This is a genomic window from Nocardia sp. NPDC051321, from assembly GCF_044455225.1.
In the GTDB taxonomy this organism is placed as follows: Bacteria; Actinomycetota; Actinomycetes; order Mycobacteriales; family Mycobacteriaceae; genus Nocardia.
This window is the reverse complement of the sequence record NZ_JBITEM010000004.1, coordinates 512,718-570,388: the sequence shown is the minus strand read 5'-3', so window position 1 is coordinate 570,388 and position 57,671 is coordinate 512,718. Positions and strand designations below refer to the sequence as shown.

Here is a 57,671-nt window from a genome sequence, read left to right as displayed (position 1 = left end):
GACTTCGGCGGTGGCTCGATGTTCCTGGTATTCGGCCTGCTCGCCGCGCTCGTCGAGCGGCAGACCTCCGGCAAGGGGCAGGTCGTCGATGCCGCGATGGTCGATGGCGCGCTTGCCCTTTCGCACATGATCTGGGGTATGCGCGGGTACGGCGCGTGGTCCGACGAGCGCGGGGTGAACCTGCTCGACACCGGAATGTCGTTCTACGACACCTACGAAACCGCCGACGGCAAGTACATGGCGGTCGGCTCGATCGAGCCGCAGTTCTACGCGCAGTTGCTGGCCGGGCTCGGCATCGACCAGGAGGGCCTGCCCTTCCAGCTCGATCCGGCGGGGCAGGAAACGCTGAAAAAGCTGTTCACCGAACGCTTCCTGACCAAGACGCGCGACGAGTGGGCGGGGATCTTCGTCGGCACCGACGCCTGCGTCTCCCCCGTCCTCACCTTCGAGGAAGCCACGAAGAACGAGCACATCGCGGCCCGTGGCTCGTTGATCGAGGTCGACAACATCCCCCAGCACGCCCCGGCCCCCCGTTTTTCCCGCACCCCCAACGGCATCCCCACCCCGCCGCCCAACGAGGCGACCCCGATCGAATCCATCTGGGCGAACTGACTTTTCGACACGACCGAAACCGTGCGCGGCAGTACTGAACTCGACGGCACCACCGACCCCGATGCCCTCGCGGGCCGGGTGATCGACACGCTGCTCGGCGGCGTTGGTACCGGACGACGCCAGTAGTCGACGACGCCGTTATTCGCTGCGGCGCAACGACATCAGTAGCAGGTGAGCGGCTGGAGTGCGTCGGCGGCGCGGGGTGTCAGCGCCTCGTATGCGGCGGCCATCGCCTTGACCGCCAAGCGGAGTTCGGGTTCCTGGTGGGTGAAGGGCAACCGGATGAAGCGTTCGAACGCGCCCTGGACGCCGAATCTCGGTCCGGCGGCGAGCAATACGCCGTGGTTGGGCGCGGTGGCGGCCAGTGCGGTGGAGACGGGCGCCGGTAGCTGCGCCCACACGGACATGCCGCCCGCGCCGTAGCTGAGCCGCCACTCCGGCAGCTCGTCGGCGACGGCCTCGACCAGCGCGGCACGTTGCGCGCGCAGCTGGTCGCGGCGGCGATCGAGGATGGCGTCCGCGTTGGCGAGCAGGTGGACGGTGGCCAGCTGGTCCATCACCGGGGTGCCGAGGTCGACCGTAGAGCGGATGCCGAGCAGCTTGGTGATCAGCGGCTGGTTCGTGCGAATCCAGCCGACCCGCAGGCCACCCCAGAACGACTTCGAGGCCGATCCGATGGTGACGATCTCGTTCCCCTTGGCGAAGGCGGCCACCGGCGGCTGCGGCTCGCCGGACAGGTGCAGATCGCTCATCGACTCGTCGATCACCACGGTCATCCGGGTTTCCCTGGCGATTGCGGCCAGTTCGGCGCGGCCGTCCGCATCGAGCACCAGGCCGGTCGGATTGTTGAAGTCGGGCACCAGGTAGGCCAGCGTCGCCGCGGTTTGTCTTGCGGCACTGCGAATTCCGTCGAGATCCCAGCCTTTGTCCGGATACTCGGGGCGCAGCGGCACCGGCACCGGCCTGGCGCCGACATCGCGGATCGCCTCGATGGCGTTCGGGTAGGTGGGGTGGTCGATGAGCACCCGGGCCGCGGGCGCGGTGAGGACATTCAGCAGCAGGCGCAAGCCGTGCTGGGCGCCCAGGGTGACCAGGATCTGGTCCGGTTCGGTGGGCAGGCCGCGCTCGGTGTAGCGGCGGGCGATCGCCTCGCGCAGCGTGAGCACGCCGACCGGATCCATGCCGTGCGTGCCGAGGTAGGTCGGCAGGCCTTCCAGCGCAACCGAATACGCCTCCTGCATTTCCAGCGGGGCGGCCATCGCGGCGTAGGTCATGTCGATGGTCGGCAGCTCGGACGCCGCCATCATCGCCATGATGCTCCTGGCCGGTTTGCTGCCATCGTGCTGCACGTCGCGCGGCAGGGCGACGGTGCTGCGCGAACCCTGGCGGCTGATCAGGTAGCCGTTCTCGCGCAGCAGCGAATAGGTGGAGGTGATCGTCGTGCGGCTGACCCCGAGGGTGGTGGCGAGGTCGCGTTCGCTTGGCAGCGCGACGCCGAGCGGGGCCCGGCCGTCGTGGATCAGCAGCCGAATGCCCTCGGCGAGTGCGAGATACGCCGGGCGGGCGGAGCGCCGAGACGACTCGATCTCGCCGTCCTCGACCACATTCCGCCACCGACCAAGGTCGCGAGCCAAGGTGCCCGCCCCGATAACTCTTGTCGCCATAAGGTCCAGTATCGAGGGAGTGGCTATTTAAAGCAAGGCCAGTCGGGGCGCAAGCTGGCAGCATGACCACCTTTGCCACCTTGCTCGTCGTCGCCGCCTTCGGCTACCTGATCTATCGCTACCTGCCGAAGGGCGCCCAGCGGGCGTTCCGGCTGGACCGATACCACCCGAGCGGCCCGATGTCCGACTGGACCTCCTCGTACTACGACGAGCAGCGGCGCTATTCGGATCTCGCCGCCATCTACGGCCGCCGGGACGCGCCGGACCAGCAACCGGAGCGGCTCGCGCCTGAGGTTGCTCCGGTCCGCCGGACCGAATCGCCGAAACCGGCCATCGCCAAGCCGGTCCGGCAACCGGTCGAAGCGCAGCTCGCCGAGTACGCATGGCGCTCCCGCCGGACCGTCGCACCTCGCGTCGATCAGACGCGGCGACCGGCGAAGGGCGTCCGGGGACTCGTCACGGATCCGAGCACGCTGCACCACAAGGCCAGTTGAGTAAAACTGGACTGATATCTCGCAACTTGTCGGTCCCGCCGTGCACACTGAGACCATGAGTGACGCCAGTTGCCTGTCCGCCGAGGCAACACTCTTCGACACCGCGATCGGCCGTTGCGCGATCGCGTGGAGCGGTGCGACCGTGATCCGGTTCCAGCTCCCCGAGGCGACCCCGGCCGCGACTCGCGCGCGTATCACCCGCCGCCGCACCGGCCTGCCGGACAACGAAGTCCACGAAGAGGCCCCCACGGGCATGATCGCCGAGGCCATCATCGGCATCCGTGCCCACCTGGCAGGCGAACTAGACGACCTGCGCTGGATCCCCTTGGACACCAGTGGAATTCCAGAATTCCACCGCGCGGTATTCGAGGTCACCCGCGCGATAGATCCCGGCCACACCCTCACCTACGGCCAGGTGGCCGATCGCATCGGCGCGCCAGGCGCCGCCCAGGCCGTCGGACAAGCCTTGGGCCGCAATCCGATTCCGCTGATCATTCCGTGCCATCGAGTACTCGCCGCCGACAACGCGCTGACCGGCTTTTCCGCTCCGGGCGGCATCACCACCAAGCAGAACCTACTCGAGATCGAACGCACACCAGGGTTCGGCGAGCCAACTCTGTTCTGAGTAAACGGTTTTCGCACTCGTCCGGGGCACGATCCGGCATTCCTCGCAATGCGGGCGCGCGACCAGCCCGAGCGGCACCGCGACCTCCACGGGTTTTCCGTAAATAACGTTCACGACATACCAGGCACAAGACCGGCATAGTGAGCAGTATCACAGACTTCGCGGGGTCCGGTCTGTCGCGACGCCGTCGATGAATCCACCCACCCGGCACCGTCTGTACAGGCAAGGCGGCAACCAGCGTTGGCCGACACCCGCGTCGAAAGTGAGATTGTTGTGGAGACCGTGACCTCCGCCGACGGCACCGTGATCGCCTACGACCGGCACGACGGCCACGCCGGAACCGTCATCCTGATCGGCGGTGCTTTCGGCTACCGGAAGTTCCCCAAGATGGTCGAGCTGGCCACCACCCTCAACGAGCACTACGGTCTCACCGTCCTCAACTACGACCGGCGGGGCCGCGGCGACAGCACCGACGCCGGCGGTTACGACGTCGAGCGCGAGATCGACGACATCGCCGCCCTGGTCCAGGCGGTAGGCGGCTCGGCCATGCTGTTCGGCTGGTCGTCCGGCGCGGCACTCGCGCTGCGCGCCGCCGGGTCGGGGCGCATCCTCGGGATCACCAAGGTGGTCGCCTTCGAGCCGCCGTTCGTGGTCGACCACGACGGCTTCGTCCCGGCCATCGACCTGGAGACGACGCTGCACGAGCTGGTCGCCGCCGACCGCCGCGCCGACACCGTCCGCTTCTACCTGACCAAGGCGATGGGCATCCCGCGCCCGATGGTCTCGGTCATGCGTTTCACGCCGTTCTGGAAAAACCTCGTCGCCACCGCGAACTCGACGCCGCACGACTGGGCCGTCATGCGCGACTACATGCGCGGCGAGCCATTACGCACCGACGACTGGACGACCGTGAAGGCGCAAACCCTGGTCATCGCGGGCGCGAAGAGCGATGCCCTGCTCCGCAAGGGCGCGAAGGCGATCGCCGCCGTCCTGCCCGATGCCGAGCTCCAGGAAATCGCCAAGCTCAGCCATAACCCGAACGTCAGCCTGCTGGCCCCCGCCGCCGGCGAATTCCTCACCGGCACAGCGGAAATCACGGCCTAGCGGGACGAAGCAGCTAGCTCGGAGACTTCGCACCTCTCGACAGGTACGCGAGCCAAGCGCGACAGCCGTCAGGCGGTGGCCCCGAAGCCCGCGCCCGCGCTGCCGCCGAGGATGCCACCCGCGACGCCGCCGACCACAGCGGCGGGGATACCGAGGACCGCGGCACCGGCTGCCGCGCCGACTCCGGCGCCGATCGCGGCGCCCGCACCGGTGGTGGCTGCCGCGATCGGCCAGGCCGCGACGAAGGCGGCACCGACCGCGGGGAGCGCGCCCGCGCCACCGGTCGGAACTCCCGCGGCGGCAGCCGCGATCGCGCCACCGGCCGCGGTTCCGGCGACACCGACCGCGAAGCCGATGCCCGCACCGACGCCTGCGCCGATGGCGGCTCCACCGAGTCCACCGACCACGGCCGCCGGGATGCCCGCAATGGCAGCACCGGCCAGTGCCCCGCCGACCGCGCCCGCGGCGGTCGCGGCGGCGATCTTGTCGGAGCGGGTGGGGTTGATGCCGATGGAGCGGCCGCCGGTGGCGATGGCGGCCTCGACGTCGGCGGCGGTGGTGGTGTTGACGCCGTCGAGCAGGTCGTTGGGGACCTCGTCGGGGGCCGGGGCGGAGAAGTCACCGATGCGCAGGGTGCGCGCGGGCGGGGCGATCGGGGCGACGGGCTCGACCGGCTGCGGCGCGTGCAGCTGCTCCGGTTGGATCGGCGGCGCCGGTTCGGGCGCGGGGACCGGGCGGGCGTAGTTGAGACTCTGCGAGTCAGCGGGGTCGGCCGGGGCGGGCTTCGCGCCGGTGACGCCCTGCTGGTTCGGGGTAGTGACGCCAGGCTGGCTCGGCGTGGGCGCCGCCGGGGTGGTCGGGTTGCTCGGCGTGGTCACGCCGGGTTGGGCCGGGGTGCCGGGATCGGCGACCGCCACGCCCGCGCAGGCGACCGCGATGGCCAGCGGAAGGGCGCCGACGATCGGGCGCAGGGTGCGCCGGGTCGTCGGATTGTTCAGTTCTCGATACCGACGAGCCACGTCGAAGCACCACCATCAGGTTGGGTCAGCCAGCACGTCCCCGCGTACTGCGCGCTCGAACCCTATCTGTAGCTGATCGGATGCTGTCAAATTGATAAGGCGACTTCACGCAGCCCGGCTACACCGTCCCTGCCAGGAAAAATGCCTGAATTATCGCGATATTTCTCCCGGATCCTCTGCGAGAACATCATTAGCTGAAAGATGACCGTAGCTCGATAGGGAATGCCTAACCACCTCGGCCAGAACCAGATTCACCCGCACTCCGCCTGCGCCAGGTACGCAACGATGTGGTCCCTGCGGCGGTCGGGTGTAGTCCTTTGGCCGCAGTCCCGACGCTACCTGCGGCGGATTCGGCGAGACGGGGCCCGGTTGCAGAATCGGTCTGCACGCACTCGCGGTCGACATCGACAGGCAAGACGGAGGGTGGACAGATGGCCACAGCAGCGGCTCGTTCGCCGGACTTCACGGATCAGCACGCCGTCGAGCCCGAATCGGCACTGCCCCGGATGGCGTGGCGGCCGGTACTCGCGGTCGCGGGGGTGGTCGGGCTGGCCTTGCTGATCGCCAGCCGCAACTACGGATACTTCTTCGACGAGGCCTATTTCGTGGTGGCCGGCCGAGATCACCTGGCGTGGGGCTACTTCGACCAGCCCGCGCTGGTGCCCGCGCTGGCGGCGGCGATGCAGCACCTCGCGCCGGATTCGCTGATCATGTTGCGGCTGCCCGCCACGGTGGCGGCGGTCGCCGGGACCATCCTCACCGCGCTGATCGCGCGGGAGTTGGGCGGTGGCCGCGGCGCACAGGTGCTTGCGGCGATCGGGTACGCGCTGTCCTCGGCGGTGCTCCTGTGCCATTGGCTGGCAACGTATTCGCTGGATCCGGTGTTCTGGACCGCCATCATCTGGCTGGTCGTCCGGTGGGCCCGATTGCACGCGGCGGGACGGCCCGACGACCGATTGTTGCTGTATGCGGGCCTGGTGACAGTGTTTTCGCTGCAGACGAAGTTCCTGGTGCCCGCACTGTGGGTGGCACTCGTGCTGTGCGCGTTGGTGTTCGGGCCACGGCGACTGGTCACCCGCCCCGCGTTGTGGCTGGGTGGCGCCGTCGCCGCGTTGGCGACGGTGCCGAATCTGGTGTGGCAGCAACGAAATCAGTGGCCCTACACCCACATGTCCGAGGTGGTGGCCGCCGAATTCCCCGGCGTGGGGCGGTTTCTGTGGGACAGCGCGTCCGGAGCGGGTCTCGCGGTCGGCTTGCCGCTGCTGCTGATCGGCGCGCCCGCGCTGTTGATCAGCACGAGGTTTCGGACGTACCGATTCGCCGGTGCCGCGCTGGTCCTGGTTTTCCTTGCGTACCTGGCGAGTTCGGGTCGCTCCTACTACGCGTGCGGTTTGTACGCGCTGCCGATCGCCGCGGGTGCGGTGGTCGTGGCGTCCGTGGCCAAGCACATCGCCGCGCGCGGTCTGGTCGCGGTCGTGCTGGCAATCGGCATCGCGATGGGCGCGGCGGCCGTCCCGGTGTACCCGCGCTCCTGGGCGGAGCGCATCCCGGACACCAACCTCATGCTGACCGCGAAGGCTTTCGCCCAGTCCGACACCATGATCGGCGATCTTTCCGACGCCGTCACCGCGGCATACAACGGGCTTCCCGACGAGCTACGCGCCCGGACGGCCATTGTCGCCGACAGCTATCCGTTCGCCGCCGCCGTCGACCTGCATCACGACTCGACCGGCCTGCCAAGGGCATACAGCGGGCATCGCGCCTACTACTACTTCGGCGCCCCACCCGAATCCGCCACCGCCGTCTTGTATCTCGGCACCCCACCCCCGGCACTCACCGCCGCCTTCACCAGTTCTGAACCCGTAATCCCAGACCTGGCAACTCTTTTGGTCGACCGCACCGTCCCATGGAGCACCCTCTGGCCCCAACTACGAGCCCAATAACGACCACCCACCCGCGGTGACGTTCAGACGGACGACTCGCCGCGCATCAGGGCACCCAGGGACTCCCGATCGGTGACGTCCATCTTGATGCAGGCACGGTAGAGATGCCCCTCCACGGTGCGGACCGAAACGGTGAGGCGGTCGGCGATCTGCCGGTTGGACAGCCCCGCCGCGACGAGATTGGCGATCTCGCGTTCGCGGGCGGTCAGCGGCAACGGCTGCGCGGCCTGCCGCAGCGCGGGCGTACTGGCCCCGCCGCAGGCCGCGGCCAGGCGATTGGCCGCGGCGGCGGATTCCAGCAGTCGGCGACGATCACCCGCGCGCTCGTGCGCGGAGGCCGCCTGGGCGGCGGCGTCGGCCGCGGAGAGCAGCGCGCCGATCTGCTCGAATTCGGCTGCGGCTGCATCGAGTCCAGGCCCGTCGTGCGCCGCGAGCGCGACCGCGTGCTTGGCCTGCGCCTGCACCAGCCTGCCGTCCACCCTGGCCGCGAGGTCGGCGAGCCTGCCCGCCGCGGCGTGCTCGCCGAAGCGGGCCGCGGCGTGCAATGCCATGGCCTCGATGGCGTGCTGGTTGGCCCGGGCGGCCGCGTCGGCCGCGCTCATCGCCAGGCGGATGGCCGGGGTGACGGTGCCTTCCGCGGCGGCGTGCCAGGCCCGCGCGATCTCGAGCTGAGGCTCGTAGACGGCGCTGTGCCGACCGCCGCGCGCAGTCGCCTCCCCGATGGCCTCGGCCGCCTCGGTGGACCGGCCGAGCGCCGAATACGCCTCGGCCAGCCGGATTCTCGCGGGGAACATCCAGGCGGCCGCCCCCTCGGCGGCGAGCGCCGCCAGCGCCTGCTCCAGATTCTCGATGCCGTCCGGGAAATGCCCCTGCGCCACATCGACGGTGCCCTGCAAAATCTTGGACATGCCCCACGCCAGGTACTGGCCGGGCGCCGAATAACCGAAATATGCTGCGGCACAACGCCTGGCGGCGTCGAGATCGCCGGTCAGGGTCAGCGCGAGCACCTCGGCGTGCGTCGACATGAAACGGTTGAGCCCGTCGATCTCGCTCTCCACCTCATGTCCGCGTTCCGCGTACTGCCGGGCGGCCTCGCCCTTGCCCATCAGCGCCAGCGCGAGCCCGCCGCCGAAGGAGGCCCACCAGATCGCCCACGGCGGTGCGCCATTCACCGCCATCGCCTGCTCCGCCTCGGTGATCGCGATGTCGATCCGGTTCTCGTTGACCGCGCACGCGGAGGCGAGCCCATCCAGGATGGCGCCGATCTTCGGATGGGAGACCTTGGCGCGCACCAGCTTCAGCACCTCGTCGGCCCGATCGGCATCGCCCATGGCCCACAACAGATTCGCCACCCTGGTGCTGCCCCAGCGGGCCAGCTGCACCTCCGTGAGCTGGTCGGGGTCGAAGCTGGCCAGCGTGCGTTCTGCCTCGATGCGATGGCCCTGCCACAGCAGCGCCCGCGCGAGCAGATCGGCCGACTCCACCCCGCCGCGACGCTCCACCGCCGCCCTGGCGAAGCGCTCGCCGAGCTGCAGATTCGCCAGTCCGATGGCATCTGCGGCGGCCGCCTCGAACAGCTCGAGATCGGCGGATTTGTCACTGTCCAAAGCCAATTCGGCCAGCCGGATCCGGTCGGCGGCCGAGTTGATCGGCCGCTCCTTCAGCGAGGAGTACAGCCGGCCGCGCAACCGGCGGGCCGAGGCGATGCCGAGCCTGCGCCGGATCACCTCACCGAACAGCGGATGGTTGTAGCGCACGATCAGCTGGTGCGAATTCTCGACAACCCGGATGACGCCACGGGTTTCGGCGGATTCCACCGCCCCCTCGCCGGCCAGTTCGGAAAGCACGTCGAGGTCGATCGGTTCGCAGAAGGTGAGCAGTTCCAGCACGTGTAGCACGTCCTCGGGCAGCTGCTCGACCCGATCCTCCAGCAACGCGGCCAGTTCCGAGGTCACCGCCGCGCGCCCGCGCAGCTGCCACACGCCGTTCACCTGGCGCAGCGATCCCGCCTCCAGCGCGCCCTCCACCAAATGCCTGAGGAACAAGGCATTTCCACCGGAGGACTCCCACATCAGGTTCGCGGTGAACCCTTCGAGTTGCCCGCCGAGCATCGACTCGACCAGGTCAACGCTCTGCCGCTGAGTGAACGGATTCAGATCGATGCGCAGCAGGTGGCCGTCTTTCCACAGCGAGGTCACCGCGTCGGGTACCTGCACCCCGCTGCGCACGGTGGTCACGATGTGCGCAGCCTTGTCGATGGCCAGTTGCAACAACAGCGTCGCGGACAACTGATCGAGCAGATGCGCGTCGTCGACACCGATGATGGTGTGCCCGTCCGCGAGCAGCGCCTCCCGCGCCGCCGACATGAACGTCACCGGATCATGGGCGGTGTATACGCCGACCATATGCGCGAACACCCCGAGCGGGATGCTGCGCGCCGATTCGGTGCCCGCCACCCAGCGAATATTGCCGCCGACCGCCGCCGTCGCCTGCCTGGCCAGCGTGGTCTTGCCGACCCCGGCGTCGCCGGTGAGGACCGCACCGACATGTTCAGTGCCGGTGAGAGCAGCGCGAATCGCGTCGAACTCGGTCACGCGCTCGACCATCGGCCAGTTCCGAGCCATGACTCTTACTGTAGTTCTAACCGATCATGGAACCCAGACAACGAACGATGAACGGCCACAATCATTCAGTCGGGCTATAACTTTCCGGTCTCAGCCGAGCACGTCGTGCCGGACAATGGTCTGATCGCGACCCGGTCCGACGCCGATGCAGGAGATCCTGGCCCCGGACAGCTCCTCCAACCGAAGCACATAGGCCTGCGCGTTCGCGGGCAGCTCTGCGAAGGTGCGGGCCCCCGAGATGTCCTCCCACCAGCCCGGCATCTCCTCGTAGATCGGCTTCGCGTGGTGGAACCCGGTCTGCGTGGTCGGCATCTGCTCGACCCGCTCGCCGTCTACGTCGTAGGCGACGCAGATCGGCACCGTCTCCAGGCTGGACAGCACGTCGAGCTTGGTGAGGAAGTAGTCGGTGATGCCGTTGACCCGGGTCGCGTAGCGGGCGATGACCGCGTCGAACCAGCCGCAGCGCCGGGCCCGGCCGGTGGTGACACCCACCTCGCCGCCGGTCTTGGCCAGGTAGGTGCCGAATTCGTCGAACAGTTCGGTCGGGAACGGACCGGAGCCGACCCGGGTGGTGTAGCACTTGAGGATGCCGAGCACCGCGGTGATCTTGTTCGGCCCGACGCCCGCGCCGACCGCCGCGCCACCCGAGGTCGGGTTGGACGACGTCACGTACGGGTAGGTGCCGTGGTCCACGTCAAGCAGGGTGCCCTGCGAACCCTCCAGCAGCACGGTCTCGCCGTTCTCCAGCGCCACGTTCAGCTTCAGCCTGGTGTCGGCGATGCGGTGCTTGAAGCCCTCCGCCTGCGCGAGCACCTCGTCGACCACCTGCTGCGGGTCGAGTGCGCGCCGGTTGTAGATCTTCACCAGCACCTGGTTCTTGAACTCCAGGGCGGCCTCGACCTTCTGGGTGAGGATCTTCTCGTCGAGCACGTCGGCGACGCGGACGCCGACCCTGGCGACCTTGTCCTGGTAGCAGGGGCCGATGCCGCGGCCGGTGGTACCGATCTTGTTGTTGCCAAGGAAGCGCTCGGTGACCTTATCGATGGCCACGTGGTACGGCATGATCAGGTGCGCGTCGGCGGAGAGCAGCAGGCCCGAGGTATCGACGCCGCGCTCCTCCAGTCCGGCCAGCTCGTCGAGCAGCACGCCGGGGTCGACCACGACGCCGTTGCCGATGACGTTCGTCACGCCGGGAGTAAGGATGCCGGAGGGGATCAGGTGCAGCGCGAAATTGTCGCCGTTGGGCAGCACCACGGTGTGGCCCGCGTTGTTGCCACCCTGGTATCGGACCACCCACTGCACCCGGCCACCGAGTAGATCGGTCGCTTTGCCCTTACCCTCGTCGCCCCACTGGGCGCCGATCAGGACGATTGCCGGCATGGTTCTATCTCCTACGGTTCGACGTGCAACACCCTGAGCGATGGCAGCCGGTGGAAACCGGCGGGGCGCGATGAGCGCCGTGTTGCAGCTACTGCCGTGTCGAGGCGGTGGCCGGGAGCACAGTCTAGTCGACGCGTCGGCGGCGGCGTCGGACCGCATCTCGCCGTAGGCTGATTGGCGGCGCTCGTGAGCCCTCCGTGGGTACACGGCGCCGCCGCCTTCGGGCCTGACGCGCACGCGCAGGGCTCGACGACCGGGTGACCGAAGCCGGGCCGGGCTATGGTTGCTGCCGTCGGGACCGGGCAGGGTTCGGCGGAACTGGCGAAGGGTCCGACGGTGTGTCGGCTCGAACCGAGGAGGGTGTACGGCAGTTTGAGTACCCACGTTCTCCGTTGCGACGGCGCACCGGTACCTATCGCCCTCGCGGCGCTGCCGACAAGTTCGACGGCCGCCATTCCCGATACCACCGAGATCGACGAACTTCTTCCCGTGCTGGCCGCCGACAGCCTGCCTCGGCTGATCGTGCTCGGTGACGACGCGGCGCTGGCCACCGTGCTGACCCACCTGATGCGCACCGAACGGTTGCACGTGGAGATCGGCTATGTGCCGGTCGAGAAGACCTACGGCTCCCGCGCCTATCAGACGGGCACCGGAAACGCCGCCGCCAAGCGGGCCATCGATGGCCGGGCCACCGAGGTGCCGCTGATCCGCGACGACACCGGCCAGGTGCTGGTCGGTCGTGCCAAGATCACCGGGGTCGGCGAGGAAAAGCTGGAGGGGGAGGCCTACGTGGACGACGTGCAACTGTTCGCAGGCAAGATCACCGCGCTGCTGGTGTCGCCGACGCTGCACCAGCCCGGCGTGCGGGCCACCGCGCAGCGGGGCATGCGCAGGCGCCGCTGGGTCGAGGGGCGCGCCACCCAGCTCGGCACGCCGGGCGCGGTGGTGACCCGGGACGGCATTCGCAGCGAGCGAACCGTGCCGCGATCAAGTTTCTACCGGCACAACGAGCCATGGTTGCTCGTCCGATGACCGACCGATTTTCCATCGAACGCCGCTCGCGCGCGGTGCGGCCGAGCCCGATCTTCCTGCTCGTCGTGCTCATCACGGTCGTCGGCGGCGTGCTGGCCTGGGGCGCCGAGGTGGACTCCACCCGAGCCAAGGTCGGCGTGTTCGTGCTGGTGGTGTTCGGCTGGATCATCACGCTGTGCCTGCACGAATTCGCGCACGCGTTGATGGCCTGGCGGGCCGGCGATCACGAGGTCGAATTGCGCGGGTACCTCACGCTGAACCCGTTGAAGTACAGCCATCCGCTGCTGTCGATCGTGCTGCCGATGGTGTTCATCGCGCTGGGCGGCATCGGCCTGCCCGGCGGCGCGGTATACGTGCACACACACAACTTTTCGCCGCGCACGCAACGGATCATCAGCGGTGCCGGCCCGGCGGTCAACGCGCTCTGTGCGGTGCTGCTGTTGGTGATCGTGCGGATATTCGGCAGTGCCGGTTCACATCCCGCGCTGTGGTTCGGGCTGAGCTTCCTCGGGTTCCTGCAGATCACCGCGGCCCTGCTGAACCTGATCCCGCTGCCGGGACTGGACGGCTACGGAATTCTCGAGCCCTCGCTCAGCTACCAGACCCGGCGCGCGCTCGATCAGTTCAAGCCGTTCGGCATGCTGATCCTGTTCGCGCTGCTGTTCACCCCCGCCATCAACGGTGTCTTCTTCGACGCCGTGTACGCGTTGTTCGAAGTGTCCGGGGTGCCGTCGAATTGGTCCCGCTACGGCAGCTTTCTAACGCGCTTCTGGACCTGACGGCACGCCGCCGACGGGAGGTCGGCGGCGATTCGATCGGTCCGCGCGAACTCGATGATGAATACGGGACAAATGGGGTAACCCCCGAAGCAAGATCGGCGGCAACCACCCGCCGACCCGCGCCCGTACAGCGAAAACCGGCCGACCGTCGGTTATTTCGCTTGCCAGAAGCTAGACGTTGGAGCAGAACCATGACCAACACGCAAGCAACGACGGTTCTTTCCGTGGTGATTCCCGCGCTGAACGAAGCGAAGAGCATCGTGCGCACCCTGGACCGTCTCGTCGTCCAGGACGCGATCGACGAGATCATCGTCGTCGACAACGGCAGCCAGGACGACACCCGGCAGATCGTGCGCGACTACGCGATCACCCATCCGGCGGTCACCCTCATCGAGGAACCGGAACCTGGCATCCCGGCCGCGCGCAACGCCGGATTCGACAGGGCACGAGGCGATTTCCTCGCAAGGACCGACGCGGACACGCTGGTCGGGCCGGACTGGGCCGAGGTCATCCGGCACAACCTGACCGCGCGGCCGGACACCGCCGCCCTCACCGGCATCACCACCTATCACGACTCGCCGATCGGCTTTTTCCTGAAATTCGGCCTGTACCTGCAGGATCGGCGCGGCAAGCTGGGTGGCCCGGTCGGCAACATGCACGGCCCCAACATGGCCATTCGCCGGTCCGCGTGGCGGGCGGTGCGCGCGGAGACCACGACCAAGCCGGACGTGGCCGAGGATCTGGACCTGGCGTTGTGCCTGACCAAACGCGGGCTCCGGATCGACCAGCTGACGAACATGCGGGTGCAGACGTCGGCTCGACGCCGCAGGACCTGCCCGCGCGACTGGTGGCGATTCCAGCTGACGGGGTTGCGCACCATCACCGACCAGGGCTATCAGGTGCGCCCGTTCCATCGGGCCGTGATCGTGGGCGCCTGGCTGACGCATACCATGCAGTGGCCGATCTACCGACTCTGGGATTTCGACCGTCGTCGCTTCACGCTGCGTCCGGCGCCGGCCCGGGTCTCCGCCGTCGGCGACACGTCGAGTCCCACCTGACACTGGTGCCCCAGAGGCTTGGGGATTCTGTCTGTGCGCCAAGACAACTAGGGTCGAACCCGTGATCATCTCGGGCGGGCCCGCCCGGTAATCAGCGGTTTTCGCGGTCGCGTGCATCGACCGTTGCCGGACCTGGCCACGAACTGTGGCCAGGTCCCACACACCCTCATCCCCCAAGCCACACGTCTGTTCTGGGCAGGTAACAGACCGTTCTGGTGATAATTCCGCATGCCCGACCGAGAATTGGAGCAACACCACCATGAGCACCCCCGATTCGGCGACGGCGCTATCGATCGTCATCCCGGTGCTGAACGAGGCCGCGTGCATCACGCAAACCCTCGACCGCCTCGTGGCCCAGGACGCGATCGACGAGATCATCGTGGTCGACAACGGCTCCGACGACGGCACCCGCGAAATCGTCAGCGACTACGCGCTCAGCCACCCGAAAGTCGAACTCGTCGAGGAACCACAGCGCGGTGTCGCGCGGGCCCGCAACGCCGGATTCGACAAGGCGCGTGGCGATTTCATCGGACGCACCGACGCCGACTGCCTGGTCGCACCCGACTGGGGCACCGTCATTCGGCAGCACCTGACCCAGCATCCCGACGTCGCCGCGGTCACCGGCATCACCACCTACTACGACTCGCCGGTCGGCTTCCTCCTGAAATTCGGCTATTACCTGCAGGATCGGCGCGGCAAGCTCGGCGGCCGGGTCGGCAACATGCACGGCCCGAACATGGCCATCCGGCGCACCGCCTGGCTGGACGTGCGGGCGGACACCGTGGTGCGGCCGGACGTGATCGACGATCTCGACCTCGCGCTGTGCCTGACCAAGCGCGGCCTGCCGATCGACCAGCTCATCGACATGCGGGTGGAGACCTCGGCCAGGCGCCGCCGGACCAGTCCGCGCCGCTGGTGGCAGTTCCAATTGGGTGGCCTGCGCACCATCACCAACCAGGGCTACCAGGTGTTGCCGTTCCATCGGGTCGTCATCGTCGGCGCCTGGCTGGCGCACACCGTGCAGTGGCCGATCTATCGACTGTGGGACTTCGACCGGCGCCGCTTCACGCTGCGACCGGGTCAGGCCAGGATGTTCCCGCTCAGCCAAGCGGAAAACGGCAGCTGACGAACGCGGAGCCGCCCGGTCGGACCCCCGGCCCAGGCGGCTCCACTCCTCGCATCGGGCGAACTGCCCCTACCCGCGGCCACCACACCTATGGCCGATGGGGCAATTCGCTTGTGTGCGAAGTGGTCGACCGCGACACCCCTCGTTCGATCGCGGTCACTTGTTCAAGTTATGCGGCGAGGACTGCCGGAACACGAGTAGCGGACTACCCCAAAGAGCAGCGCGGGCGCCCCGGCGACGACGGGTGACCACCCGCATCTGGCACGAGTGTCCAAAATCCGCTGAGTAGTGCTCAGTCCTCGGGCGTCACGAACGGCTTGGGCACCGTCGGCGGAAGCAGCGCGATCGCGGAGATGCGCTTCACGCCGCACACCTGCATCAGGTCGACCACGATCGACCGCACCTGTGCGAACACGACATGGGCCGAAAGCCCGGCGCCTTCAACGAGTTCCGGACGCGCCTCCTTGGCGACGGTGCGCAGCACCCTGGCCGCCTCGGCCTGGTCGGGCTGCTCGTCCGGGTCGGCGAGCATCATCCTGCGCACCACTTCGCTTGCCTGGCCGAGCCGTTCGACCTCGTCGATCAGGCGCGGGTCGAGTATCTCGTCGTCCTGGACCAGGGTGAGCGAGCGGCGCAGCAGCACCCTGGTGTTGCGCACCGCGTTGTCGAGCGGATCCGCCGTGGCCTTGATGCGTTCGAGGCGAGCCCGAGAATTCCAGTACAGCGGGGAGATTCGGCTGATCTCCTTGCCGCCCTCCAGCGTGGCACGCAGCGTATCCAGCTGCGGTTGCGTCGCACGGACCGCCGCGAGGGCCGCGCGCAGCTTGTCGGGATCCTGTTCGAGCAGGCCATCACCGCACTCGGTGAGCGACTTGCTCATCACCGCAAGGATTTCCGCGGCCTGCTCCCGGGCGCGCCGCACCGGGTGCAACGGAATCGACGCCACCACAACAACTCCCACCAGTCCGCCGACCAGTGCGTCGATCATCCTGGAGAAGCCGCCGCCCGCCGAGGGCGGCAGCAGCGTCGCGACCAGCACGGCGGAACCGGCCGCCTGCATGGTGATGATCGATCCGCCGTCGAGGAACACCGCGGCGGCCATGGCGACCGCGACCACCAACGCGATCTGCCACACGCCGGTGCCCGCCCTGGTGATGAACAGGTCGCCGATGCCGATGCCGACCGCGACACCGACCACCAATTCCACCGAACGCCGCAGCCGCGCGCCGAACGAGATACCGATCGACACCACGGCTGCGGTGGGCGCGAAGAACGGCTGCGGGTGGCCGACGAGCTCGCGCGCGATGAACCAGGCCAGCGCCGCGCCGACCGCGCACTGCAGAATCGGCAACGCGGACAGCCGCAAGCGCGCCCACGAGGCACGCAGCCGATCCATGCTGCTGGCCCGGGCGAGGCCGACGCGGGGTCTGATATTGCGGTCGAGCACACCCGTCACCCGACCGCCGCCCCCCACCGGATCGCTTCGCGATACTGCTTCACTACGGCTCAGTCGAGACCGAGCTCGGCCGCGGCACGCGGGTCGCAATCCTCGAGCAGATCCAAGCAGCGCGCGTGCTCCTCGGACTCGCCGATAATCTTGGCGGCACGGGCAAGCGCGCCGACACTGCGCAGAAAGCCACGGTTGGGCTCGTGGCTCCACGGCACCGGCCCGAAGCCCTTCCACCCGTTGCGACGCAACAGGTCGAGGCCGCGGTGGTAGCCGGTGCGGGCGAACGCGTACGCGGCGACTACGTCGTGGTTGATCGGTTCGTCCTGGGCTTCGCCCCTGGTCAGCGCGGCTTCAGCCAGGTAGGCCCAGGCGATGGACGCGGCCGGATGATCGGCCGCGACGCGCACCGGATCGGCTTTGTCGAGCAACGCTTCTTCCGCGTCGGAGATTTCGGGGAGGAGTACCGGTTGCGGGCCGAGCAGATCACCGAACGAGGTCATGCGGTTCATTGTGCACCGATGTCCGATTACCTTCGCATTCACTCCGGTCAACGGACCGACATTCGCCGCGGCCATGCGCGGTCTGAAGTCGGACTTCGTTCGGGTGTGCCCGTTAAGCTGGCCGTCGAGTTCAACTGTTCCGCCTGAGCGAGGGGTAGTGCGTGTCCGACCCGAACGACGACAAGAACCCGGCGCGGGAGAGCGCCGACCCGGCAACCCCGGCCGCGGCTGACGCACGCCCCGACGCCACCACGGAACGCAACCCGGTCGCCGGAGCGCCGAGCGAACCCTCGCCCGCCGCTCCCACCCGGCCCATCCCCGCTCGGGGTACGCCTGGCACCGCGACTCCGGCGGCCGCGGGTTCGGCCACGCCCGGCGCGGCGAACTCGACTCCGGGCAAATCCAGCGCGCCGGCCGACTCCGCCACTTCGGGAAGTACGGACTCCGCCGCATCGAAGGCCCCGAACGCAGGCCGAGCTGCCGGCGGCTCGGCGGCCGGGAGTAGTCCGGCTGCCGCGAGTAGTTCACCCGCGTCGCCGGACAAGAATGCCGCGGCGCCCGGTGCTCCGAAGACCGGTGCGACGCCCGGAAATACCGCGGCGACAACGCCTTCCGCGCAGGCTGGCGCGAAGCCCGGCCAGGCGGCCCCGGCCGACCCGCCTTCCGCCGCCGGGCAACAGCCAGGTTCGGCGGACCCCGGCGCCATCCCCAAAGTCAGCGCACCGGCTCAACCCACGAATCCGCCTGGTCCGACAGCTTCCCGTTCCGGATCCGCCGACGCGGCGAAGCAGGCGACCGCGAAAGACTCGACGGAGCGGCACGGATCGGATTCCACCGGTACCGCGACCCCCGGTACGGGCGGTGTCAACGCACCGGGCAGCGGAACTGCTGCTAGTGCTTCGACAGGCGCGAAAACAAGCGCGGCGCAACAGAACAGCCCCGCTTCGAGCAACCCCAAAGCCGGGGGCGCCGAGACCGAAGCAATCCAACGCGACGGCAAGAAGAAGTCCGCGCCCGAGCCTGCCGGGTCCGCGCCGGGCTCGAAAACCCCGGCCGCGCAAAAGGACAAGTCGCCGTCCGGCAACCTGGTAGCCGACATCGCCAAGGGCGGCGCCTCCGGCGGGACGGCGGAAGCCCCAGCGATCAAGCGCGAGGACGCGCAGCCGACCGGCGACGCTCCGGCGGCCGGTGCCCCCCAAGGCGGAACGCCCAGCGGCACAGCCGCGTCCGAGGCAAAGACCGAGGCGATCAAACGAGGCTCTGCCGGTGCGGCCAAGGCCGGTGCGCCCGGCAAGCCCGCCGAAACCGGCAAGCCCGCCGAAACCGCGCAAGCCGCGCCGAAGGACGACGTACCGGACGGCGACGCGCCGACCACGGTGATGCGGGTGCAGCAGCGGCCCACGCCGCCGGTCGAGGAGGCCGCTCCTGACGCGGACACCGTAAAAATGCAGACGGGCACGCAGGGCACCGGCCAACAGGCACCGCCCGGTTCCGAAGACGTGACCGTGGCCATGCCGGTAATCAAGCCGGACGACGCGCAAACCGTCGCCTTGCCGATCCAGCGCCCCGCCGACGCGCCGAAGCCCGCCGGTACCGACCGGGTGACGCCCGGCGCGGGCCGCGTCCCGATCACCAAGCCCCCGGCCACGCCGCGCCCCGCCTCAGGCCCGAAACAGCCCGGCCCGCAGGGACCTTCGTCGCCACCGGGCGGTCCCGCACCGGTCGAGGACACCCGACCGGCGCAGCCGCATCCCGGCCTGCCGCGACAGCAGGCCTCGGCGCCCTCCCCCGCGGATATCCAGCCGACGATGCCCGCGCAGCAGCTCGGCGGCCAACGGCCGCCGCAACCGAGGCCGATCGCACAGCCGCAGCGGATCACCCCGCCCGCGCAGGCACCGGCCGCCCCTGGCGAGCCCGCGTCCGAACCGGGCCGCTCCAAGCGGTGGCTGCTCGCGGTGGCGGGTGCCGCGGCGCTGGTGGTCGTGTTGATCGGGGTGATCGTGGCGGTGTTCGTGAACTCGACGGACAATTCCCCGGAATCCGGGGTCCGCGCCGCCATCACCGATTACACCCAGGCGCTGAAGACCGGCGACCTGGCCACGCTGCAGAGCACCACCTGCGGCCCGCTGCACGACTTCTACAAGGGCATTCCCGCGGATCAGTTCGCCGGCGTGTACCAGCTGTCGACAGACCGGCGCACCATCCCGGTGGTGGACGAGGTCGACGCGGTCAAGATCACCGACAAGACCGCGGTCGCGCAGGCCACGATCTACACCGAGGCCGATCCGAACAAGCGCTCCGCGCGCACCTTCGATCTCCAGCAGACCGACAACGGCTGGAAGGTCTGCGACCCGCCGACCAGTACTCCGTAAACAGCGCGAAACGTGAAATAGGCTGCCCGCCTGCCGGGCAGCCTATTTCTCTTTTAATAGCCGTTCGGCATCATTGCCAATTGGTGCAAAAGGCGCGTCACGGGCAGGTAAATGACGAATAGGCAAATTCGATAGCAATTCCGTATCGATCGACGGTAGTGCTGCTCACACTCAGCTGGTCAACGGTCCTGTTCATTAGTAGCGTGGCCGCATCATGGGCAGGGAACAGACGATGGCGCTCGAAACCGATGACGTGCAACAGACGGCAACGCTGGCCGGACAGCGGTTCCGGGTGCGGGACCACTACGAGGTCGGCCGGGAAAAGATCCGCGAGTTCGCACGGGCGGTGCAGAATCACCACGGCGCCCATCATCAGGAAGCCGACGCGCACAAGCTCGGCTACGACGGTGTCGTCGCGCCGCCGACCTTCGCCTCGGTCATCGGCTCATCCGGCACCCGATCGCTGCTCGAATCGGTGCTCACCGAATACGACCTGTCCCAGATCCTGCAGACCGACCAGGTGTTCCAGGCCTATCGGCCCATCTTGGCCGGTGACCGGCTCACCAGCGAGATCCTGATCGAATCGATCCGCCAGTTCGGCGACAACGATTTCGTCGTGGTCCGGTCCGCCCTGGTCAACCAGCACGGCGAGCTCGCGCTGATCGGCTCGACCACGATCGTGGCGCGCCGCGGCGTCGAGGTGGACCCGAGCCTCACCGACGTGGTCGACAACATCATGATGCACGGCCAGGTGGTCGAATTCCCCACCGCCGAAGCCGGATTGGACGACAGCTCCGCGCTGATCCCGCTCGGCCTCGGCGAACTGCCCGCCCCGGCCGCCGATCGCGAGATCGCGCCGGTGCAGACGCTGCCCGACTTCGACCAGCTCGCCGTCGGCGATCAACTCCCGGCCGGCTCGTTCCGGCTGGCCCGCGGTGACCTGGCCAATTACGCGGGCGTGTCCGGCGACGCCAACCCGATCCACTTCAGCGACCACGCCGCCCAGCTGGTCGGCCTGCCGACGGTGGTCGCGCACGGCATGCTGACCATGGGCCTGGCCGGTGGCTACCTGACCTCCTGGCTCGGCGATCCGACCGCCATCGAGAAGTTCAGCGTGCGGTTCTCCGGCTTCGTGCCGGTGTCGGCGAACGCGGCGAGCACGGTGGACTTCGTCGGCCGGATCAAGTCGCTCGAGCCGGATACCCGCACCGCGACCGTCGTGCTCGGCGGCACCTCGGAGGGCCGAAAGCTGTTCGGGCGGGCCATCGCCGAGGTCCGGCTGGCTTAAGAACCGGCTCTTGGCGTAGTCGCCGCAGGTGAGCATGGTTCGCCGGCACCGTTTCCGGCTCACAGATAATCCACACCCCATCGCGCGAAGTTTCGGCGCAGGATGGAGTCGTGACCTACTCAGTAATGCGCCGGGTAGCACCCGCGATCGGCGCCGCATGTCTCGTGGTCGGCGCCATCGCACTGGTGCCGTCCACCGCCGCCGCTACATCCACCGCCGCCACCGTTGCCAGCCCCGATGATTCATGGCCTACGCCGGACCGCGACGGCAAAGGCGACGACCAGAAGAAGCGATCGGCCAAGATCTATACCGACTGCGATCAGGTACGCGCCGAGGGCGCAGGAACGATCTACCGCGGCGACCCCAGCTACAACTCGTTCCTCGACCAGGACGGCAACGGCATCGCCTGCGACAACTGACCGTTATTGCGCGGCCTGGAAGGTCAACATCGTTGCGCCGATCCGGATCTCGTCCCCGTCGGCGAGCAGCGCACCGTTCTCGATCGGGTCGTCGTTGACGTAGACGCCATTGGCCGAATGCAGATCCTTGATCAGCAGGCCGGCCCGGCTCGGCATGATGTGCGCGTGATACCGGCTGGCCTTCGGGTCGTCGAGCACCAGGTCGTTGTCGGTCATCCGGCCGATCCGCAGGCCACCCTGCGCGATCGCGACCACCCTGCCGTCGGGCATCCGCAGCTGTCCGCTGCGCACCGTGCTCGGCGCCTCGGTGACGGTCTCGGTCATCGCCGCGGCCATCCGTTCGACCTGCCGGTGTTCGGCCGCGCCGAGCGGTTCCTGGCGCAGCACCCGGTGTTCGAGCTCGATCAGCGCCGGACCCGGATCGATGCCGAGCTCGTCGGCGAGCACGGCACGCACCCGGCGGCACGCGTCGAGCGCGTCGGCCTGCCGGCCGGACAGATACAGCGCGGTGATCAACTGACCCCACAGCGGCTCGCGCAGCGGATGCTCGCCGGTCATCGAGACCAGCTCGCCGATCACCGATGAGGCACGCCCCAAGGCGATTTCGGCATCGATCCGGGCCGAGGCGACGGCGAGGCGCTCCTCGTCCATCGCGGTGGCGAAGCCGTCGGCGAACTGCAGGCCGGTGAGATCGGCCAGCGCGCGGCCGCTCCACTCACGTAGCGCGGCACCGTAAAGCTGTGCGGCACCGGCATGATCGCCGAGCGCGGCCGCCCGGCTACCGGCCTCCCGCGTCGCCTCGAAGCGGCCGAGATCGCAGGCGGTCTCGGCCACTTCCAGGCGATAGCCGGAGGATTCGGTGCGCAACACCGTCGCCGGATCCACGCCCGAATTACGCAGCGCCTTACGGATATTCGAGACGAATACCTGCAGGCTGGCCGCGTAGGAGTCGGGTGGATCCTCGTTCCACACCATGTCGGCCAGCGCGGCCGACGACACGGCGCGGCGCCGATTCACGGTGAGCGCGGCTAACAGAGCCCGCGGCTTGGGCCCGCCGACCGCCACCGGCTCACCGCCGACGAGCAACCGGACGGGCCCGAGCACGCGCACATCCAGACACATGAGCTGTCGAGCCCCCGGTGGGTTGATGAGTGGGTCAGGCGCTGATCGACCTTCCCGCGGACTTCAGATCATTGCATGCCTCGGTGACACGTGCCGCCATCGAGGTTTCGGCCTTCTTGAGGTAGCTGCGCGGGTCGTAGACCTTCTTGTTGCCGACCTCGCCGTCGATCTTCAGCACACCGTCGTAGTTGCTGAACATGTGACCGGTGATCGGCCGGGTGAACGCGTACTGGGTGTCGGTGTCGACGTTCATCTTCACCACGCCGTAGCGCAGCGAGTCCTCGATCTCCGACTTCAGCGAGCCGGAACCGCCGTGGAAGACGAAATCGAACGGCTGCGCGTCTTGGCTCAGGCCGAGCTTGGCCGCGGCCACCCGCTGGCCCTCGGCCAGCACCTCGGGCTTGAGCTTGACGTTGCCCGGCTTGTACACGCCGTGCACGTTGCCGAACGTCGCGGCGAGCAGGTACTTGCCGTTCTCGCCAGCGCCGAGCGCGTCGATGGTCTTCTGGAAGTCCTCGGGCGAGGTGTAGAGCTTGTCGTTGATCTCGGCCTCGACGCCGTCCTCTTCGCCGCCGACGACGCCGATCTCGACCTCGAGAATGATGTTGGCCTGCGCACACGCCTTCAGCAGTTCCTTGGCGATCTCCAGGTTCTCGTCGATCGGGATCGCGGAACCGTCCCACATGTGCGACTGGAACAACGGGGGCTGCCCGTTCTTCACCCGCTCCTGGGAAATGGCGACCAGCGGCCGGACGAAACCGTCCAGCTTGTCCTTCGGGCAGTGGTCGGTGTGCAACGCGATGGTGATGTCGTACTTCGCGGCGATCACGTGTGCGAATTCGGCCAGCGCGACCGAGCCGGTGACCATGTCCTTGACGCCGAGGCCGGAACCGAATTCGGCGCCGCCGGTGGAGAACTGGATGATGCCGTCGCTACCCGCGTCCGCGAAGCCCTTGATGGCCGCGTTGATCGTCTCCGACGACGTGCAGTTGATGGCGGGGAAGGCAAAGGAGTTCGCTTTGGCCCGACCGAGCATCTCGGCGTAGACCTCCGGAGTCGCGATGGGCACAGTAAGACCTCCGTGATTGTTGCGGCAAAGACCTATTTTGTCAGCCACCACCCTAGGACAGCGGTGTTTCGCCTGCTATCCAGGGCGGGCGCAGTGGCGCCAGCGCCGGTGACCAGCCGGTAGTCCATACGGAACCATCAGGTGACCAGTCGGTAGTTTCGCGCACAGCGCGGGGTTTCTCAGCCGAACCCGGTACTGTGGGCCCGGTAATTACGCTGGCAGCTTCCCGATGCGATGGCAAGCGATCAGGCCAGCCGTATCCAGAACAGGAGACCGCGTGATTCTGCTGGCAGCGACAGAATCGGTGACGAGCAACCTCGCTATCAAAGAGTTGCTCGACCCGATGCACCTGCTCACGGAGACGTGGCTCAAGAACGCGGTGCTCCCGGCCATCCTGGTGATCGTTTTCATCGAGACCGGCCTGCTGTTCCCGATCCTGCCCGGCGATTCGCTGCTGTTCACCGGGGGCCTGCTCGCCGCGCAGACGAATCCGCCGGTGTCGATCTGGCTGCTGCTGCCCGCCGTGATCGCGATCGCCTTCACAGGCGACCAGAGCGGTTATTGGATAGGCAGGGCGATCGGGCCCGCGTTGTTCCACAAGGAAGACACCCGCTTCTTCAAGAAGCACTACGTGACCGAGACGCACGAGTTCTTCGAGAAGCACGGCCCCAAGACCATCATCCTGGCCAGGTTCGTGCCCATCGTGCGCACCTTCATGCCGGTGCTCGCCGGTGTGTCCAAGATGGATTACCGCAAGTTCGTCGCGTTCGACATCGTCGGCGCGGTGCTGTGGGGCGGCGGCGTCACCGTGCTCGGCTACTTCCTCGGCAATGTCGCCTTCATCCGGGACCACGTCGAGGCGATCTTCCTGCTCATCGTGCTCATCTCGGTGCTGCCCGGCATCTTCGCGGTGGCGAAGAAGCTGCTCAACCGTGGCGCGGAGCCGGCGGCCCGGCAAGAAGCCGGGTCGACCGTCTCGACGAACGAGCCGATTCGCTGAGCTCGTGATAGCGGCGTCCTCGCCCCTAGCAGTGGGCAATTTCGATCCGCTGATGTCAGCGGGGCCCGCGCTCGTCTGGACAGTGGTGCTTGCCTTTGTCTTCATCGAGTGCGCGGTCATTCTCGGGCTCTTCCTACCCGGCGACTCCATGTTGATCACGGCGGGCATCGTGATGGCGTCGAACGCCTCCGGCGAAGGGCAGGTGTGGGCGCTGTCGGTGGGCACGATGCTCGCGGCCATCGCGGGTAATCAGGTCGGCTATGTGATCGGGGCGCGGACCGGGCACCGCCTGGTGGCGCGCAAGAACGGCCGCTATATCAACACCCGCAACCTGCAACGGGTCACCGAGCTGTTGGAGCGGCACGGGTTTGTCGCGGTGCTCGTCGCCCGCTGGATTCCCTGGGTGCGCACGCTGTGCCCGACGGTCGCGGGCGCGGCGGGCATGGACCATCGCAAGTTCACCATCGCCAGCACGATCGGCGCGATCATCTGGGCGCCGGTGCTGCTGCTCATCGGGTATTACGCGGGCGGCTTCCTGGACCGGGTGCCGTGGCTGATGCCGATCGTGATCGGCACCCTGGTGCTCGGCCTGATCGTCGGAACGGTGCTCGGCATCCGGCACTACCGGCAGGAAATGGCCAAGCCCGCAGAGGAATTCGAGCTGGAGAGCTCGCCGAGCGGCATCGTCGACTCCGACGGCTGACCGGAAAGCGAAGGCGGCCCGCTGATTACAGCCCGGCGGCGCTGACCAGGTAGGCGGCCTCCATCAGCATCCAGCCGGACAGCTGCACCGACAGGTCGCGTTCGGGCACCCGGGACGAGGTCACCGAGCCGCCTGCGGTGAAGCGGCCCGCACCCGCGATGCCGCCGGGCAGCGTCGCCGGTTGGCTCCAGTTGTGCCCGAACAGCGGCTCGCCCTCGACCTCGAGCCGGTTCGCCCAGGCTGCCGTCGCGGAGGCGCGCACGATCGCGGCCGCACAGCGACGCGTCTCTTCGTGCGCTTTGTCGTCGCCGGGCAGCATCAGCGCGACCACCGCGAGATAACGGGCCAGGATGCCGTTGAAGAGTCCGCCGTCGCCACCGCCGCCGCCGTTCACGATGCCGCGGGTGGTCAGGTGTTCTTCGACGGCCTCGAGTAATCGATGGACGCGCTCGCCGTGTCTCGGCTCGCCGGTGTGCATCGCCAATTCGGTTTCCACGCCGAGCACCACGCCCTGGCAGTAGCTGAACACCGGCCGCTCGATCTCGCCGGACGGCAGATGGATGCCGTCGAGAATCAGCCCGCTCGCCGGATCGCGTAGCGTCGCGTCCAGCCAGTCGGCCATCTCCTGTGCCCGTGCGTGCCGCCCGAGCCGCAGCAGCGCGATGGCGGCCGGACCGTTGGCTGGCGCGTTGTAGTAGTCCGAGCCGATGCGCCACGGCACCGCGCCGACCGCCGGGTTGAAGCCTTCGTACAGCGGCTTCTCCAAGGCGATGAGCCCGCTGCGTGCCTCGGTGACCCCCGCGGTCCGCTCCGCGCGTTCCAGCGCGATGGCCAGCCAGGCCATGTCGTCGTAGTACTTGTTGGTCCAGCCGGTGATATTGCGGAGGCGATGCGAGCGCGCGAGCGCGGCGATCCGCTTGCGCCGCACCGGAGTCGGCATCCGGTTGGCCGCGTCGACCGCGCAGTCGATCAGATGGGCCTGCCACCAGTAGTGCCACGACCCGAACGCGCGCTCCCGCTTGGTCGCGGGCCAGCCGACGACCCCCAACTCCGTCCCCGGCAACGCCCACAGTGCCCGCACATGCCGGGACACGATCGCGGATTCCGCCATGTCGGCACGTTCGGACCACAGCGCGGGCGTCGCCACCGCGTCCCGCCCGGCTTGCGAGCGTTCACCCAGCGACCGCGGCGTCGCGCGCCGCGGATCCTGTGCCCTCCGCGTGGTCATGCGTCAATGGTGCCAGCCCCGCCGGGATTTCCGCGCCCGATTTGTTACACAAGTGATGTGTATTTGTTCTCGGACTCATGTCCTACGTGTACCGACGGTGAAGCGGCTATCCCTTCAGCCGCAGCACCGCCAGGACGCGGCGGTGGTGCGTGTCTGAAGGTGGCAGGTCGAGTTTGGTGAAGATGTTGCCGATGTGCTTTTCCACGGCGCGTTCGGTGACTGTCAGCGAGGTGGCAATGGCGTTGTTGGACAGGCCCTGTGCCATCAGCTCCAATACCTCGCGTTCGCGCGGGGTGAGGCGGGTCAGGGAATCCTGCTGGCGGGATGCGCCCATCAATTGACTCACCACCTCCGGGTCTAGGGCGGTGCCGCCGGTGGCGACCCGATGGAGTGCGTCGACGAAATCACGGACGTCGGCAACCCGGTCCTTGAGCAGGTAGCCGACTCCGCTCGCGCCGCCGGCGAGAAGTTCGGTGGCATAGCGGGTTTCGACCCACTGGGAGAAGACGAGCACGCCGGTCATCGGATACTTGCGGCGCAATTCGATGGCGGCGAGCAGGCCCTCGTCGGTGAAGCTCGGCGGCATCCGCACGTCCACCACGGCGACATCGGGATTGTGCAGGCCGACCACGTCGCTCAGCGTGGTCGCGTCGCCGACCATGGCGACCACCTGGTGACCGCGTTCGGTGAGCAGGCCGGCGAGCCCGTCTCGCAGGATCGCACTGTCCTCGGCGATCACGATGCGTAGCGACTCACTCATGACGCCACCTCGCTGTTCACCGTGAGCCGTCTTTCGGCAGCAGAATGGTCACCACGGTGGGTCCACCGGTCGGGCTCTGCACGGTGAGGGTGCCGTCGACGGTGCGCGCCCGCGCGGCCAGCCCGGAAAGTCCGCTGCCCGCGGCGAATTCGCCGGGCGCGGGTTGCAGCACACCGCCGATTCCGTTGTCCCGCACGGTGACCGCGATGGTCCGTGCGTCCGTCGGCACCACCGAGATCCACGCCCTGGTGGCGTTGGCGTGTTTGACCACATTGGTGAGCAGCTCGGCCACCGAGAAGTAGCCGATCGCCTCGATCGCCGGATCCGGCCGTTCTGGCAGGTGTACCCGCAGCTCCACCGGCACCGAGCTGCGCGCGGCCAGGGTTTCCAGGGCCGGGCCGAGCCCGAGCTCCAGTGCGGGCGGGTGGATTCCGCGCACCAGCTCGCGCAGCTCGGTCAGCGCCTCCTTGGAGCTGGCGTGCGCGTCCGCGATCAGATCCCGCGGGTCGCCGCCCGAGGACAGCCGATCCTCGGCCCGGCCGAGTGCCATCGCGATGGTGACCAGCCGAGCCTGGGTGCCGTCGTGCAGGTCACGTTCCAGCCGCCGCAACGTGGCCGTCGAATCGTCGACCGCGGCCTTCCTGCCCTGCTGCAGTTCGACGATCCGCCGATCGCCCGCGGTCGCACTGAGCAACGCGATGGTCAGCAGCCGGTGAATCCAGCAGACCGCGCGCAGCAGCCAGGGCAGCGCGAAGCAGCCGATGACGCCGATCGCGGCCAAGCCGAGCACCCGCGGCCAGGTGTCGATGTAGTAGTCACCGAACTGGGCCATCGAATGATGTTCCACGCCTTGGGCATCGACATTGATCGGATCGAGAAGCCACCAGGGAATCGGCGACAGCGCGACGAACACCGTCATCGCGACGACGATCAGCACCACCCAGCCGACCGCGACGCCGAGCACGGACTGCGCGAGCAGGAACAGCGCCGCCCGCCAACTGGCCCGATCGGTGAACGCGCTCTTGACGAAGCCGATCAAGCCGGGCCCCGGCTGAAACGGCGGCGGCGGCGTCACCTGCGCGCCGAGCAGGTCCTTGGCCAGCGCCCGATAGATCCGGGCCCAGGTCCGGCCGCCGAGCAGGATCAGTGCCAGGATCGGCAGTCCGATGATGGTGACCGAGATCGCGACGCCGCCGCCCCAGCCGATGTACATGTACGCGAGGGCGATCCAGCCGACAACGAACACGGTGAACACGTAGACCAGTTCTTTCCAGACGCGGGCCTGGAACGGGGCGCTCAGCACGGCACGGGCCACCCGCTCGGCGGAACGCCCGGATTTTCCCGGCGCCGGGTCGAGCACGAGGGTGGGTTCGGCGTGAATCTCGGTCATGGCTCCCATGGTTGTCGGCGCGGCGGTGGTATTCGATGGAGCTGTCCGCCGGATGCGTGGTGTAGCCAGCTACACCAACTACCATCCAGCTGATGAGCTACCCGCCGCAGCAGCCGCCGTACGGCTATCCAGCCTACGGGGCCTACGGACCGCCGCCGGAACACCCTCAGGCCACCCTCATCCTGATCCTCGGCATTCTCAGCCTGGTGTTCTGCCAGATCATCGGACCGGTCGCCTGGGTGATGGGCAGGCGGGCGCTCAACGAGATCGACGCGTCCGGCGGTGCGCTCGGTGGCCGCTCGAATGTCATGGTCGGCTACGTCTGCGGGATCCTCGCCTCGGCGCTGATCATCATCGGCATCCTGTTCGTCGCGCTGTTCGTCGTGCTCGGACTCGTCGGCGTCTGGAGCAGCACGACCACCTACTGACGCCGCATGACAGCGCTGCCGCGGGCGGGAATTAGCATCGTCGGAGTGAATCACCCAGTGCCGGACGCGCCGGAGCAGGACCCACCCGGGCCCACCGAGTGGGGCGAGCACCCGCACGGCGTCGGCCCGTGGGCCGCCGAGCACGCCGAGCCGCCGCCGGACGATCCTCGCCTCGACCCCGAACTACTGACCGGCGGCGACCGCCGCAACGTGGTCGACGCCTACCGCTATTGGACGCGCGAATCGATCGTCGCCGACATCGACCGGCGCAGGCACCCGTTCCACGTCGCCATCGAGAACTTCGGGCACGACGCCAATATCGGCACGGTGGTGCGCACCGCCAACGCCTTCGCCGCCGCGGCCGTGCATATCGTGGGCCGAAAGCGGTGGAACCGCCGCGGCGCCATGGTGACCGACCGCTATCAGCACATCGAGCACCATGCGAGCATCACCGAGCTGCTGGATTTCGCCGCGCGCGCAGGACTCACCGTGGTCGCGGTGGACAACGTGCCAGGCTCGGTCCCGCTCGAAACCGCCGAACTGCCGCGCGAGTGCCTGCTGCTGTTCGGGCAGGAGGGTCCCGGCGTCACCGAGCACGCGAAAGACGCTGCGGCCATGACCGTTTCGATCGCACAATTCGGCTCGACCCGCAGCATCAACGCGGGCGTCGCCGCCGGCATCGCCATGCACGCCTGGGTCCGTCAGCACGCGGACCTCACCAACTCTTGGTAGCGGATCTTCCCACGTCAGTGCCGCCGCGGGCCTATCCTGAAGGTCCGACAGTCGGGGCGGAGGCTGGGATGGATCACGGGCGAATTCTGCGCACGGTGCTCACGGTGACCGCCGCGTACCTGGTGGTGCTCGGGTTGTGGCTCGGGTGGGTGGTTCAGCACACGCCGCCGGGCACGTTGCCGTATCAGATCGTGGCGTTGGTCGGGCTGTTCGGCACCTGCGTGGGGATCGGGATGATGTTGGCATCGCGGCCGTCCAAGGCGGATCGGCGATTGTGGCGCAACGGCCTGGAAGGGTGGGCGACGGTGCACGGGGTACATCCGTTGCAACGGACCGACCACCACACCGAATTGACCGAACTGGATTTGGAATTGACCATCCCCGGAGCGGAAAGTTACCGGGGGACAATCGTTTTCGACGTTACCCCGGCCGACAAGGCGCGCCTGGCGGTCGGCGAGACCATCTCCATCCGGGTCGATCCGGCGAACCGCGATCGAATCATTGTCGTGCTGTGAAGACGCCTCAGTTCTGAGATCAGCAGTGGTGCGCGGCCGGGTCGGCTAGCAGGAACTGGGCGGCGGCGTAGGTGGCCAGGATGACGCCCTCGGTTATCCGACGAGTGCGCTCGGTGCGGGCGAACAGGTGGCGCAGCACGATCAGGCCGTCGGACGCGGTGAACAACATCGCGCCGAGCCCTAGTCGGCTACGCGGATCGGCGTTGGGAATGTTCACGCCCGCAATGGATTTCGCGCCGGGGGCCAATGCCGTGTCCGAGGCGAGCACGCCTGCGGTGCCGAGCATCGCGCCATAGGCGATCAACGGTGCCGCCACAGTAGGCGCTTTCCCGCCGAGCAGAGCCGCCGCACCGAGCCAGGCGCCCAGTCGCGGCAACGCCACCTCGGCACGCGGGCGCGCACCCTTGCGCAACCACAGCGCCGAGTACCCGGCCTGCAGCACCGCGAACGACGACGCACCGGCGATCAACCGGCGGTCGTTGTCGGGGTCGATGAGCAGGATGTCACCAAGCGTCGCGGCACCGAGCGAGCCGAGCAGCACCGTGCGATCCGTCGGATCGATATCGCTGCCCTTGGTTACCACGTCGGCCGCCAGCAGCGGCATCATCAAGGGTTTCGCGATCCACTGCACCTTCTCGCGGCCGGTGACGGCGGCATAGACGGTGACAGTGGCCGCGGCGAGAAACCCGGCCCGGAATACCCGCGGCGGACCCGAAGGCGGTAGCTCGCGTAATGGAGGGACCAGCGAGCGCCGCCGATCAGACACTGAAGCTCGGCTCGATCGGCTTCGGCGGCAGCGTGACGACCTGGCCCGCATAGCTGAGCCCGGCGCCGAAGCCGAGCAGCAGCGCCAGCTGACCACCCTTGGCCTTGCCGGTCACCAGCATTTCCTCCATCGCCAGCGGAATCGACGCGGCGGAGGTGTTGCCGGTCTGCACGATGTCGTTGGCCATCGGGATGTCGTCGGCCAGGCCGAGGTTCTTCTTCATCAGCTCGTTGATCCGAGCGTTGGCCTGGTGCGGGATGAAGACCTCGATGTCTTCCTTCGCCACCCCCGACATCTCCAGCGCGGTGGACAGTGCGCGCGGCAAAGTTACCGCGGCCCAACGGAATACGCGCGGGCCCTGCATCCGCAGCGACATCCGGCCGATCGGCTCGACCGCCGGGTCGGTGCCCTGCATGGCCTGCGCCTTCTCCATGTATTCGAGGAAGTTGACGTCCTGCGCGATGGCGCTCGCGTTCTCGCCGTCGCTGCCCCAGACCGTCGGCGAGATGCCGTTCTCCTCGGCGGGCCCGATCACCACCGCGCCCGCGCCGTCACCGAAGATCATCGCGGTGCCGCGGTCGGTCGGGTCGAGTCCGACGGTCATCGTCTCGGCGCCGATCAACAGCACGTACTCGGCCGAGCCCGCCCGGATCAGGTCGGCGGCCACGCCGAGGCCGTAACCGAAACCGCCGCACCCGGAGGTCAGGTCGAACGCCGGGATCCCGTTGATGCCGAGGTCGTGCGCGACGGACGGGGCGCCGTGCGGGGTCAGCATCAGCCAACTCGACGTGGCCAGGATCAGCGCGCCGATCTTGGACCGGTCGATGCCGCTGTTGACGATCGCGCGCTCACCGGCCGCCGCGGCGATCGACTGCAGCGTCTCGTCGCCGCTGATCCAGCGCCGGGTCTGGATACCGGTTCGCTCGAAGATCCACTGCGGGGTGGAATCGAGGACCTCGCACACTTCCTCGTTGCTGACAATTCGCTGCGGTCGATAGGCACCGATACCGAGCATCGCAACATTGTCGCGATTTTTGTTGATTGCAATGCTCACCACTGGAGATGACCCTTCACCTTTGAAGAACTAGACCGCTGTCCAGGCTAGCTGAGGGCTAAATCCTTCAGTCCGAGGATGGATCGATACTCCAGTCCCTCGGCCGCGATCACCTGATCGGCCCCGGTTTCCCGGTCGACGACGGTGGCGACGCCGACCACCGTCGCGCCCGCCTCGCGCAGCGCGCGCACGGCCGTGAGCGGCGAGTTTCCGGTGGTCGTCGTGTCCTCGACCACGAGCACCCGCTTGCCGACGATGTCCGGGCCCTCGATCTGGCGCTGCATGCCATGGGCCTTCGCCGCCTTGCGCACCACGAAGGCGTTGATCGGGCGGCCCGGCGCGTGCATCACGGCGAACGCGACCGGGTCGGCGCCCATGGTGAGCCCGCCGACGGCATCGAAATCCCAGTCCGCGACCAGCTCGCGCAGCAGCTTGCCGATCAGCGGTCCCGCGGTGTGGTGCAGCGTCGCGCGGCGCAGGTCGACGTAGTAGTCGGCCTCTTTGCCCGAGGACAGGGTGACTCTGCCGTGCACGACGGCGAGCTCGCGTACCAGTCCCGCCAATCTGTCTCGGTCGGAACCCGTGCCGAGCGCCGACCCGTTCGTGGTTGCCTCGTCGATCATTCCTAAGTCCTTCCGCGTGTGTTGAACAAGCCGCGATTCAGTCGGGCCGCCAGGGCTCGCGGGGTCATCCCTGCGACGGTGGTAAGCGTTGTGTACTGCACACCGGGCACACGGAGCACCCGATTCTTCTCCGGATCACGCAGGGAACCGGCAACTACCTGGTCGACACTCAGCCACAGGGCTTTCGGCGACGACGATCGTTACCGGCTCGCTCATGGAATTCGGTGCGCACGAATCCCGGGCACAGGGCCTGGGCCCGGACACTTGTTCCGGCCAGTCCACCTGCCAACCCTTCCGTGAAGGATACGGCGTATTCGGCCGCCGAATACGCCGAGCCACGTCCGGAGATCACCCCGGTCCGCTGGCCAGATCGACGACCGAATCTTTGGCCGCGGCGATCATAGACGGCGGCGCCTGCGCTCGATCGGCCGTAGTACTGCCAAGACGCGGGCCGAGCGGATCACTGCGGCACAGGTCCCTGATATGGACGGAAGCCGGGATGGAACGGGCCGCCGGGCGGCTCGGCCGCGGCGTCGTCCTCGCGCGCCGCCGGACGACGGTCGGGCTTGCCGGCCCAGTCATCGGCGGGGAGTTCGTCGCCTTGCGCTGGTGCCCAGGTGTCGCGCGACTCGGGTGCTCGCATGTCCCGCGCGTCGGCGGGCCGCCTGTCCCTCGGCTCGGGGGACCAATCCTCGCGCGGTTCCGGCGACCATTCGTCGCGCCGTTCCGGCGTCCACTCGTCGGCGGTCCTGCGGTCCTCGCGGACCCTGGCCCGCGCGTCCGGCACCACCGCGAGCGACGGGCGACGCGGCGGTTCCGGTTCGTCCGGTGCGGACAGCGGCGCGCGGTCCTCGTCGTAACCCTGCTCGGCGAACGGCGCCTCGTCGAACTCCTCGTCCTTGCGCATCCGTGGCGGCTGCACCCTGGCGCCGCCGAGCGGCTCGTCGAGTTCGTCTTCCTCGGACTCCTCCGGCCGCTGCCTGCCGCGCGGACGCGGGCGGCCGGGATCGTGCCCGCCGCTGTCGAAGCGCGGCTCGCTGACCGGCGGCAGCACGTGCAGCAGCCCGGACAGCCGCAACACCGCGTCGATCGAGGTTTCCCACTCGCGCGAAGAGGTGCCGACGGACAACATGCCTAGCGTCCAGTTGCCCTCACTCCAGAGCATCTGCACGGTGTCGGGCAGCGTCTCGATGAAGGCCACCATCCGCTGATCGACGGCGTGCCTGGCGATTTCCGGGTTGGTCGCGAACACCACCCGGTCGCCGATCGCGCCGAGCAGTTCGAGATCGGCGTCCTTCGGCGGCGACGCGGTCTTGAGCCGCATGTCGACGTCGATGTCCGAGCCGATCTGGCGACGCACCGCGATCAGCGTCGCGGAGTCCTCCAGATCGAAGAGCACGAACTTCTCACCCTTGCGAATGCCGGACACCACATCGACCGCGGAGAGGTAGCCGAGCTTGGCCAGCGCGCCGCGCCGCCAGGTCGATGGGAGCGCGGGCTCCACCGATACATACGTGTAGCCCTGGGATTTCGCCCAGACCTGCCGCGCGTGACCGGTCCGCTGTCGCTGGATCCGATCGAAATACAGCAGCACGATCGCACCCACGAGTGCGATCGCCGCCAAGCCGAACCACATTGCCGTCATCAGTGTCCAGCTTAATGGGCGCGGACGGACAACGTCCGTCGACAGCCCGAGCCGGGCCGAGCGAAGCAGCGGGAGTTCATCTTCCGCCGCCGGGCAGCGCGGTGCTGATGATGACCTTGGCCTGGATCGACCCGTCCGCGCCCTTGTCACCCTGGATCAGCACGATGTCGCCGACGGGCAGATCGGAGACCTTGGTGCCCGACATCGAGATCACCTGGGTGTTGGCATCGGTGCGCACGGTGACCGTGGCGCCGAGCAGCGTGCTGATGGTGAGCGTGCCGCCGTCGTTGGTGTTGATGGTGCCCATGGTCGCGCCGAGATTGTCGATGCCGCCGAGGCCTGGCACGCCGGGGACCCCGCTCGGGGTGGCGCGCGGCGACCCGGGGTTCGGCCGGTTCGTGGTCGGGAAGGTCGAGGTGCTCGCGGCGCTGGTGGACGACGAATCCTTGTTGGCGAGCACCACTCCCCCGACAATACCGAGCACCGCGACCAGCGCGACGATCCCGAGGCCGAGCGCGATCCACAACCCGGTGTTGCGCCGCCGCGGCGGTTCCGGCGGCGGCATGCCCGCGCCGGGCGGTACGTGATCGGTGGGCGGCGCGGCACCAGCCCATTGGTTGCCGCCGTAGGTGCTTTCGTAAGCACCCCACTGGTTGTCGTGCGGCGGGAACTCACGGGTGGCGTTCGGCGGCGGCGGTGTCCACGAGCCGAACTGCTCGGTCGCCGGATACGCCGAGGGCGCGCCGGGCCCGTACGCCTCGGAGTACTCCGTGGTGTGCAGCGGCTGCTCGAACCCGGACTTGCCGCCCAGGTGCTCGGTCGGCGCATCCTCCGGCCGCTGCCCCCACGGATCGTTCGGGTTGGTCATGGCATCCAGGTTAGGCGTTCCGTCGCGTTCGCTCCGGTCTTGCGCGATCTGAAGTCGCGGCACGCCAGATGGGCCCTGCTAGAGCGGCCACACTGCTCGTCGCGTTCCGGGGGTGTCGCCGACGGCCACTACGACGAGTCGGCGGCCGACACCCGCAGGCATCGACCGCCGACTCCGGTATTCACTTGCCCACGATGAGCCCGTCCCCGTCCGGCGTGACCGTCACCTTCACCACGTCGCCGTCGGTAACCTCGCCTGCCAGTAGCTCTTTGGCGAGCGTGTCGCCGATCGACTGCTGGATCAGCCTGCGCAGCGGCCGCGCACCGTAGACCGGGTCGTAGCCGCGCACGGCCAGCCAGAACCGGGCCGAGTCGCTCACGTCCAGCTTCAGCCTGCGCTGCGACAGCCGCTTCTGCAGCTGGTCGAGCTGGATGTCGACGATGTGCTCCAACTGCTCCTCGTCCAGCCCGTGGAACATCACCACGTCGTCGAGGCGGTTGAGGAACTCCGGCTTGAACGCCGAACGTACCGCGTTCATCACAAGGTCACGATCGCCGCCCGCACCCAGATTGGAGGTCAGGATGAGGATGGTGTTGCGGAAGTCCACCGTGCGGCCCTGGCCGTCGGTGAGCCGTCCCTCGTCGAGCACGGCAAGCAGGATGTCGAACACATCCGGGTGCGCCTTCTCGATCTCGTCGAACAGCACCACCGTGTACGGCCTGCGCCGCACCGCCTCGGTCAGCTGACCGCCCTGGTCGTAGCCGACATAGCCGGGCGGGGCACCGACCAGGCGAGCCACCGAGTGCTTCTCGCTGTACTCGCTCATGTCGATCCGGACCATGGCGCGTTCGTCGTCGAACAGGAAGTCCGCCAACGCCTTTGCCAGCTCCGTCTTACCGACACCGGTCGGGCCGACGAACATGAACGAGCCGGTCGGCCGGTTCGGGTCCGCGACCCCGGCGCGCGCCCGGCGCACCGCGTCGGACACCGCCTGCACCGCCTCGGTCTGGCCGACCACCCGCCTGCCGAGCTCCTGCTCCATCCGCAGCAGCTTCTGGCTCTCGCCCTCGAGCAGCCTGCCCACCTGGATACCGGTCCAGGCCGACACCACCTCGGCGATGTCGTCGGGGCCGACCTCCTCCTTGAGCATCACTTCGCCGTCCGCCGCTGTGCCGGAGACCTTTTCGGCCTCGACGAGTTTCTTCTCCAGCGCCGGGATGGTGCCGTAGCGCAGCTCGGCGGCCTTGCCGAGATCGCCGTCGCGCTCGGCCCGTTCGGACTCACCGCGCAGTGACTCCAGCTCCTCCTTGAGGACTCGGACCTGATCGATGGCGCTCTTCTCGTTCTGCCAGCGGGTCATCAGCTGGTTCAGCTTCTCGCGGTCGTCCGCGAGTTCCGAGCGCAGCTTCTCCAGGCGCTGCTTGGAGGCCTCGTCGGTCTCCTTGCTCAGCGCGACCTCTTCGATCTCCAGGCGCCGCACCGCGCGTTCGACCTCGTCGATTTCCACTGGGCGCGAGTCGATTTCCATCCGCAGCCGGGACGCCGACTCGTCGACCAGGTCGATCGCCTTGTCCGGCAGGAACCGGGAGGTGATGTAGCGGTCGCTGAGCGTGGCGGCGGCCACCAGCGCGGAGTCGGTGATGCGCACGCCGTGGTGCACCTCGTAGCGCTCCTTGATGCCACGCAGGATGCCGATGGTGTCCTCCACCGACGGCTCGCCGACCAGCACCTGCTGGAAGCGGCGCTCCAGGGCGGCGTCCTTCTCGATGTGCTTGCGGTACTCCTCCAGCGTGGTCGCGCCGACCAGGCGCAGCTCGCCGCGGGCCAGCATGGGCTTGATCATGTTGCCCGCGTCCATCGCGGATTCGCCGGTCGCGCCCGCGCCGACGATGGTGTGCAGCTCATCGATGAACGTGATGATCTGTCCCGCACTGTTTTTGATGTCCTCGAGCACGGCCTTGAGCCGTTCTTCGAACTCGCCGCGATACTTCGCGCCAGCGACCATCGCGCCGAGGTCGAGCGACACCACGGACTTGCCGCGCAACGACTCCGGCACGTCACCGGCCACGATGCGCTGGGCCAGGCCCTCGACGATCGCGGTCTTGCCGACGCCGGGCTCGCCGATCAGCACCGGATTGTTCTTGGTACGACGGCTCAAAACCTGGACTACCCTGCGGATTTCGGTGTCGCGCCCGATCACCGGGTCGAGCTTGCCCGCGCGTGCGGCCTCAGTGAGGTTGGTGGAGTACTTCTCCAGCGCCTGATAGCTGCCCTCGGGATCGGGGCTGGTCACCCTGGCGCTGCCGCGCACGGCGGTGAATGCCTCGCGCAGCGCGTCGGCATCGGCGCCGTACTTCTTCAGCAGCATCGTCACATCCGAGTCGCCCGCGGCCAGGCCGACCATGACGTGCTCGGTGGAGACATATTCATCGCCGAGCTCGGTGGCCAGCCGCTGGGCCGCGGTGATCGCGGCCAGCGCCTCGCGGCCGAGTTGCGGGGTGGTGGTCGCGCCGGTCGCGCTCGGCAGCCGGTCCACGATGTCCTGGGCCTCGCGCCGGACCGTCGCCGGGTCGACGCCGACAGCCTTGAGCAGCGGGGCGGCGATGCCGTCGGTTTGATCCAGCAACGCCACCAGCAAGTGGGCCGGACGAATCTCCGGATTGCCCGCGGCGGAGGCCGCCTGCAGCGCGGCGGTCAGGGCCGCCTGGGTCTTGGTGGTGGGATTGAACGAGTCCACAAGTCACCTTCCTACTGGTCGATTGTGCTGGCGCCGAAGCCTGATCCGCACGCATCTCGCGCGGCTCCGCGCCATCCTCTACATCCAACGTGGGAAAGGTTGAGTCTGTTCCGCTCAAGTTTGGGTATTTTTCGTCCCGCCTGAACGGTACCGCCGCGACACCCTCGCAATGCGATGAATCACAGCGTCCATGGGGTATGGATGCATACGATGACCCTTGCCGTTAGTTGATGCATCACTCTTCAGCCCGATTCAAGGAGCGAATGGATGCGCGCGATTGTCGTACGGAAGTTCGGAGCCGCACCCGAGTTGACCGACATGCCGGTCCCCGAGCCGGGACCGGGAGCGGTCCGGGTGCAGCTGGAGGCGGCAGGAGTCAACCCGTTCGACGCGAAAATGGCCGACGGGATACTGGACGGCAAGCTGCCGCACGACTTTCCGATGATCTTGGGCGTGGACGGCGCGGGCACCATCGCCACTGTCGGCCCCGGCGTCAGCCACTTCGCCGTCGGTGACCGAGTGGTCGGCAAGTTCCTGTTCCCACCGGCCGGCCACGGCACCTTCGCCGAATACGCGGTCATCCCCGAGGGCGGCACCCTGGTGCGCATCCCCGAGGGCGTGCCGACCGCCGCGGCCGCCGCACTGCCCACCGCGGGCGTCACCGCCCAGGACATGGTGGACGCCACCAAGATCGAGCCCGGCCAGACCGTGCTGATCGTCGGCGCCACCGGCGGCGTCGGCTCCTTCCTCGTCCAACTCGCGAACATGGCGGGCGCCGACGTCATCGCCACCGCCCGCGGCGAGGTCGCCGACCAGATGACCCGCCTCGGCGCGGCCGAAACCGTCGACTACACCGCCGGCTCGGTGCGCGACCAGGTCGCCGCCGCCCACCCCGACGGCATCGACGTCCTCTTCGACCTGGTCAGCCCACCCGATGTCCTCGCCGACCTGACCACCCTCGTCCGCGACGGCGGCACCGTCTACTCCACCATCTGGTCCGCCGACGAAGACGCACTGCGCACCAGGAGCATCCGCGGCGGCAACATCGAATCCAAAGGCGGCGCACCCGAATTGGCCCGACTACTGGATCGGGTAGCCGAAGGCGACGTGGTAGTCCCCATCGACGCCACCATCCCCCTCGCCGACGGCACCACCGCCATCGGCGCCGCGGGCGCCCGCGGCAAAACGGTCCTCGCCATCTAATCGGCCGACCCCTGGTAAACCCCCTGCCGAAACCGCACCGGCAATCCGACAGATAACCTGTCAACAGAGGCCGAAGCGTCAGCGAGGCCGTATCCCACCCGCGCTGTATACGGCGCGCGAGCGCCCACGAGCGGGCTGGTCGTGCATACCAACACGACCACGGCACTTTCGGGGATACTGATCAGCGGAGGACCGCCGGTTACGGATATGTCCCCGGGCAGAACTGAGGGAAAGGAAGCTTCGCGTCGTGGATGCGCGTTCGGCTGCGCTGGTCCGCGCCAACTTCCGTGCGGTGATCGAGTCGCCGCATGGACCCGAGCGGTTGGTCAGTGCGTTCTACGGTCATTTGTTCGCCGAGAACCCGCAACTGCGTGAACTCTTCCCGCCTGCGATGGAGATGCAGGCCAAGCGGATCGTCACCGCCATCCAGTACGTGCTCGATCACCTCGAGGACTGGGAACGGGCGCAGAAGTTCCTGGAGCAGCTGGCCCGCGACCATCGCAAATACGGGGTCGACGCGGCGCACTACGACGCCGCGGGCCGGGCCTTGCTTTCGGCGTTCCGCGCGTACAACGGCATCGGGACCTGGCATCGGGGGCTGGAGGAGGGCTGGCGCGACATCACCATCCTGATCTCCGCGTCCATGGCCATCGGCGCGAACTCGGACAAGTCCCAGCCGTACTGGGAGGCGACCGTGGTCGGTCATCGCCGGGTGCTGGAGGACCTGGCCATCGTGCGGCTGCAATCCGAGAGCCCGATCCCCTATCAGGCCGGCCAGTACGTGCCGCTCACCGTGCCGCAGCGGCCGAAGATGTGGCGCTACTTCTCGCCCGCGATCCCGGCCAACCCGTACGGCGAGATCGAGTTCCACATCCGCAAGATCCGCGGCGGCTGGGTGAGCCCCGCCATCGTGAACGAGACCAGGGTCGGCGACCGCTGGCAGATCGCCGGACCGCTCGGCGGACTGCACGTGGACCGGGACAGCGGCCGTGACGTGCTGATGATCGGCGCGGGCACCGGCATCGCCCCGCTGCGCGCCCAGCTGATCGAGATGGGTCAGCGCGGCATCAACCCGAGGGTGCACTTCTTCATCGGCGGCCGCTACCCGTGCGATCTCTACGACGTGGAGAACATGTGGCAGCTCTCGCAGAGCAATCCGTGGCTCACCATCGTCCCGGTCTGCGAGCAGAAGACCAATCCGTGGTGGTATCCGCATCCACCGCAGGAAGAGCCATACGGCATGCACCGGCGGCTGATCGGTAACCTGGGCGCGGTGGTCGCGAGCTTCGGCGCGTGGGCGGACCGGCAGATCCAGATCGCCGGGTCGGCGAAGATGATCGCGGACACCCGGCGTGCGTTGATCGCGGTCGGTACTCCGGAGCACATCATCAGCTCCGACCCTGTGTGACGAAGGAGGCCGCCCTCATGGGGGACCCTAGTGCGCTCGGCAACGGCGCACCCTTACCTACCGAGTGGACCGCAACGGTCGTCGGACACCATCGAATCCGCCACGACCTGGCGGTGATTCGCCTGATCGGCGAGTTCGTTCCGTTCCTCGCCGGCCAGTCCGTCGAGGTCACCGTGCCGCAGCAGCCGAGCATGCGGCGCAGGCTGTCCCCGGCGCTGCCGCCGTCGCTGGACGGCAAGCTGGAGTTCCATGTGCGCACCGTGCCCGGCGGCTGGTGCAGCGGTTCGATCGTGGCCGACACCCGCCCCGGCGACGAATGGCAGATCCGTGCGCCGTTCGGCAGATTCGCGATCGATCCGGCGGGCGACGAGGTGGTGCTGATCGCGGGCGGCACCGGCCTGGCCCCGCTGCGGGCGCAGATCCTGGACCTGGCGCGTGCGCCGGAACCTCCGCACACTTACCTCTTCTTCGGCGGCCACACCCCGCGCGATCTGTACGCCTCGGACATGCTGTACCTGCTGGCCGGTGAATTGCCTTGGCTCACGGTCATTCCCGTGGTCGAGAGCCCGGACGACCCGAGCTGGGAAGACGAATGGTACGAGCGCAGCCGGGTGAACATCGGCTTCCCGCCGGACGAGCTGCTCTTCGGCACGCTCGCCGAGGTGGTCGGCTCGCACGGCGCGTTCGACAACCACCAGGTGCTGGTATGCGGCTCCCCCGCTATGGTCAACGCCACGGTCGACCGGCTGCTCGCCACCGGAACTCCGCCGGAACGGATTCAGTTCGAAGGGGTCTGAGCACGCCGCCTCGCCGGAATCCGGCCGCGGTACTCGGCGCGACCGGATTCCGACTGAGCCCGGGATAACGGGAGGGGTCGAAATCCCGGACGGCCGGTCAGAACAGTGGGTCGTGGCGGATGTTCTTGGTGAGCGTCCCCGCGGCCATCATGCGGAACTTGGTGGTCTGCACCATCGAGGGTGAGCCGACGATCTGCACATCCCGGTCGGCCCAGGCGCCGAAGCTGGCGACCACCTTGCCGATCTGGCCGGTCAGCCGCGGCTCCAGGCCCGCGTGGGCGGGCGCCAGTTCCCTGGAATCGGTGTACCACCAAGGGTTTTCGTCGTGTTCGGTGACCGGTGTTACGGTGAGCCAGCGGTTGGCGACGGCCAGGCTGTTCAGCGTGTCCAGGTCGTAGAGGTCGCACGGATGATGCCCGCCGACGAACAGGTGCACCTTCGGGTTGGTGCGGCGCTGCGCCATCGCCATCAACTGGGCGCGCAACGGCGCGATGCCGGTGCCGCAGCCGACCATCAACATCTTGCGCTTGGTGTTGCGCGGGATGCCGAGGCCGCCGAGCGGCGAGCCGAGCAGCCACTGATCGCCGATGGCGGTCTGGCCGACAATGGCCGAGCTGACCCAGCCGCCCAGCACGCTCCGGACGTGAAACTCGATCTCCCCGTTGGCATTCGCGGGCACCGCGGGCGACATATAGCGCCACATCCGCGGCCGGGCCGGTATCTGCACGCTCAGGTATTGACCGGCGGCGTATTGCATCGGCTGGTCCAGTTGCAACCGCAGCACGGTCAGGTTGCGCAGCACGTCGCGGCGTTCCACCACGGTGCCGGTCCAGACCGGTGGCGTGGTTTCCTTCGCCGCCGCGCCGATCATGGTGTCGCCGATGATCTTCAGGCCCTCGTCCCAGGCCCGGTCGACCTCGTCGGTCCACATCTCGGTGCCCGCGTACACCTGCATCGCGGTCTTCAGCGAGACCGCGACCGCCGTGTAATGCGCGGGCTGCACACCGTATTTGCGGTGATCACGCCCGAGCTGAGAAAGGAAGGGCAACAGCTTGTTCGGCTCCTCGAGCCGATCAAGGGCATAGGCGATGGCCTTGACCAGGCGATCTCGCTGTGCGTCCATGGCTGCTGGAAAGAAATCGCGGACTTGGGGGTAGTCGGTGAATAGGATCGCGTAGAACGATCTCGCTAATTTCTCCGGCCCCCCTTCCTCCGCAGCAACCGCCTTGAACGTCGTTCTGATCAAAGCGACAGTCCGCGAATCCATTTGTGTCACAACCCCATTTCGCACTCGAACACAAACTGTGCCGGCGAGTGAGGTGCTGCGGGACACTCGTCAGCAGCCGTTGCCAAGGAGTGTAGGCGAGGTTTGCCAGGAGTGGAATCCTCCGTTTAAACAACAAGCGTGTAATTCCCCGGAAACGAGGACCTGCGGCGCAAAAGGCTTATGAAACAGACTGGTAGACCGCAAAAATCGGCTTAAATCAGTCACGGATACACTGAATTTGCAAGACTCGTTATGCAGTCTTCGCTACGACGGCGATCTCAGAGCGACCGTGCGGCAACATCACTGGACGATCGGCCGACTGAGTCAGTCCACACCGCACGCCACGCCACGAGGGCGCCCGATGAAACTGACCAGTCGGCTATCGACCGGTATCGGATGCCCCGATGCGCTGTCGCACACCGAGTCTCGGCTTATCGTTGGCTACCCTTCAGAAACCCGCGTCCGGCACGACTTCGGGCCGCTGACCTCGGAGCACAATCAATTCTCCGAGGCCGGCGGCCCGATAGTTAGCTAGCCGTATTCAGTATTGTTGCGGGACTGCTGATCCCTCAAATACCACGGCGATTACGCGGTTGCCACACCACCAGTGCGGTACTGCGTTGCGGCGGCGAAAGATCGGGTCGATAGCCCGCTCGCAATCGATCCAGCTCGCCCGATAGTTCGGCGACGCGCTGTTGCAATTCCTCGACCTGGTTGGTGAGTTCGATGATGCGCTTGATGCCCGCCAGGTTGACGCCCTCGTCCTGAGACAGCCGCTGCACCTCGCGCAACAGCTCGACGTCCCTGGCCGAGTAGCGTCGCCCGCCGCCCGAAGTCCGTTGTGGCGTGACCAGTCCCAGACGGTCATACGTGCGCAGGGTCTGCGCGTGCATGCCCGCCAGCTGGGCCGCCACCGAGATCATGAAGAACTCGACGCGCGACGAACCGCCGCCCGCCTGCTTCGGATCATTGGACATCAAGCACCTGCCCATCCTGCCCGTGGGTCGAATCCGCTGGCTTTCTCCGCCTCCGCGAAGCGCCGAAGCGCTTCGGCGGCATTGTCATCCAGCTTTTGTGGCACCGCGACCTTCACGGTGACCAGCAGGTCACCGGCGCCGCCGCCGCGCTTGGGCACGCCACGACCGCGAACGCGGAGGATGCGGCCGTCCGCGGTGCCCGGTGGCACCTTGACGCCGACCCGCCCCTCCAGGGTGGGCACGGACACCGTGGTACCGAGCACCAATTCGCTGTAGCTGACCGGCAGCACCAGGGTCAGGTCGTCGCCGTTGCGGCCGAAGACCTTGTCCTGGCTGACGTGCACGCTGACGAACAGATCACCCGACGGTGCGCCACGCAGGCCCGCCTCGCCCTGACCGGCCAGCCGAATCCGTTGTCCGTCACTGACTCCCGGGGGAATCCGCACCGTGATGGTGCGCGTGCGGTTCTGGATGCCGCTGCCGTGACAGTCGACGCACGGGTCGTCGATGATCGAACCGGTGCCCCGGCAGTCATCGCACGGCTCGCTGAAGCCGAACGCGCCCTGGTTGCGGCTGATGACGCCGGTGCCATTGCAGTGCGGGCAGACCCGCGGGCTGGTTCCCGGCTTGGCACCGCTGCCGTGACACGTGGTACACGGCGACGGGCTGGTCATCCGCAGCGGAACGGTGACGCCCTGCGCGGCCTCGCGGAACCCTAGTGTCGTCTCGGTCTCTACGTCGGCGCCGCGGCGCGGGCGGCTCGTGGTGCGGGTGCCGCCCCGGTTGAACAGGCCGCCGAGCAGGTCACCGAGGCCACCGTCGCCGGCGTTCGCGCCGCCGAAGATGTCACCGATGTTGAAGTCCTGCGAAAAACCGCCTGGCGCACCGGGGGTGAACCCGCCGCCGCGTGGATAGCCGCCACCCGCGAACAACTTGCGGGTCTCGTCGTACTCCTTGCGCTTGGCCGGATCCGACAGCACCGCGTGTGCTTCGCTGACGGTCTTGAACCGCTCCTCGGCTTTGGTATCACCGGGATTGGCGTCCGGATGCAGGTCACGTGCGAGCTTGCGGTACGCCTTCTTGATCTCGTCCGGCGAGGCGCCGGAGGAGACACCCAGTTCCTTATAGAAGTCCTTTTCGATCCACTCCCGTTGACTCACCGGATATCTCCTCCTCTCGCGTCTTATTACTGTTTGTTCGCGCCGGCATCAGCGTCCGATGCCTCGGCCGGGTCGGTGGTGGCCCCATCGGCCACGCCATCGGTTACCCCGACCAGCGCGTGCCGAAGCACCCGTTCGCCGAACCGATAGCCCTTGCGCATGACGATGCCGATCACCGGGTCGTGCCCGGAGCCCTCGTGCTGCACGGCCTCGTGCAGGGTCGGGTCGAAAGGCTCACCCGCCGAACCGAATTCCTCGAGGCCCTGCTTGTGCAGCGCGGTGGCCAGCTTGTCGGCCACCGACTTGAGCGGTCCGTTGTCCAGGTCGCCGTGCGCCCGCGCCCGATCGAGATCGTCGAGCACACCGAGCAATTCGGTGACCACGGCGGCCTTGGCGGTGTCGATCGCGGTCTTGCGGTCGCGTTCGACGCGGCGCCGGTAGTTGGCGTACTCCGCGGTCAGCCGCTGCAGGTCGGCGGTGCGCTCGGCGAGTTCCTTGCTGATGGCATCGGCCAGCAGCTCGGCACCCTGCGTCGCGCCGATGATGGACTCGGTGTCGTTCCCGGCGTCCGGGCCGGAGCCGCCGGCGGCGTCCGCCGCCGGCTCCCGAACCTCACCGGTCTGCGCTGCTTGGTCGCTACGCAAGCTTCGCTCCTGGGGGTCGATCTTGCGATTGTCGACGAAGGTGACCGGCTCTTGCTCGGAGTTGCGCTGCTCCGAATTGTTGCCGTTGGTCACTTCTTCTCCGTGTCCACCGGCTCGTCGACAACCTCGGCGTCAACGACCTCGTCATCGGCGTCGGTGGCCGAGGATCCATTGCTGGACGCGGCGCCCTCGGTGGCCGACGACTCGTAGATCGCCTGGCCGAGCGCCTGCGACTCGGTCGCCAGCTTCTCGACGGCCGCCTTGACCGCGGCGATGTCGGTGCCCTTGAGCGCCTCGTTCGCCTCGGCGATGGCCGCCTCCACCTTGGACTTGATGTCCGCGGGGACCTTGTCCTCGTTGTCCTTGATGAACTTCTCGGTCTGGTGCACCAGCGACTCGGCCTGGTTGCGGGTCTCGGCCTCCTCGCGGCGGGCCTTGTCCTCGGACGCGTGCTGCTCGGCGTCCTTCACCATCCGGTCGATCTCCTCCTTGGACAGGCCGGAGCCGTCCTGGATCTTGATCTTGTTCTCCTTGCCGGTGCCCTTGTCCTTCGCGGTCACGTGCACGATGCCGTTGGCGTCGATGTCGAAGGTGACCTCGATCTGCGGCACGCCACGCGGGGCGGGCGGCAGGCCGGTCAGCTCGAACGAGCCGAGCAGCTTGTTGTGCGAAGCGATCTCGCGCTCACCCTGGAACACCTGGATCTGCACCGAAGGCTGGTTGTCGTCAGCCGTGGTGAAGGTCTCCGAGCGCTTGGTCGGGATGGTGGTGTTGCGCTCGATGAGCTTGGTCATCACGCCGCCCTTGGTCTCGATACCCAGCGACAGCGGGGTCACATCGAGCAGCAGGACGTCCTTGACCTCACCCTTGAGCACACCGGCCTGCAGTGCGGCGCCGACGGCGACGACCTCGTCCGGGTTCACGCCCTTGTTCGGCTCACGGCCACCGGTCAGCTCCTTGACCAGCTCGGAGACGGCGGGCATACGGGTGGAACCACCGACGAGCACGACGTGGTCGATCGCGGCGACGTTGATGCCCGCGTCCTTGATCACGGACTGGAACGGCGCACGGGTGCGGTCGAGCAGGTCCGAGGTGATCTTCTGGAACTCGGCGCGGGTCAGCTGCTCGTCGAGGAACAGGGGGTTCTTGTCCGCGTCGACGGTGATGTAGGGCAGGTTGATCGAGGTGCTCTGCGAGGAGCTGAGCTCGATCTTCGCCTTCTCGGCGGCCTCACGCAGCCGCTGCAGCGCCATCTTGTCCTTGGTCAGGTCGATGCCTGCGCTGGCCTTGAACTTGTCGACCAGCCAGGTCACCACGCGCTCGTCCCAGTCGTCACCACCGAGGTGGTTGTCACCGGAGGTCGCGCGGACCTCGACGACGCCCTCGCCGATTTCCAGCAGCGAGACGTCGAAGGTACCGCCACCGAGGTCGAAGACCAGGATGGTCTGTTCCTTGTCGCCCTTGTCCAGGCCGTACGCCAGCGCGGCCGCGGTGGGCTCGTTGACGATGCGCAGCACGTTCAGGCCGGCGATCTGGCCGGCTTCCTTGGTGGCCTGGCGCTGAGCGTCCTCGAAGTACGCGGGGACGGTGATGACCGCGTCGGTGATCTCCTCACCGAGGTAGGCCTCCGCGTCGCGCTTCAGCTTCATGAGCGTGCGCGCGCTGATTTCCTGCGGCGTGTACTTCTTGCCATCGATCTCGACGGTCCAGTCGGTGCCGATGTGGCGCTTGACCGAGCGAATGGTGCGGTCGACGTTGGTGACGGCCTGGTTCTTGGCCGGCTGGCCGACCAGCACCTCGCCGTTCTTCGCGAAGGCGACGATCGACGGGGTGGTGCGCGATCCTTCCGAGTTGGCAACGACGACCGGTTCTCCGCCTTCGAGTACGGCGACGACCGAGTTCGTGGTCCCGAGGTCGATTCCGACCGCACGAGCCATTGTTGTTCCTCCTAATTGACGTACTTATTGGTGTCGGTGCTGGGCGAGTGTCGCCCTACGGCCAGGTCACCCTGTACCGCGAGACCTCGCTCCAGCACCTGACGGAGCACGGCCCCAGCAACGATGAGCGTGGTCGGCTCAATCCTGCCCCCAATCATCACCGGGAGTCAACTCAAACTTGAGTCCGACACACTCAACACTGTCGAATAGCTCAACGGCCGACCGACGAGGATCATTCCCGAACGGCGGCACCAATTTCGTCTCTTCATGATTCTCGTCGCGCGGACCCGGCCCGGCCACCCGTGGTGCAATAGCTCGCGCGGCGGGTGCGAGCCCGGCGGAGAGGAGTCACGGTGCCGGCGAAGACGCGGTCATGGTGGGGCTGGGGCAACGTCGAGGACGCGGTGCACGGCGCCGAGCGAGCGGCGCTGACCGCGCGCGTCGCGGCGATCATGCCCGGCGCCGACCTCACGCCACACGAGCCACCGACGATCGAATCGCTCGCGCTGCCCGAGCCTCGGATCGCCGCACCGGCGGCACTGGCCGAGTTGGCTTCCCCGGATCCCGCCGATCGCGCGGCGCACGCACACGGGCAGGCGTTCCGCGATGTGGTGCGAAATCTGCTCGGCCAGGTGCGGACTCCGCCCGATCTCGTCGTGCGGCCACGGACCGAGACCGACATCGTCGACGTGCTCGACTGGGCGAGCCGGGCGAATATCGCCGTAATCCCGTTCGGCGGTGGAACTTCCGTGGTCGGCGGGATCGAGCCGCGGCTCGATGGCGATTTCGCCGGTGCGATCAGCCTAGATCTCGGCGCGCTCGACCGCGTCCTCGAGATCGATCCCACCAGTCGCGCCGCGCGGATTCAGGCAGGTGTGTTCGGGCCCGCACTGGAAGACCAACTGCGCGAAGCGAAGCTGGCGCTGCGGCATTTTCCGCAGTCGTTCGAGTTCTCCACGCTCGGTGGCTGGCTGGCCACGCGGGCGGGCGGGCACTTCGCGACGCTGTACACCCACATCGATGATCTGGTGGAGTCGATGCGGGTGGTGACGCCCGCCGGTATCAGCGAATCCCGCCGGTTGCCCGGTTCCGGCGCGGGGCCGGCGCCGGATCGGATGTTCCTCGGCTCCGAGGGCACGCTCGGCGTGATCACCGAGGCGTGGCTGCGTCTGCAGGACCACCCGCGTTGGCGCGCAACGGCTTCCGTGCACTTCGACGACTACGGCCAGGCGGTCGCCGCCACCCGCGTCATCGCGCAGTCGGGTCTGTATCCGACCAATTGCCGCCTGCTCGATCCAGCCGAGGCGTTCCTCAACGCCGGTGCGGCGACCGCGGGCGGGGTGCTGGTGCTCGGCTTCGAATCGGCGGACCACCCGACGCAGCCGTGGATGGCACGCGCCGTCGAGATCGCCGCCGAACACGGGGGCACGTTGCCGGAACCTGTGCGCTACTCGGATTCGGAGACGAACACGCACAGCGGCGGTACGGCCGATACCTGGCGATCCTCGTTCCTGCGCATGCCGTACCAGCGCGATGCGCTCGCGGCGCGGTCGATGATCACCGAGACCTTCGAAACCGCTTGCACCTGGGACAGATTCGAGGGCCTCAGAGCCGCGGTGACCAGCGCGGCGAACGACGCGATCCGCGCGGTCGGCGCGACCGGCGTGGTCACCTGCCGGTTCACCCACGTCTACCCGGACGGGCCTGCACCGTACTTCGGCATCTACGCCACCGGCCGCTGGGGCAGCACGGTCGCGCAGTGGGATGAGATCAAAGCGGCTGTGTCCGAGGCACTCTCGGCCCAAGGCGGGACGATCACGCATCACCATTCGGTGGGCAGGGACCACCGGCCCTGGTACGACAAGCAACGCCCGGAGCCGTTCGCGCTCGCGCTGCGCGCGGCCAAGTCCGCGCTCGATCCGGCGGGCATCCTGAATCCTGGTGTGCTGCTGTGAATTACCGGACTCCGGTCAGCAGGGGCGCATTCGATCGTGGGTGAGTCCGGGATGAATACCCGGGCGCAATCCGTTGCTCGCGGCCGTGCGCTGCAGTAATCGCAGCAACGTCGCACGGTCCTCGGTGTCGAGTTCGGCGAACAGCTCGGCCTCCAGACGGCGCACTGTTTCCTGCGCGCGGGTCAATACCTCACGCGCGGCGGGCAGCAGATAAACGGCGTGCGCGCGGCGGTCGGTGGGATGCCTGCGTCGCTCCACGAGCTGTCGTTTCTCCAACTCGTCGACGAGCCCGACCATCACATTGCGATGAATGCCGAGCGTTTCGCCCAACTGCTGCTGGGTCTGCCCGTCGTGTTCGCGCAGTAATCGCAGCATGCCGAAGTGCCGGGGGCCGATGTCCAGCGGCGCCAGCAACTCCCCGAATCGTCCGCTGGTGTAAGCGCCCAGCTGGCCGAGCAGGAAGGCGGCCTGGTCGGACAGCGGCGGAAACCTCGGATCGGTCACCCACACAGCATACCTTTAACGCACTCATGATGATTGTCCTATTGCGTGATAATCACTTCATGTGCATAGTTTGAGGAGACACCCGCCGAGTCGAAGAGAGCCGCCGTGGACCACGACCTCCACCCCACCGATACCGATACCCCGACCGATCTCGACCCGCGCCGCTGGATCGCCTTCGCGGTCGTACTCGCCGCGGGCTTCATGGATCTGCTCGACGTCACGATCGTCAATGTCGCCGTCCCGAGCATCCAGTCCGACCTGAAGGCCCAGTACTCGCAGATCGAATGGATCGTCGCGGCCTACGTGCTCGCGTTCGCCGCGGTGTTGATCACCGGCGGCCGGCTCGGCGACATCTACGGGCGCAAACGCGTCTTCCTCGCCGGTATGGCCGGATTCACCCTCGCGTCCGCCGCCTGCGGGCTGAGTACCGACCCGACGATGCTCATCACGTCACGGTTCGTGCAGGGCGCGATGGCGGGACTGATGGTGCCGCAGATTTTGGCCATCATCCGGGTCACCTTCCCGGAAAACGAACGCGCCAAAGCGATCGCGCTGTACAGCGGGGTCGGCGGGTCCGCGTCGGCGGTCGGGCTTTCGCTCGGCGGGCTGCTCGTGCAGTGGGATCTGTTCGAGCTGGCCTGGCGGCCGATCTTCCTGGTCAATATCCCGGTCGGCATTGCCGCGCTGTTCGCCGCCGCGGCGGTAATGAAGGATTCGCGCTCGACTACGCCGCCGCGGCTGGATGTGGTCGGCATGGTGCTGGCCGTCGGTGCCGTGCTGCTGCTGGTCTACCCGATCACCGAGGGGCGCCGACTCGGTTGGCCCGCTTGGACTTTCGTGATGATCTTCGCTGCGCTGCTGACCTTCGGATTGTTCGTCGGCTACGAACGGCGGCGAGCGCGGACCGGCGGGTCGCCGTTGATCGACCTCGGCCTGTTCCGTTCCCGGCCGTTCGCGATCGGGCTCGCCAGCTGGCTGCTGTTCTGGATCGGGCTCGGCGGGTTCTTCCTGGTGTGGACGCTGTTCATGCAGTCCGGGCTCGGCTGGTCGCCGATGCGGGCCGGGCTCACGGCGGTGTTCTTCGCCGTGGGAGCCGGTGTGGGAGCGGGTGTTTCGGTCGGTCTGCTGGCACCGAGGTTCGGCAGGCGGGTGCTGATCGCCGGTGGCGTGGTCAACGCGCTCGGGTTCGGCCTCTACGGCTGGCTCGCGGCACACTACGGCGCCGAGATCGCCTCGTGGCAGATGGTTTTCCCACTGCTGGTGACCGGTGTCGGGTTCGGCATGGTGGTCGCGCCGACCATCGACCTGCTCCTCGGCCAAGTACCCGCAGGCGAAGCGGGCGCGGCGTCCGGGCTGCTCAATACCGGGCAACAGCTCGGCACCGCGCTCGGCGTGGCACTGGTCGGCGTCGTGTTCTTCACTCAGCTCGACCATGATTCGGCCCGCGGCGTAGCCGCGGTGACCCCGCAGGTCCGCGCCGAACTCGCGGTGGCCGGGCTGCCGCTGTCCGCGCAGGACGAGATCCTCGCCAATTTCCGTGTCTGCGTGCAGGATCGATCGGCGCAGATCGATCCGACCGCGGTGCCGGACAGCTGCCTTGCGCCGGCCGGTAGCGACGAGGTCGGCCGGATACTGACCGAGGCCGGTACCGACGCGAACGCGACCAACTTCGCCAACACCTTCGACTACACACTCTGGTACGGCATCGGCATGCTGCTGCTGATGTGTCTCGGCTTCTTCGCGCTGCCGAAGGACGCCAAGCTCCAACCACTCGAAACCGATACCGCAACAGCGGATCTGACACCGATAGGAGTATGAGGACATGGATATCCTGGTCATCGGCCGCGGCCCGAGCGTGGTGGAATCGGGCATCGCCCAGCTACGAGCCCAAGGTTTCAGCGCACACGGCGTGCTCGCCGACGAGGACGCCGTCGCGGTGCTCGACACCGACCCGGTCGACTTCCTGCTGATCGGTGGCGGCGTGGAAAGCGACTCACGCGCACTGCTGATCAAGAAGGCCGAGCAGCACGGCGTCTCGGTGATCGAAGCCAACCGCAAGGGGCGCGACCTCGAAACCTACCTCCAGGAGGAGGTGTTCCCCGTCCTGCGCGAGCGGCAGTGAATCCCGTCGGACGCCGAGCGACCGCCGCGATGCCGAGTAGGCACTCGCGGCGGTCTGATCGCTGTTTTGCCGGGCGGCACGCAGTAGCGTGGGAGACGCTGTCGATTCGAGGAGTTCACTATGCGGGCCGCCGTCGTCACCAACTCGAAGTTCGAGGTCATCGACCTGCCGACACCGGTACCGGGGCGCGGGCAACTGCTGATCGACGTAGCGCGCTGCGGCATCTGCGGTTCCGACCTGCATGCCCGCAGCCATGCCGACGAGATGGCCGAGTTGGCCGTGACCACCGGCTACGACTCGTTCATGCGGTCGGATCAGAGCGTGGTACTGGGCCACGAATTCAGCGGTACGGTCGTCGATTACGGGCCCGGGTGCCGCAAGCGGTGGGCGACGGGCACACCCGTGGTGGCGCTGCCGATCGTTCGGCACGGTTCGAAACCGCAGCTGACCGGACTATCGGTCGAGGCGCCCGGGGCGTACGCCGAGCAGGTGGTGGTCCAGGAATCGATGACCATGCCGGTGCCGAACGGGTTGTCCGCCGAACACGCGGCGCTCACCGAGCCGATGGCGGTGGCATGGCACGCGGTCCGCAAAGGGCGAGTCGGTAAGGGGCAGAACGCCTTTGTGATCGGCTGCGGACCCATCGGCCTCGCGGTGATCAGTATGTTGAAGGCTGGGGGCGTGCGTACCGTGGTGGCCAGCGACTTCTCCCCGCGCCGTAGGGAACTCGCGACCGCGTGCGGCGCGGACGTCGTCGTCGACCCCGCCACCGACTCCCCCTGGACCGCAACCCCCAAACGCGGCCGGATCAACGGCGTCACCGACATCCTCGATCTCGGCTTCGACACCATGGACCGCCTGCGCCGCGTCCCGAACCTGCCGTGGTGGTACATCTTCCGCCTCGCGCACACCTTGAACGCGGGCCCATCCGGCCCCGTAATCTTCGAATGCGTCGGCGTCCCAGGCATTCTCGACCAGATCCTGACCGCAGCACCCCCACTCTCCCGTGTAGTCGTCGTCGGCGTCTGCATGCAATCCGACCGCATCCACCCCGCCATAGCCATCAACAAAGAACTCGAACTCCGCTTCGCCTTCGGCTACGACCCCGGCGAATTCCGCGACACCCTCCACCTGCTCGCCAACGGCAAAGTAGACCCCACCCCCCTGATCACCGGCACCGTAGGCCTCAACGGCATCGAATCCGCCTTCACCACCCTCGCCACCCCCGACCACCACGCCAAAATCCTCATCGACCCCACCAGCACCGCCACCGCTCCTTGACGCTCGACCACAAAGATGGCCGGATTCCGCCAGAAGAAGTCACAGAAGACTTCGGCGGCGGATCTGAGCCTCGCGGCGAAGCGGCTAGCGCAGGTCGTAGCACAGATCAAGGAAGGAGAGCGCTGATGGCGGACGAAACGTTCGACAGCGTGTGGGATGCGGCTACGGCCACGGCTGATGATCGAACTGACGGAACGGATTACCGCTCAGGGCTGGACGCAGATCGCTGCGGCCGAACGACTGGGGTGACCCAGCCTCGGGTTTCCGACCTCATGCGCGGCAAGGTCCATCTGTTCAGCTTGGATGCCCTTGTCAACATGATCACCGCGGCAGGACTGCACGTGGAGATGTCGGTCAGCCCTGCCGCTTGACGTCCACACCGCCTAACCGGGCCTATTCGGGGAGGAGGGTGAGGGTGCCTTCGGCGCTGCGGGCGGCGGTTAGGCAGGCGGTGGTGGTGAATTGGTCGGCTAGGGGGTGGCGGGCTCTGGAGCGCCATTTGCGGACCGCGGCTATGGCCTGGTCTCGCCGCATGGCGGGGGCGGCGTCGATGGGGAGGCCTAGGCGGAGGTGGGGGGCGATGCCTGAGCCGCCGATGAGGCGGTGTAGTTCGGCGAGATCTGTTGGTGGCAGGGCCAGTTCGTCGGTGCGGAGGCGGCCGAGCAGGCGAAGTTCGGCGAAGCCGTGTACGTCGGAGAGGAGGGTGCGTACGCGTGGGAGGAGAGCGTCGGCCTCGCTGCCTGGGTAGGCGGTCAGTACGCGGGCGAGGGCGGTGAGGGCGGAGTGGGCCTTGAGTTGGTCGGCGCGCTGGCCGAATTGGACGTCGAGCACGGAACGCAGCTCGTCTACGCCGCTGCGGTTGGTCAATTCCGCTGCCAGCGTGGCGGAATCGCGCACCCCGAGCCTGATCAGCGTGACCGCCATGCGAATGCCGAACAGACCGAACCGTTCCGCGAGCTGGGCTCTGAGCTCCGGCGCCACGGGCAACGCGACATCAGGGCGGGCGAAGCGGTCCGCGGACAGCAGTGCCGTGCTCAGGTCGTCGACCGGGACACCGGCCAGCGCCTCGAACGCCGCATACTCCTGCTGGCGCAGCGTGGCCGCGGCGAACGCGAGTAGTCCGGCGACCGGAATCACGGCCTGGCACAGACCCGTTCGCTCCAGCTCGCCTGCGAAACGGGTGGCGACGTCGCGCGCCGAATGCAAAGCGTCGATGCGGCCTGCGCCGATCTCGTCGGCTCTGGAGACCACGCCGACAACGCCGAGCGGACCGGAAACACCCTGCGCCGCTCCGGTTCCGGCGCCTACCCGTTCGAGGAATCGGACGTCGGCGGCGTCGAGCCTGCGCAGCAAATACACGACCGCGTCGGCGCCAGGAACCGCGATACCCTGCTCGGCCTGCTCCATATCCGCACCAGGCGTGAGCAATCGGGCTGTGCGCCGCGATACTTCACGAGACAGCGAGGAGGTGCCCGGCGTATCGATGATCGTGGTGTGGGCGAGTGCCGCCGCGGGCCATTCGACCTCGAGGTGATCGACCTCGCGCGCCGCGGGGGCGTTCCAGCTCAGGCGGTCCAGGTCGAAGGTCAGTCCGTGCGTACCACCGCCACGACGGACCACCACGTTGGCGCGGGCCCCGTCACCCGCGTGCGCGGTCACGCTCGGGGTGGAACCGTAGCGATACCAGGTAACCACCCTGGTGCATTCGGTCGCATCGGTCGGCGCGATATCCTGCCCGACAAGGGAATTGAGCAGCGTGGACTTGCCGGCCTTCAATGAACCGGCGAGCGCGATCCGCAACGGTTGATCCAGCCGCCCGGCACAGTCCGCGAGCAGTGCCCGCGGTCGCGGTTCGCTCGCCAGCGCGGCGCGCGCCGCACCGACCAGCCGATGCGCCTCGGCCACAATCCCAGGCGCCGCGCCGACCACGCGCCTCACGACTCCGCCGTTCGCATTTTCACGAGGCCACCGTACCGACGGGCGCGCTCGGCAGCGCGGCCTGCATGGCGTCGGCGTAGCGACTGAGCTCGGCGACCACGTGGAGCTGCCGCTCGAGCACCGTGCCACGCTCGGCTCTGCGGGCGTTCGCCATGGTCGCCGCCTCCTGCGCCGCGCGCAGCGAATCGTCGATCGACCGCAGGCTCCGCTCGGCCACCCCGGCATAATGGTCACGCAGCGCGCGATGGATGCGGTGCAGCCGGTCCTTGGATTCCTTGCCGGTCTGGAACGCCACGTCGTCGACGAACCGGCGGACGGCCACCTTCGCCTCGTTGCGCCGCCGGGCCAGCCTGGCCTGTTTGTCATCCCGGAAAGCCTTGCCGCCCACCACGAGTCCGGCGCCGAGTGAGATCGGGTTGAGCAGTGCGAGTCCGGCGAAGGTGCTGGCAAGTCCGATCATCAGCACGCCACCGTAGGAACCGCGCATGCCGACCAGCAGTTTGCTGCCGAAGCCGATGTCGGGCTCGAGGTCGGCGAGGGTTCCCGCGCAGGCATGACTGCCCTCGACGGCCGCATCGGACCGCACGTCGGGCAGATCGGCGGTGCCTGCCTCGGTGAAGTGCTCGGCGACCCGCTGCGCGAGTTGCACTGCGCGGGAATGGGTCCACAGCAGGTTGTCACCGATCGCCGTATCGATGGTGCCGGTGAGGTATTCGGCAATGCTGTCCCAGTGCCTGCCCGGGTCGTGCTCGTCGATCCACTCCTCGGTGGTTCTGGTGATGCCACGCAACCGTTCTCGCAGATCATGGTCGACATCGCCGGCCAGGTCGGTGATGCCGTCGGCGAGGGTCGTCTGCCAAGCCGCGGTGCGGCGGTGCAGTTCTTCGGCCGAGGTCCGCGCGGCCCGCAGTTCGCGGACCGCCGCCGCGCCGCGTTCCGGGTCCCGTACCGCGACCAGTTCGCTGCCCAGCGTGAGCGCCAAATGTTCGGCGGCGGAACGGATATCGCGGGCTACCGCGCCGCGAGTGGCGAGCTGATCGCGCGCCACTACCTGATCGCGCAGGAATTGGTAGAGCACACCGAATCCCGATTCCAGGCCGAGCTGCTGGTCCTGTAGGCGCAACGCGTGACTACGCAGCAGCGAGGAGACCGCGATGATCGGCACGTCCAGGCCGGCTTTGCCGAGGTGGCGCTGGTCGGCCTCGTGCACATGGCGCCAGTGCGGGTACAGGTCGATCTTGGTGACAAGTAGTGCGACGGTCGGGCACAGTTCGCGCACCTGCCGCAGGAACGCGAGTTCCGGCTCGGTGAGCTCGGTGGACGCGTCGGAGAGCACCAGCACCGCGTCGGCGGCGGGCACCATACTCAGCACCCCTGCTGCGTAAGAACTTCCGTGCCCGCCGACGCCCTGGGTGTCGACCAGCACGATGCCGTCGGCCAGCAAGGGGTTGGGCACCTGGATTTCCATGCGCAGGATCCGCCGCCCCTGCGCCATCGGAGATCGCGCGGTGATCGTGCCGATCTCGTTGATCGGCACCGGGACTCGGGTTTCCGGACCGCCCGAGTCACCACCGGGGCCGGTCAGCACCAACTCCGCCTTCGGCTCGGGGCCGTGCGCCAGCAGCGTGGTGATCGTGGTGGTCACGTCGTCACCCACCGGGCAGATCTCGAGATTCAGCAGCGCGTTGATGAAGCGGCTCTTGCCTTGATCCAGTTGTCCCGCAATGACAATGCGCCGCCGTGGATCGCGAACCCGGTCGGCCGCCACTTCGAGGCGGCCGACCAGATCGTTGCGGCCCGCGGCACGCGCCGCCGCGATGGTTTCGCCGAGTACCGACAGCAGTGGTACCGCCGGTGGCGTGGCGTTCGGTGCGGGCGTCCCCATCGCGGTATCGACCTCTTCCAGTGAAACGGGCATTGTCAGTGCGGTAACGGCGTGATCAGTGCAGCATCGCGTCGCCGGTGAGATCCGCGCCGGCACTGCCGGTCAGATCCGCGCCCGCATGGCTATCGCCGAACAATCCGGTGTCGTGCGCGCCGGCGGTACTGTCCAGCCCCGACCCGAACGCATTCGAAACATCGAGTGACGACCAGGCGTTCGCGGTCGAACCGACGTCTCCGCCCAGCCCGGCACCGGTATCCACCGCACCGTGCGTTGTACCACCGACCGAACCACCAAGTCCCGCAGCAGTATCCACTGCCCCATGAGTTGTGCCGCCAAGAGTCGCGCCGGAATCGATGGCCCCGTGCGTGGTCCCGCCGAGCGAGCCGCCAAGTCCGGCACCGGTATCCACGGCACCGTGGGTAGTCCCACCGAGCGAACCGCCAAGTCCCGCACCGGTGTCCACC

At 67.9% G+C, this 57,671-nt stretch carries 51 protein-coding genes (1 of these 51 only partly in view); 25 read left to right on the top strand and 26 right to left on the bottom strand.

Going from position 1 to position 57,671, the window contains the following annotated elements; translation table 11 throughout:
- On the top strand, positions 1-612 hold the 3' portion of the coding sequence (locus ACIA8C_RS12310) for a CaiB/BaiF CoA transferase family protein (protein ID WP_397133742.1). The gene continues 486 nt to the left of window position 1, outside the view; the window shows 612 of its 1,098 coding nt (coding positions 487-1,098); its start codon lies off the left edge, out of view; it ends in the stop codon at positions 610-612.
- A gap of 161 nt (positions 613-773) precedes the next feature.
- Here the strand turns inward: ACIA8C_RS12310 and ACIA8C_RS12305 are convergent, their stop codons facing one another.
- Complete coding sequence (locus ACIA8C_RS12305; protein WP_397133740.1) at positions 774-2,276, bottom strand: PLP-dependent aminotransferase family protein; 1,503 nt, start codon at positions 2,274-2,276, stop codon at positions 774-776.
- Between the two features lie 62 nt (positions 2,277-2,338).
- Here ACIA8C_RS12305 and ACIA8C_RS12300 point away from each other — a divergent pair, with 62 nt between their 5' ends.
- The 3 genes from ACIA8C_RS12300 (at position 2,339) to ACIA8C_RS12290 (ending at position 4,499) form a co-directional block, all read left to right on the top strand.
- A complete protein-coding gene (locus ACIA8C_RS12300; RefSeq protein ID WP_397133738.1) occupies positions 2,339-2,770 on the top strand; it encodes a hypothetical protein in 432 nt (143 codons plus the stop codon).
- 55 nt (positions 2,771-2,825) lie between these two features.
- Positions 2,826-3,395, top strand: coding sequence for a methylated-DNA--[protein]-cysteine S-methyltransferase (locus tag ACIA8C_RS12295; protein ID WP_397133736.1), 570 nt, complete (start codon positions 2,826-2,828; stop codon positions 3,393-3,395).
- 273 nt (positions 3,396-3,668) lie between these two features.
- Positions 3,669-4,499 carry an alpha/beta fold hydrolase gene (locus ACIA8C_RS12290; RefSeq protein WP_397133734.1) on the top strand — a complete coding sequence of 277 codons (831 nt, stop codon included), beginning with the start codon at positions 3,669-3,671 and terminating at the stop codon, positions 4,497-4,499.
- Between the two features lie 68 nt (positions 4,500-4,567).
- Here the strand turns inward: ACIA8C_RS12290 and ACIA8C_RS12285 are convergent, their stop codons facing one another.
- Positions 4,568-5,518, bottom strand: coding sequence for a hypothetical protein (locus ACIA8C_RS12285; RefSeq protein WP_397133732.1), 951 nt, complete (start codon positions 5,516-5,518; stop codon positions 4,568-4,570).
- A 431-nt stretch (positions 5,519-5,949) separates the two neighbouring features.
- Between ACIA8C_RS12285 and ACIA8C_RS12280 the strand changes: the two genes are divergently transcribed.
- On the top strand, positions 5,950-7,461 hold the full coding sequence (locus ACIA8C_RS12280) for a glycosyltransferase family 39 protein (RefSeq protein WP_397133730.1): 1,512 nt from the start codon (positions 5,950-5,952) through the stop codon (positions 7,459-7,461).
- 23 nt (positions 7,462-7,484) lie between these two features.
- Here ACIA8C_RS12280 and ACIA8C_RS12275 read toward each other — a convergent pair whose 3' ends face one another.
- Both ACIA8C_RS12275 and ACIA8C_RS12270 read right to left on the bottom strand, forming a co-directional pair.
- Entirely contained in the window at positions 7,485-10,085 is a 2,601-nt protein-coding gene (locus ACIA8C_RS12275) for a LuxR C-terminal-related transcriptional regulator (protein ID WP_397133728.1), read from the bottom strand.
- A gap of 90 nt (positions 10,086-10,175) precedes the next feature.
- Positions 10,176-11,465, bottom strand: a complete 1,290-nt coding sequence (locus tag ACIA8C_RS12270; protein ID WP_397133726.1) for an adenylosuccinate synthase — start codon at positions 11,463-11,465, stop codon at positions 10,176-10,178.
- A 372-nt stretch (positions 11,466-11,837) separates the two neighbouring features.
- On the opposite strand from ACIA8C_RS12270, the gene ACIA8C_RS12265 reads away from it, so the two are divergent.
- The 4 genes from ACIA8C_RS12265 (at position 11,838) to ACIA8C_RS12250 (ending at position 15,460) form a co-directional block, all read left to right on the top strand.
- Complete coding sequence (locus ACIA8C_RS12265; protein WP_397133724.1) at positions 11,838-12,497, top strand: hypothetical protein; 660 nt, start codon at positions 11,838-11,840, stop codon at positions 12,495-12,497.
- Positions 12,494-13,276 carry a site-2 protease family protein gene (locus ACIA8C_RS12260; protein WP_397133722.1) on the top strand — a complete coding sequence of 261 codons (783 nt, stop codon included), beginning with the start codon at positions 12,494-12,496 and terminating at the stop codon, positions 13,274-13,276. The genes ACIA8C_RS12265 and ACIA8C_RS12260 overlap by 4 nt, the downstream gene beginning before the upstream one ends.
- Positions 13,277-13,467: 191 nt before the next feature.
- The gene (locus ACIA8C_RS12255) at positions 13,468-14,334 is read left to right on the top strand and encodes a glycosyltransferase (RefSeq protein ID WP_397133720.1); all 867 of its coding nucleotides are present in this window, start codon (positions 13,468-13,470) and stop codon (positions 14,332-14,334) included.
- Between the two features lie 259 nt (positions 14,335-14,593).
- Positions 14,594-15,460 (top strand): glycosyltransferase, encoded by an 867-nt coding sequence (locus ACIA8C_RS12250; RefSeq protein WP_397133718.1) that lies wholly within the window; start codon positions 14,594-14,596, stop codon positions 15,458-15,460.
- A gap of 292 nt (positions 15,461-15,752) precedes the next feature.
- On the opposite strand, the gene ACIA8C_RS12245 is transcribed toward ACIA8C_RS12250, so the two are convergent.
- The gene (locus ACIA8C_RS12245; protein ID WP_397133849.1) at positions 15,753-16,856 is read right to left on the bottom strand and encodes an aromatic acid exporter family protein; all 1,104 of its coding nucleotides are present in this window, start codon (positions 16,854-16,856) and stop codon (positions 15,753-15,755) included.
- Positions 16,857-16,966: 110 nt separating this feature from the next.
- On the bottom strand, positions 16,967-17,410 hold the full coding sequence (locus ACIA8C_RS12240; protein ID WP_397133716.1) for a DUF3151 domain-containing protein: 444 nt from the start codon (positions 17,408-17,410) through the stop codon (positions 16,967-16,969).
- Between the two features lie 161 nt (positions 17,411-17,571).
- On the opposite strand from ACIA8C_RS12240, the gene ACIA8C_RS12235 reads away from it, so the two are divergent.
- From ACIA8C_RS12235 to ACIA8C_RS12225, 3 genes are all read left to right on the top strand, one after another.
- Positions 17,572-19,782 carry a hypothetical protein gene (locus ACIA8C_RS12235; RefSeq protein ID WP_397133714.1) on the top strand — a complete coding sequence of 737 codons (2,211 nt, stop codon included), beginning with the start codon at positions 17,572-17,574 and terminating at the stop codon, positions 19,780-19,782.
- Positions 19,783-19,996: 214 nt separating this feature from the next.
- Positions 19,997-21,070, top strand: a complete 1,074-nt coding sequence (locus tag ACIA8C_RS12230; RefSeq protein WP_397133712.1) for a fused (3R)-hydroxyacyl-ACP dehydratase subunits HadA/HadB — start codon at positions 19,997-19,999, stop codon at positions 21,068-21,070.
- Between the two features lie 110 nt (positions 21,071-21,180).
- Positions 21,181-21,489, top strand: coding sequence for an excalibur calcium-binding domain-containing protein (locus ACIA8C_RS12225; protein ID WP_397133710.1), 309 nt, complete (start codon positions 21,181-21,183; stop codon positions 21,487-21,489).
- Between the two features lie 3 nt (positions 21,490-21,492).
- Here the strand turns inward: ACIA8C_RS12225 and ACIA8C_RS12220 are convergent, their stop codons facing one another.
- Positions 21,493-22,611, bottom strand: a complete 1,119-nt coding sequence (locus ACIA8C_RS12220; protein WP_397133708.1) for a BTAD domain-containing putative transcriptional regulator — start codon at positions 22,609-22,611, stop codon at positions 21,493-21,495.
- A 34-nt stretch (positions 22,612-22,645) separates the two neighbouring features.
- A complete protein-coding gene (fbaA, locus tag ACIA8C_RS12215) occupies positions 22,646-23,680 on the bottom strand; it encodes a class II fructose-bisphosphate aldolase (protein WP_396995483.1) in 1,035 nt (344 codons plus the stop codon).
- Positions 23,681-24,023: 343 nt separating this feature from the next.
- On the opposite strand from fbaA, the gene ACIA8C_RS12210 reads away from it, so the two are divergent.
- Complete coding sequence (locus ACIA8C_RS12210) at positions 24,024-24,680, top strand: DedA family protein (protein ID WP_397133847.1); 657 nt, start codon at positions 24,024-24,026, stop codon at positions 24,678-24,680.
- A 52-nt stretch (positions 24,681-24,732) separates the two neighbouring features.
- Positions 24,733-25,383: a DedA family protein gene (locus ACIA8C_RS12205; protein ID WP_397133706.1), complete on the top strand. Its 651-nt coding sequence runs from the start codon at positions 24,733-24,735 to the stop codon at positions 25,381-25,383.
- A gap of 25 nt (positions 25,384-25,408) precedes the next feature.
- Here the strand turns inward: ACIA8C_RS12205 and ACIA8C_RS12200 are convergent, their stop codons facing one another.
- From ACIA8C_RS12200 to ACIA8C_RS12190, 3 genes are all read right to left on the bottom strand, one after another.
- Positions 25,409-26,494: a glycoside hydrolase family 76 protein gene (locus tag ACIA8C_RS12200; protein WP_397133845.1), complete on the bottom strand. Its 1,086-nt coding sequence runs from the start codon at positions 26,492-26,494 to the stop codon at positions 25,409-25,411.
- Positions 26,495-26,717: 223 nt separating this feature from the next.
- Complete coding sequence (locus ACIA8C_RS12195; RefSeq protein ID WP_397133704.1) at positions 26,718-27,371, bottom strand: LuxR C-terminal-related transcriptional regulator; 654 nt, start codon at positions 27,369-27,371, stop codon at positions 26,718-26,720.
- A gap of 16 nt (positions 27,372-27,387) precedes the next feature.
- Positions 27,388-28,761: a sensor histidine kinase gene (locus ACIA8C_RS12190; RefSeq protein ID WP_397133702.1), complete on the bottom strand. Its 1,374-nt coding sequence runs from the start codon at positions 28,759-28,761 to the stop codon at positions 27,388-27,390.
- Between the two features lie 92 nt (positions 28,762-28,853).
- On the opposite strand from ACIA8C_RS12190, the gene ACIA8C_RS12185 reads away from it, so the two are divergent.
- The 3 genes from ACIA8C_RS12185 (at position 28,854) to ACIA8C_RS12175 (ending at position 30,436) form a co-directional block, all read left to right on the top strand.
- On the top strand, positions 28,854-29,189 hold the full coding sequence (locus tag ACIA8C_RS12185) for a DUF4190 domain-containing protein (RefSeq protein WP_397133700.1): 336 nt from the start codon (positions 28,854-28,856) through the stop codon (positions 29,187-29,189).
- A 45-nt stretch (positions 29,190-29,234) separates the two neighbouring features.
- Positions 29,235-29,921, top strand: a complete 687-nt coding sequence (locus ACIA8C_RS12180; RefSeq protein ID WP_397133698.1) for a TrmH family RNA methyltransferase — start codon at positions 29,235-29,237, stop codon at positions 29,919-29,921.
- Between the two features lie 68 nt (positions 29,922-29,989).
- Positions 29,990-30,436, top strand: a complete 447-nt coding sequence (locus tag ACIA8C_RS12175) for a hypothetical protein (protein ID WP_397133696.1) — start codon at positions 29,990-29,992, stop codon at positions 30,434-30,436.
- A gap of 19 nt (positions 30,437-30,455) precedes the next feature.
- Here ACIA8C_RS12175 and ACIA8C_RS12170 read toward each other — a convergent pair whose 3' ends face one another.
- From ACIA8C_RS12170 to clpB, 6 genes are all read right to left on the bottom strand, one after another.
- Complete coding sequence (locus ACIA8C_RS12170) at positions 30,456-31,181, bottom strand: lysoplasmalogenase (RefSeq protein ID WP_397133843.1); 726 nt, start codon at positions 31,179-31,181, stop codon at positions 30,456-30,458.
- A gap of 13 nt (positions 31,182-31,194) precedes the next feature.
- Entirely contained in the window at positions 31,195-32,259 is a 1,065-nt protein-coding gene (locus ACIA8C_RS12165) for a beta-ketoacyl-ACP synthase 3 (protein WP_397133694.1), read from the bottom strand.
- A gap of 44 nt (positions 32,260-32,303) precedes the next feature.
- Positions 32,304-32,879 (bottom strand): orotate phosphoribosyltransferase, encoded by a 576-nt coding sequence (pyrE, locus tag ACIA8C_RS12160; protein ID WP_397133692.1) that lies wholly within the window; start codon positions 32,877-32,879, stop codon positions 32,304-32,306.
- Positions 32,880-33,339: 460 nt separating this feature from the next.
- A complete protein-coding gene (locus ACIA8C_RS12155) occupies positions 33,340-34,524 on the bottom strand; it encodes a hypothetical protein (RefSeq protein WP_397133690.1) in 1,185 nt (394 codons plus the stop codon).
- A 76-nt stretch (positions 34,525-34,600) separates the two neighbouring features.
- Positions 34,601-35,392, bottom strand: a complete 792-nt coding sequence (locus ACIA8C_RS12150; protein WP_397133688.1) for a DUF5666 domain-containing protein — start codon at positions 35,390-35,392, stop codon at positions 34,601-34,603.
- Between the two features lie 181 nt (positions 35,393-35,573).
- A complete protein-coding gene (clpB, locus tag ACIA8C_RS12145) occupies positions 35,574-38,129 on the bottom strand; it encodes an ATP-dependent chaperone ClpB (protein ID WP_397133686.1) in 2,556 nt (851 codons plus the stop codon).
- 267 nt (positions 38,130-38,396) lie between these two features.
- Between clpB and ACIA8C_RS12140 the strand changes: the two genes are divergently transcribed.
- The 3 genes from ACIA8C_RS12140 to ACIA8C_RS12130 all read left to right on the top strand — a co-directional run bounded on the left by ACIA8C_RS12140 (position 38,397) and on the right by ACIA8C_RS12130 (position 41,537).
- Positions 38,397-39,332, top strand: a complete 936-nt coding sequence (locus tag ACIA8C_RS12140) for an NADP-dependent oxidoreductase (RefSeq protein ID WP_397133684.1) — start codon at positions 38,397-38,399, stop codon at positions 39,330-39,332.
- Between the two features lie 247 nt (positions 39,333-39,579).
- Positions 39,580-40,740 (top strand): FAD-binding oxidoreductase, encoded by a 1,161-nt coding sequence (locus ACIA8C_RS12135; RefSeq protein WP_397133682.1) that lies wholly within the window; start codon positions 39,580-39,582, stop codon positions 40,738-40,740.
- A gap of 17 nt (positions 40,741-40,757) precedes the next feature.
- The gene (locus tag ACIA8C_RS12130) at positions 40,758-41,537 is read left to right on the top strand and encodes an FAD-binding oxidoreductase (RefSeq protein ID WP_397133680.1); all 780 of its coding nucleotides are present in this window, start codon (positions 40,758-40,760) and stop codon (positions 41,535-41,537) included.
- Between the two features lie 97 nt (positions 41,538-41,634).
- On the opposite strand, the gene ACIA8C_RS12125 is transcribed toward ACIA8C_RS12130, so the two are convergent.
- The 5 genes from ACIA8C_RS12125 to dnaK form a co-directional block, all read right to left on the bottom strand.
- Positions 41,635-42,804 (bottom strand): FAD-binding oxidoreductase, encoded by a 1,170-nt coding sequence (locus tag ACIA8C_RS12125; protein ID WP_397133678.1) that lies wholly within the window; start codon positions 42,802-42,804, stop codon positions 41,635-41,637.
- Positions 42,805-43,373: 569 nt separating this feature from the next.
- Positions 43,374-43,781, bottom strand: a complete 408-nt coding sequence (locus tag ACIA8C_RS12120) for a heat shock protein transcriptional repressor HspR (RefSeq protein ID WP_397133676.1) — start codon at positions 43,779-43,781, stop codon at positions 43,374-43,376.
- Entirely contained in the window at positions 43,781-44,941 is a 1,161-nt protein-coding gene (gene dnaJ / locus ACIA8C_RS12115; RefSeq protein ID WP_397133674.1) for a molecular chaperone DnaJ, read from the bottom strand. Before dnaJ ends, ACIA8C_RS12120 begins: the two co-directional genes overlap by 1 nt.
- 26 nt (positions 44,942-44,967) lie before the next feature.
- On the bottom strand, positions 44,968-45,678 hold the full coding sequence (grpE, locus tag ACIA8C_RS12110) for a nucleotide exchange factor GrpE (protein ID WP_397133672.1): 711 nt from the start codon (positions 45,676-45,678) through the stop codon (positions 44,968-44,970).
- A complete protein-coding gene (gene dnaK / locus ACIA8C_RS12105; protein ID WP_397133669.1) occupies positions 45,675-47,522 on the bottom strand; it encodes a molecular chaperone DnaK in 1,848 nt (615 codons plus the stop codon). The genes grpE and dnaK overlap by 4 nt, the downstream gene beginning before the upstream one ends.
- Before the next feature lie 353 nt (positions 47,523-47,875).
- Between dnaK and ACIA8C_RS12100 the strand changes: the two genes are divergently transcribed.
- A complete protein-coding gene (locus ACIA8C_RS12100; RefSeq protein ID WP_397133667.1) occupies positions 47,876-49,477 on the top strand; it encodes an FAD-binding oxidoreductase in 1,602 nt (533 codons plus the stop codon).
- 15 nt (positions 49,478-49,492) lie between these two features.
- Here the strand turns inward: ACIA8C_RS12100 and ACIA8C_RS12095 are convergent, their stop codons facing one another.
- A complete protein-coding gene (locus tag ACIA8C_RS12095) occupies positions 49,493-49,981 on the bottom strand; it encodes a MarR family winged helix-turn-helix transcriptional regulator (protein ID WP_397133665.1) in 489 nt (162 codons plus the stop codon).
- 105 nt (positions 49,982-50,086) lie between these two features.
- Between ACIA8C_RS12095 and ACIA8C_RS12090 the strand changes: the two genes are divergently transcribed.
- From ACIA8C_RS12090 to ACIA8C_RS12075, 4 genes are all read left to right on the top strand, one after another.
- Positions 50,087-51,799, top strand: a complete 1,713-nt coding sequence (locus ACIA8C_RS12090; protein ID WP_397133663.1) for an MFS transporter — start codon at positions 50,087-50,089, stop codon at positions 51,797-51,799.
- Between the two features lie 4 nt (positions 51,800-51,803).
- The gene (locus tag ACIA8C_RS12085) at positions 51,804-52,103 is read left to right on the top strand and encodes a hypothetical protein (RefSeq protein WP_397133661.1); all 300 of its coding nucleotides are present in this window, start codon (positions 51,804-51,806) and stop codon (positions 52,101-52,103) included.
- A gap of 120 nt (positions 52,104-52,223) precedes the next feature.
- Positions 52,224-53,384 (top strand): zinc-binding dehydrogenase, encoded by a 1,161-nt coding sequence (locus tag ACIA8C_RS12080; RefSeq protein WP_397133659.1) that lies wholly within the window; start codon positions 52,224-52,226, stop codon positions 53,382-53,384.
- A 125-nt stretch (positions 53,385-53,509) separates the two neighbouring features.
- Positions 53,510-53,755, top strand: a complete 246-nt coding sequence (locus tag ACIA8C_RS12075) for a helix-turn-helix domain-containing protein (protein WP_397133657.1) — start codon at positions 53,510-53,512, stop codon at positions 53,753-53,755.
- Between the two features lie 22 nt (positions 53,756-53,777).
- Here ACIA8C_RS12075 and ACIA8C_RS12070 read toward each other — a convergent pair whose 3' ends face one another.
- From ACIA8C_RS12070 to ACIA8C_RS12060, 3 genes are read right to left on the bottom strand one after another with little or no spacing between them, the layout of a single operon-like run.
- The gene (locus ACIA8C_RS12070) at positions 53,778-55,313 is read right to left on the bottom strand and encodes a dynamin family protein (RefSeq protein ID WP_397133841.1); all 1,536 of its coding nucleotides are present in this window, start codon (positions 55,311-55,313) and stop codon (positions 53,778-53,780) included.
- Positions 55,314-55,341: 28 nt separating this feature from the next.
- Positions 55,342-57,207, bottom strand: a complete 1,866-nt coding sequence (locus ACIA8C_RS12065) for a dynamin family protein (RefSeq protein WP_397133839.1) — start codon at positions 57,205-57,207, stop codon at positions 55,342-55,344.
- 55 nt (positions 57,208-57,262) lie between these two features.
- Positions 57,263-57,520 carry a hypothetical protein gene (locus ACIA8C_RS12060; protein ID WP_397133655.1) on the bottom strand — a complete coding sequence of 86 codons (258 nt, stop codon included), beginning with the start codon at positions 57,518-57,520 and terminating at the stop codon, positions 57,263-57,265.
- Between the last annotated feature and the right edge of the window lie 151 nt (positions 57,521-57,671).

Excerpts from the sequence above, each read along its gene's own strand:
- ACIA8C_RS12130 (WP_397133680.1), top strand. The coding sequence starts at position 40,758 with ATGGGGGACCCTAGTGCGCTCGGCAACGGCGCACCCTTACCTACCGAG.
- ACIA8C_RS12140 (WP_397133684.1), top strand. The coding sequence starts at position 38,397 with ATGCGCGCGATTGTCGTACGGAAGTTCGGAGCCGCACCCGAGTTGACC.
- ACIA8C_RS12280 (WP_397133730.1), top strand. The coding sequence starts at position 5,950 with ATGGCCACAGCAGCGGCTCGTTCGCCGGACTTCACGGATCAGCACGCC.
- ACIA8C_RS12305 (WP_397133740.1), bottom strand. The coding sequence starts at position 2,276 with ATGGCGACAAGAGTTATCGGGGCGGGCACCTTGGCTCGCGACCTTGGT.
- ACIA8C_RS12185 (WP_397133700.1), top strand. The coding sequence starts at position 28,854 with ATGAGCTACCCGCCGCAGCAGCCGCCGTACGGCTATCCAGCCTACGGG.
- ACIA8C_RS12210 (WP_397133847.1), top strand. The coding sequence starts at position 24,024 with ATGCACCTGCTCACGGAGACGTGGCTCAAGAACGCGGTGCTCCCGGCC.
- pyrE (WP_397133692.1), bottom strand. The coding sequence starts at position 32,879 with ATGATCGACGAGGCAACCACGAACGGGTCGGCGCTCGGCACGGGTTCC.
- ACIA8C_RS12065 (WP_397133839.1), bottom strand. The coding sequence starts at position 57,207 with ATGGGGACGCCCGCACCGAACGCCACGCCACCGGCGGTACCACTGCTG.
- ACIA8C_RS12125 (WP_397133678.1), bottom strand. The coding sequence starts at position 42,804 with ATGGATTCGCGGACTGTCGCTTTGATCAGAACGACGTTCAAGGCGGTT.
- ACIA8C_RS12295 (WP_397133736.1), top strand. The coding sequence starts at position 2,826 with ATGAGTGACGCCAGTTGCCTGTCCGCCGAGGCAACACTCTTCGACACC.
- ACIA8C_RS12300 (WP_397133738.1), top strand. The coding sequence starts at position 2,339 with ATGACCACCTTTGCCACCTTGCTCGTCGTCGCCGCCTTCGGCTACCTG.
- ACIA8C_RS12175 (WP_397133696.1), top strand. The coding sequence starts at position 29,990 with ATGGATCACGGGCGAATTCTGCGCACGGTGCTCACGGTGACCGCCGCG.
- ACIA8C_RS12255 (WP_397133720.1), top strand. The coding sequence starts at position 13,468 with ATGACCAACACGCAAGCAACGACGGTTCTTTCCGTGGTGATTCCCGCG.
- ACIA8C_RS12120 (WP_397133676.1), bottom strand. The coding sequence starts at position 43,781 with ATGTCCAATGATCCGAAGCAGGCGGGCGGCGGTTCGTCGCGCGTCGAG.
- ACIA8C_RS12200 (WP_397133845.1), bottom strand. The coding sequence starts at position 26,494 with ATGGCGGAATCCGCGATCGTGTCCCGGCATGTGCGGGCACTGTGGGCG.
- ACIA8C_RS12220 (WP_397133708.1), bottom strand. The coding sequence starts at position 22,611 with ATGTGTCTGGATGTGCGCGTGCTCGGGCCCGTCCGGTTGCTCGTCGGC.
- dnaK (WP_397133669.1), bottom strand. The coding sequence starts at position 47,522 with ATGGCTCGTGCGGTCGGAATCGACCTCGGGACCACGAACTCGGTCGTC.
- ACIA8C_RS12270 (WP_397133726.1), bottom strand. The coding sequence starts at position 11,465 with ATGCCGGCAATCGTCCTGATCGGCGCCCAGTGGGGCGACGAGGGTAAG.
- ACIA8C_RS12205 (WP_397133706.1), top strand. The coding sequence starts at position 24,733 with ATGTCAGCGGGGCCCGCGCTCGTCTGGACAGTGGTGCTTGCCTTTGTC.
- ACIA8C_RS12195 (WP_397133704.1), bottom strand. The coding sequence starts at position 27,371 with ATGAGTGAGTCGCTACGCATCGTGATCGCCGAGGACAGTGCGATCCTG.
- ACIA8C_RS12245 (WP_397133849.1), bottom strand. The coding sequence starts at position 16,856 with ATGGATCGGCTGCGTGCCTCGTGGGCGCGCTTGCGGCTGTCCGCGTTG.
- ACIA8C_RS12250 (WP_397133718.1), top strand. The coding sequence starts at position 14,594 with ATGAGCACCCCCGATTCGGCGACGGCGCTATCGATCGTCATCCCGGTG.
- ACIA8C_RS12155 (WP_397133690.1), bottom strand. The coding sequence starts at position 34,524 with ATGACGGCAATGTGGTTCGGCTTGGCGGCGATCGCACTCGTGGGTGCG.
- ACIA8C_RS12085 (WP_397133661.1), top strand. The coding sequence starts at position 51,804 with ATGGATATCCTGGTCATCGGCCGCGGCCCGAGCGTGGTGGAATCGGGC.
- ACIA8C_RS12150 (WP_397133688.1), bottom strand. The coding sequence starts at position 35,392 with ATGACCAACCCGAACGATCCGTGGGGGCAGCGGCCGGAGGATGCGCCG.
- ACIA8C_RS12075 (WP_397133657.1), top strand. The coding sequence starts at position 53,510 with ATGGCGGACGAAACGTTCGACAGCGTGTGGGATGCGGCTACGGCCACG.
- ACIA8C_RS12230 (WP_397133712.1), top strand. The coding sequence starts at position 19,997 with ATGGGCAGGGAACAGACGATGGCGCTCGAAACCGATGACGTGCAACAG.
- ACIA8C_RS12080 (WP_397133659.1), top strand. The coding sequence starts at position 52,224 with ATGCGGGCCGCCGTCGTCACCAACTCGAAGTTCGAGGTCATCGACCTG.
- ACIA8C_RS12190 (WP_397133702.1), bottom strand. The coding sequence starts at position 28,761 with ATGACCGAGATTCACGCCGAACCCACCCTCGTGCTCGACCCGGCGCCG.
- ACIA8C_RS12240 (WP_397133716.1), bottom strand. The coding sequence starts at position 17,410 with ATGACCTCGTTCGGTGATCTGCTCGGCCCGCAACCGGTACTCCTCCCC.
- ACIA8C_RS12275 (WP_397133728.1), bottom strand. The coding sequence starts at position 10,085 with ATGGCTCGGAACTGGCCGATGGTCGAGCGCGTGACCGAGTTCGACGCG.
- ACIA8C_RS12260 (WP_397133722.1), top strand. The coding sequence starts at position 12,494 with ATGACCGACCGATTTTCCATCGAACGCCGCTCGCGCGCGGTGCGGCCG.